The sequence below is a fragment of the Azospirillum sp. NS33 genome (assembly GCF_059703765.1).
On the sequence record NZ_BAAKJB010000022.1, the window covers coordinates 1 to 54,112 of the forward strand.

58 protein-coding genes and 3 tRNA genes (1 of these 61 cut by a window edge) are annotated in these 54,112 nt (G+C 71.9%); 33 read left to right on the forward strand and 28 right to left on the reverse strand.

Annotation, left to right across the window (positions count from 1 at the left end):
- Positions 1-1,037 (forward strand): divergent polysaccharide deacetylase family protein (locus AC6H2I_RS18970; protein WP_497502254.1); only part of this gene is annotated, 1,037 nt, incomplete at its 5' end.
- 45 nt (positions 1,038-1,082) lie between these two features.
- Positions 1,083-1,286 (forward strand): heavy-metal-associated domain-containing protein, encoded by a 204-nt coding sequence (locus AC6H2I_RS18975; protein WP_497502255.1) that lies wholly within the window; start codon positions 1,083-1,085, stop codon positions 1,284-1,286.
- A gap of 142 nt (positions 1,287-1,428) precedes the next feature.
- On the opposite strand, the gene AC6H2I_RS18980 is transcribed toward AC6H2I_RS18975, so the two are convergent.
- A complete protein-coding gene (locus tag AC6H2I_RS18980; protein ID WP_497502256.1) occupies positions 1,429-1,599 on the reverse strand; it encodes a hypothetical protein in 171 nt (56 codons plus the stop codon).
- 104 nt (positions 1,600-1,703) lie between these two features.
- The gene (locus tag AC6H2I_RS18985; RefSeq protein WP_497502257.1) at positions 1,704-2,177 is read right to left on the reverse strand and encodes a hypothetical protein; all 474 of its coding nucleotides are present in this window, start codon (positions 2,175-2,177) and stop codon (positions 1,704-1,706) included.
- 259 nt (positions 2,178-2,436) lie between these two features.
- Between AC6H2I_RS18985 and AC6H2I_RS18990 the strand changes: the two genes are divergently transcribed.
- Positions 2,437-2,643 carry a hypothetical protein gene (locus tag AC6H2I_RS18990; protein ID WP_497502258.1) on the forward strand — a complete coding sequence of 69 codons (207 nt, stop codon included), beginning with the start codon at positions 2,437-2,439 and terminating at the stop codon, positions 2,641-2,643.
- Positions 2,640-2,933: a hypothetical protein gene (locus AC6H2I_RS18995; protein ID WP_497502259.1), complete on the forward strand. Its 294-nt coding sequence runs from the start codon at positions 2,640-2,642 to the stop codon at positions 2,931-2,933. Before AC6H2I_RS18990 ends, AC6H2I_RS18995 begins: the two co-directional genes overlap by 4 nt.
- Here the strand turns inward: AC6H2I_RS18995 and folK are convergent.
- A complete protein-coding gene (folK, locus tag AC6H2I_RS19000; protein WP_497502260.1) occupies positions 2,927-3,424 on the reverse strand; it encodes a 2-amino-4-hydroxy-6-hydroxymethyldihydropteridine diphosphokinase in 498 nt (165 codons plus the stop codon). The genes AC6H2I_RS18995 and folK overlap by 7 nt on opposite strands.
- 165 nt (positions 3,425-3,589) lie before the next feature.
- Between folK and AC6H2I_RS19005 the strand changes: the two genes are divergently transcribed.
- Positions 3,590-4,561 carry a chorismate mutase gene (locus AC6H2I_RS19005; protein ID WP_497502261.1) on the forward strand — a complete coding sequence of 324 codons (972 nt, stop codon included), beginning with the start codon at positions 3,590-3,592 and terminating at the stop codon, positions 4,559-4,561.
- A 29-nt stretch (positions 4,562-4,590) separates the two neighbouring features.
- Positions 4,591-5,043 carry a hypothetical protein gene (locus AC6H2I_RS19010; protein WP_497502262.1) on the forward strand — a complete coding sequence of 151 codons (453 nt, stop codon included), beginning with the start codon at positions 4,591-4,593 and terminating at the stop codon, positions 5,041-5,043.
- A 5-nt stretch (positions 5,044-5,048) separates the two neighbouring features.
- Here the strand turns inward: AC6H2I_RS19010 and AC6H2I_RS19015 are convergent, their stop codons facing one another.
- Positions 5,049-5,447 carry a PilZ domain-containing protein gene (locus AC6H2I_RS19015; RefSeq protein WP_497502263.1) on the reverse strand — a complete coding sequence of 133 codons (399 nt, stop codon included), beginning with the start codon at positions 5,445-5,447 and terminating at the stop codon, positions 5,049-5,051.
- Positions 5,444-7,924 (reverse strand): ammonium transporter, encoded by a 2,481-nt coding sequence (gene amt, locus AC6H2I_RS19020; protein WP_497502264.1) that lies wholly within the window; start codon positions 7,922-7,924, stop codon positions 5,444-5,446. Before amt ends, AC6H2I_RS19015 begins: the two co-directional genes overlap by 4 nt.
- Positions 7,925-8,558: 634 nt before the next feature.
- Between amt and AC6H2I_RS19025 the strand changes: the two genes are divergently transcribed.
- Positions 8,559-9,197: an SRPBCC family protein gene (locus AC6H2I_RS19025; protein ID WP_497502265.1), complete on the forward strand. Its 639-nt coding sequence runs from the start codon at positions 8,559-8,561 to the stop codon at positions 9,195-9,197.
- A gap of 178 nt (positions 9,198-9,375) precedes the next feature.
- Complete coding sequence (locus AC6H2I_RS19030) at positions 9,376-9,783, forward strand: c-type cytochrome (RefSeq protein ID WP_497502266.1); 408 nt, start codon at positions 9,376-9,378, stop codon at positions 9,781-9,783.
- An 88-nt stretch (positions 9,784-9,871) separates the two neighbouring features.
- On the opposite strand, the gene pepN is transcribed toward AC6H2I_RS19030, so the two are convergent.
- Both pepN and AC6H2I_RS19040 read right to left on the reverse strand, forming a co-directional pair.
- Complete coding sequence (gene pepN / locus AC6H2I_RS19035; RefSeq protein ID WP_497502267.1) at positions 9,872-12,544, reverse strand: aminopeptidase N; 2,673 nt, start codon at positions 12,542-12,544, stop codon at positions 9,872-9,874.
- A 131-nt stretch (positions 12,545-12,675) separates the two neighbouring features.
- Positions 12,676-12,996 carry a hypothetical protein gene (locus AC6H2I_RS19040; protein ID WP_497502269.1) on the reverse strand — a complete coding sequence of 107 codons (321 nt, stop codon included), beginning with the start codon at positions 12,994-12,996 and terminating at the stop codon, positions 12,676-12,678.
- A 194-nt stretch (positions 12,997-13,190) separates the two neighbouring features.
- Here AC6H2I_RS19040 and AC6H2I_RS19045 point away from each other — a divergent pair, with 194 nt between their 5' ends.
- Positions 13,191-13,817 (forward strand): MarC family protein, encoded by a 627-nt coding sequence (locus tag AC6H2I_RS19045; protein WP_497502270.1) that lies wholly within the window; start codon positions 13,191-13,193, stop codon positions 13,815-13,817.
- Between the two features lie 110 nt (positions 13,818-13,927).
- A complete protein-coding gene (locus AC6H2I_RS19050; RefSeq protein WP_497502271.1) occupies positions 13,928-15,139 on the forward strand; it encodes a GGDEF domain-containing protein in 1,212 nt (403 codons plus the stop codon).
- Between the two features lie 15 nt (positions 15,140-15,154).
- On the opposite strand, the gene AC6H2I_RS19055 is transcribed toward AC6H2I_RS19050, so the two are convergent.
- The 11 genes from AC6H2I_RS19055 to AC6H2I_RS19105 all read right to left on the reverse strand — a co-directional run bounded on the left by AC6H2I_RS19055 (position 15,155) and on the right by AC6H2I_RS19105 (position 24,364).
- Positions 15,155-15,493: a HesB/IscA family protein gene (locus AC6H2I_RS19055; protein WP_497502272.1), complete on the reverse strand. Its 339-nt coding sequence runs from the start codon at positions 15,491-15,493 to the stop codon at positions 15,155-15,157.
- Positions 15,494-15,505: 12 nt separating this feature from the next.
- Positions 15,506-15,916: an SUF system Fe-S cluster assembly protein gene (locus AC6H2I_RS19060; RefSeq protein WP_497502273.1), complete on the reverse strand. Its 411-nt coding sequence runs from the start codon at positions 15,914-15,916 to the stop codon at positions 15,506-15,508.
- Positions 15,913-16,383 carry a Fe-S cluster assembly sulfur transfer protein SufU gene (sufU, locus tag AC6H2I_RS19065; protein WP_497502274.1) on the reverse strand — a complete coding sequence of 157 codons (471 nt, stop codon included), beginning with the start codon at positions 16,381-16,383 and terminating at the stop codon, positions 15,913-15,915. Before sufU ends, AC6H2I_RS19060 begins: the two co-directional genes overlap by 4 nt.
- Positions 16,380-17,654: a cysteine desulfurase gene (locus AC6H2I_RS19070; RefSeq protein WP_497502275.1), complete on the reverse strand. Its 1,275-nt coding sequence runs from the start codon at positions 17,652-17,654 to the stop codon at positions 16,380-16,382. The genes sufU and AC6H2I_RS19070 overlap by 4 nt, the downstream gene beginning before the upstream one ends.
- Entirely contained in the window at positions 17,651-19,012 is a 1,362-nt protein-coding gene (sufD, locus tag AC6H2I_RS19075) for a Fe-S cluster assembly protein SufD (protein ID WP_497502276.1), read from the reverse strand. Before sufD ends, AC6H2I_RS19070 begins: the two co-directional genes overlap by 4 nt.
- A 3-nt stretch (positions 19,013-19,015) precedes the next feature.
- Complete coding sequence (gene sufC / locus AC6H2I_RS19080) at positions 19,016-19,768, reverse strand: Fe-S cluster assembly ATPase SufC (protein ID WP_497502277.1); 753 nt, start codon at positions 19,766-19,768, stop codon at positions 19,016-19,018.
- A gap of 70 nt (positions 19,769-19,838) precedes the next feature.
- Positions 19,839-21,323, reverse strand: a complete 1,485-nt coding sequence (gene sufB, locus AC6H2I_RS19085; protein WP_497502278.1) for a Fe-S cluster assembly protein SufB — start codon at positions 21,321-21,323, stop codon at positions 19,839-19,841.
- Between the two features lie 99 nt (positions 21,324-21,422).
- On the reverse strand, positions 21,423-21,893 hold the full coding sequence (locus AC6H2I_RS19090; RefSeq protein WP_497502279.1) for an SUF system Fe-S cluster assembly regulator: 471 nt from the start codon (positions 21,891-21,893) through the stop codon (positions 21,423-21,425).
- A gap of 279 nt (positions 21,894-22,172) precedes the next feature.
- The gene (locus AC6H2I_RS19095) at positions 22,173-23,018 is read right to left on the reverse strand and encodes a hypothetical protein (RefSeq protein ID WP_497502280.1); all 846 of its coding nucleotides are present in this window, start codon (positions 23,016-23,018) and stop codon (positions 22,173-22,175) included.
- A 210-nt stretch (positions 23,019-23,228) separates the two neighbouring features.
- A complete protein-coding gene (locus tag AC6H2I_RS19100; RefSeq protein ID WP_497502281.1) occupies positions 23,229-23,654 on the reverse strand; it encodes a phage holin family protein in 426 nt (141 codons plus the stop codon).
- A complete protein-coding gene (locus AC6H2I_RS19105) occupies positions 23,651-24,364 on the reverse strand; it encodes a hypothetical protein (protein WP_497502282.1) in 714 nt (237 codons plus the stop codon). The genes AC6H2I_RS19100 and AC6H2I_RS19105 overlap by 4 nt, the downstream gene beginning before the upstream one ends.
- Before the next feature lie 971 nt (positions 24,365-25,335).
- On the opposite strand from AC6H2I_RS19105, the gene AC6H2I_RS19110 reads away from it, so the two are divergent.
- The 7 genes from AC6H2I_RS19110 to pgmG all read left to right on the forward strand — a co-directional run bounded on the left by AC6H2I_RS19110 (position 25,336) and on the right by pgmG (position 32,361).
- On the forward strand, positions 25,336-25,920 hold the full coding sequence (locus tag AC6H2I_RS19110) for a hypothetical protein (protein WP_497502283.1): 585 nt from the start codon (positions 25,336-25,338) through the stop codon (positions 25,918-25,920).
- Complete coding sequence (locus AC6H2I_RS19115; protein WP_497502284.1) at positions 25,898-26,743, forward strand: response regulator transcription factor; 846 nt, start codon at positions 25,898-25,900, stop codon at positions 26,741-26,743. Before AC6H2I_RS19110 ends, AC6H2I_RS19115 begins: the two co-directional genes overlap by 23 nt.
- Positions 26,703-28,259, forward strand: a complete 1,557-nt coding sequence (locus tag AC6H2I_RS19120) for a sensor histidine kinase (RefSeq protein ID WP_497502285.1) — start codon at positions 26,703-26,705, stop codon at positions 28,257-28,259. Before AC6H2I_RS19115 ends, AC6H2I_RS19120 begins: the two co-directional genes overlap by 41 nt.
- A gap of 82 nt (positions 28,260-28,341) precedes the next feature.
- Positions 28,342-29,067, forward strand: coding sequence for a VWA domain-containing protein (locus AC6H2I_RS19125; RefSeq protein ID WP_497502286.1), 726 nt, complete (start codon positions 28,342-28,344; stop codon positions 29,065-29,067).
- Between the two features lie 13 nt (positions 29,068-29,080).
- Positions 29,081-29,860 (forward strand): DnaJ domain-containing protein, encoded by a 780-nt coding sequence (locus AC6H2I_RS19130; protein WP_497502287.1) that lies wholly within the window; start codon positions 29,081-29,083, stop codon positions 29,858-29,860.
- Between the two features lie 126 nt (positions 29,861-29,986).
- Positions 29,987-30,856, forward strand: a complete 870-nt coding sequence (galU, locus tag AC6H2I_RS19135) for a UTP--glucose-1-phosphate uridylyltransferase GalU (RefSeq protein ID WP_497502288.1) — start codon at positions 29,987-29,989, stop codon at positions 30,854-30,856.
- Between the two features lie 110 nt (positions 30,857-30,966).
- A complete protein-coding gene (pgmG, locus tag AC6H2I_RS19140; protein ID WP_497502289.1) occupies positions 30,967-32,361 on the forward strand; it encodes a phosphoglucomutase/phosphomannomutase PgmG in 1,395 nt (464 codons plus the stop codon).
- Positions 32,362-32,441: 80 nt separating this feature from the next.
- Here the strand turns inward: pgmG and AC6H2I_RS19145 are convergent, their stop codons facing one another.
- Positions 32,442-33,851, reverse strand: a complete 1,410-nt coding sequence (locus AC6H2I_RS19145; RefSeq protein WP_497502290.1) for a putative bifunctional diguanylate cyclase/phosphodiesterase — start codon at positions 33,849-33,851, stop codon at positions 32,442-32,444.
- A 329-nt stretch (positions 33,852-34,180) separates the two neighbouring features.
- Positions 34,181-34,360 (reverse strand): hypothetical protein, encoded by a 180-nt coding sequence (locus tag AC6H2I_RS19150; RefSeq protein ID WP_497502291.1) that lies wholly within the window; start codon positions 34,358-34,360, stop codon positions 34,181-34,183.
- 190 nt (positions 34,361-34,550) lie between these two features.
- Between AC6H2I_RS19150 and AC6H2I_RS19155 the strand changes: the two genes are divergently transcribed.
- From AC6H2I_RS19155 to AC6H2I_RS19165, 3 genes are all read left to right on the forward strand, one after another.
- Complete coding sequence (locus tag AC6H2I_RS19155; RefSeq protein WP_497502292.1) at positions 34,551-34,721, forward strand: hypothetical protein; 171 nt, start codon at positions 34,551-34,553, stop codon at positions 34,719-34,721.
- Positions 34,722-34,830: 109 nt separating this feature from the next.
- Entirely contained in the window at positions 34,831-35,841 is a 1,011-nt protein-coding gene (gene hemH, locus AC6H2I_RS19160; RefSeq protein ID WP_497502293.1) for a ferrochelatase, read from the forward strand.
- A gap of 89 nt (positions 35,842-35,930) precedes the next feature.
- A complete protein-coding gene (locus tag AC6H2I_RS19165; RefSeq protein WP_497502294.1) occupies positions 35,931-36,680 on the forward strand; it encodes an SDR family oxidoreductase in 750 nt (249 codons plus the stop codon).
- A 22-nt stretch (positions 36,681-36,702) separates the two neighbouring features.
- Here the strand turns inward: AC6H2I_RS19165 and AC6H2I_RS19170 are convergent, their stop codons facing one another.
- Positions 36,703-38,163 carry a catalase gene (locus tag AC6H2I_RS19170; RefSeq protein WP_497502370.1) on the reverse strand — a complete coding sequence of 487 codons (1,461 nt, stop codon included), beginning with the start codon at positions 38,161-38,163 and terminating at the stop codon, positions 36,703-36,705.
- Between the two features lie 134 nt (positions 38,164-38,297).
- On the opposite strand from AC6H2I_RS19170, the gene AC6H2I_RS19175 reads away from it, so the two are divergent.
- Complete coding sequence (locus tag AC6H2I_RS19175; RefSeq protein ID WP_497502295.1) at positions 38,298-39,179, forward strand: LysR substrate-binding domain-containing protein; 882 nt, start codon at positions 38,298-38,300, stop codon at positions 39,177-39,179.
- Between the two features lie 55 nt (positions 39,180-39,234).
- Here AC6H2I_RS19175 and AC6H2I_RS19180 read toward each other — a convergent pair whose 3' ends face one another.
- Positions 39,235-40,365: an SDR family oxidoreductase gene (locus AC6H2I_RS19180; protein WP_497502296.1), complete on the reverse strand. Its 1,131-nt coding sequence runs from the start codon at positions 40,363-40,365 to the stop codon at positions 39,235-39,237.
- A gap of 398 nt (positions 40,366-40,763) precedes the next feature.
- Between AC6H2I_RS19180 and AC6H2I_RS19185 the strand changes: the two genes are divergently transcribed.
- The 3 genes from AC6H2I_RS19185 (at position 40,764) to AC6H2I_RS19195 (ending at position 41,059) form a co-directional block, all read left to right on the forward strand.
- Positions 40,764-40,850, forward strand: a tRNA-Leu gene (locus tag AC6H2I_RS19185).
- A gap of 3 nt (positions 40,851-40,853) precedes the next feature.
- Positions 40,854-40,928 (forward strand) — tRNA-Gly (locus tag AC6H2I_RS19190).
- Positions 40,929-40,982: 54 nt separating this feature from the next.
- A tRNA-Arg gene (locus AC6H2I_RS19195) sits at positions 40,983-41,059 on the forward strand.
- Positions 41,060-41,155: 96 nt separating this feature from the next.
- Here AC6H2I_RS19195 and AC6H2I_RS19200 read toward each other — a convergent pair.
- The gene (locus tag AC6H2I_RS19200; protein WP_497502297.1) at positions 41,156-42,049 is read right to left on the reverse strand and encodes a LysR family transcriptional regulator; all 894 of its coding nucleotides are present in this window, start codon (positions 42,047-42,049) and stop codon (positions 41,156-41,158) included.
- 102 nt (positions 42,050-42,151) lie between these two features.
- Between AC6H2I_RS19200 and AC6H2I_RS19205 the strand changes: the two genes are divergently transcribed.
- The gene (locus AC6H2I_RS19205) at positions 42,152-42,967 is read left to right on the forward strand and encodes an SDR family NAD(P)-dependent oxidoreductase (protein WP_497502298.1); all 816 of its coding nucleotides are present in this window, start codon (positions 42,152-42,154) and stop codon (positions 42,965-42,967) included.
- A 66-nt stretch (positions 42,968-43,033) separates the two neighbouring features.
- Here the strand turns inward: AC6H2I_RS19205 and AC6H2I_RS19210 are convergent, their stop codons facing one another.
- A complete protein-coding gene (locus AC6H2I_RS19210) occupies positions 43,034-43,714 on the reverse strand; it encodes a GntR family transcriptional regulator (RefSeq protein WP_497502299.1) in 681 nt (226 codons plus the stop codon).
- 138 nt (positions 43,715-43,852) lie between these two features.
- Between AC6H2I_RS19210 and AC6H2I_RS19215 the strand changes: the two genes are divergently transcribed.
- A complete protein-coding gene (locus AC6H2I_RS19215) occupies positions 43,853-45,007 on the forward strand; it encodes a benzoate/H(+) symporter BenE family transporter (RefSeq protein ID WP_497502300.1) in 1,155 nt (384 codons plus the stop codon).
- 73 nt (positions 45,008-45,080) lie between these two features.
- On the opposite strand, the gene AC6H2I_RS19220 is transcribed toward AC6H2I_RS19215, so the two are convergent.
- From AC6H2I_RS19220 to AC6H2I_RS19230, 3 genes are all read right to left on the reverse strand, one after another.
- Positions 45,081-46,121 carry a TRAP transporter substrate-binding protein gene (locus AC6H2I_RS19220; protein WP_497502301.1) on the reverse strand — a complete coding sequence of 347 codons (1,041 nt, stop codon included), beginning with the start codon at positions 46,119-46,121 and terminating at the stop codon, positions 45,081-45,083.
- A gap of 99 nt (positions 46,122-46,220) precedes the next feature.
- Entirely contained in the window at positions 46,221-47,543 is a 1,323-nt protein-coding gene (locus AC6H2I_RS19225; RefSeq protein ID WP_497502302.1) for a TRAP transporter large permease, read from the reverse strand.
- Positions 47,540-48,046 carry a TRAP transporter small permease subunit gene (locus AC6H2I_RS19230; RefSeq protein WP_497502303.1) on the reverse strand — a complete coding sequence of 169 codons (507 nt, stop codon included), beginning with the start codon at positions 48,044-48,046 and terminating at the stop codon, positions 47,540-47,542. Before AC6H2I_RS19230 ends, AC6H2I_RS19225 begins: the two co-directional genes overlap by 4 nt.
- A 421-nt stretch (positions 48,047-48,467) precedes the next feature.
- Here AC6H2I_RS19230 and AC6H2I_RS19235 point away from each other — a divergent pair, with 421 nt between their 5' ends.
- The 7 genes from AC6H2I_RS19235 to AC6H2I_RS19265 all read left to right on the forward strand — a co-directional run bounded on the left by AC6H2I_RS19235 (position 48,468) and on the right by AC6H2I_RS19265 (position 54,026).
- Positions 48,468-49,841 (forward strand): NAD(P)/FAD-dependent oxidoreductase, encoded by a 1,374-nt coding sequence (locus tag AC6H2I_RS19235; protein ID WP_497502304.1) that lies wholly within the window; start codon positions 48,468-48,470, stop codon positions 49,839-49,841.
- Positions 49,842-49,852: 11 nt separating this feature from the next.
- Positions 49,853-50,206: a DUF5368 domain-containing protein gene (locus AC6H2I_RS19240; protein WP_497502305.1), complete on the forward strand. Its 354-nt coding sequence runs from the start codon at positions 49,853-49,855 to the stop codon at positions 50,204-50,206.
- Between the two features lie 94 nt (positions 50,207-50,300).
- The gene (locus AC6H2I_RS19245; protein ID WP_497502306.1) at positions 50,301-50,741 is read left to right on the forward strand and encodes a DUF305 domain-containing protein; all 441 of its coding nucleotides are present in this window, start codon (positions 50,301-50,303) and stop codon (positions 50,739-50,741) included.
- A 4-nt stretch (positions 50,742-50,745) separates the two neighbouring features.
- On the forward strand, positions 50,746-52,221 hold the full coding sequence (locus tag AC6H2I_RS19250; protein ID WP_497502307.1) for a YncE family protein: 1,476 nt from the start codon (positions 50,746-50,748) through the stop codon (positions 52,219-52,221).
- A gap of 40 nt (positions 52,222-52,261) precedes the next feature.
- Positions 52,262-52,792, forward strand: a complete 531-nt coding sequence (locus tag AC6H2I_RS19255) for a sigma-70 family RNA polymerase sigma factor (protein ID WP_497502308.1) — start codon at positions 52,262-52,264, stop codon at positions 52,790-52,792.
- Complete coding sequence (locus AC6H2I_RS19260; RefSeq protein WP_497502309.1) at positions 52,789-53,553, forward strand: anti-sigma factor family protein; 765 nt, start codon at positions 52,789-52,791, stop codon at positions 53,551-53,553. Before AC6H2I_RS19255 ends, AC6H2I_RS19260 begins: the two co-directional genes overlap by 4 nt.
- Before the next feature lie 89 nt (positions 53,554-53,642).
- Positions 53,643-54,026 carry a COG4315 family predicted lipoprotein gene (locus AC6H2I_RS19265; RefSeq protein WP_497502310.1) on the forward strand — a complete coding sequence of 128 codons (384 nt, stop codon included), beginning with the start codon at positions 53,643-53,645 and terminating at the stop codon, positions 54,024-54,026.
- Positions 54,027-54,041: 15 nt separating this feature from the next.
- On the opposite strand, the gene AC6H2I_RS19270 is transcribed toward AC6H2I_RS19265, so the two are convergent.
- A protein-coding gene (locus AC6H2I_RS19270; protein ID WP_497502311.1) for an SRPBCC family protein crosses the window boundary here: on the reverse strand, positions 54,042-54,112 show its end. Its footprint extends 538 nt past the window's final position; the window shows 71 of its 609 coding nt (coding positions 539-609); its start codon lies beyond the right edge, outside the window; the stop codon is at positions 54,042-54,044.

Sequence of the window (54,112 nt, forward strand, 5' to 3'; positions counted from 1 at the left end):
CCGCCGTCGCCGGCGTCTTCGCCTGCGCGGCGGTGCTGTCGGTCCTGCTGGACGACGCCCCGGCCCGGGCGCCGGCGTCGACCGTGGTCGCGGCGCCGGTGAGCGCCCCGCCGCCGCCCGCCAGCCCGCGAGCCGTGGCGGTGCCCGCCGCCGCCGCGCCGGCCCTTCCGCCGGCCGAGACGGCGGCCGAGACGGTGGCCCTTCCACCGGACCACCCGCCGCCCCGCCCGCCGGCCGAGACGGCCGCGGCCGGGATGGCGGCCCTTCCCGTGCCGCCGCCGCCGCCGGCCGCGCCACCGGCTCCCCCGGACGGCGCGGCCGCGTGGCGGCGCCACGCCGTGCCGGTGCCGGATGCCCAGGGCCGCCCGGCCATCGCCATCGTCATCGACGACCTCGGCGTGGACCGCAGGCGGTCGGCCCGGACGGCGGCGCTGCCCGGGCCGCTGACCCTGGCCTGGCTGCCCTACGCCCAGGACCTGCCGCGGCAGACCGCGGCGGCGCGCGCGGCCGGCCACGAGCTGATGGTGCACCTGCCGATGGAGCCCAGCGTCAAGGCCGATCCCGGCCCCGGGGCGCTGCTGGTCGGCCTGCGGGGCGAGGAGCGCGCGCGGCGGCTGGACGAGGCGCTTGCCGCCTTCGAGGGGTATGTCGGCGTCAACAACCACATGGGCAGCCGCTTCACCGCCGACCGCGAGGCCATGGCGCCGGTGCTGACCGAACTGCACCGCCGCGGCCTGCTCTGGCTGGACAGCCGCACCACGCCCGACACCGCGGGGCCGTCCCTCGCCCGGTCCCTGGATCTGCCCTTCGCCGAGCGCGACGTCTTCCTCGACAACACGCAGACGGTGGCGGCGGTGCAGGCCCAGCTCGCCCGCGCGGAGGCGGTGGCCCGCGCCCACGGCTACGCCATCGCCATCGGCCACCCCCATGACGCGACGCTGGCGGCGCTGGCCGCCTGGCTGCCGGAGCTGCGACGGCGCGGCTTCGTGCTGGTGCCCGTCAGCGCCGTGGTCCGCGCCCGCTGCTCGTGCGGCTGACCCCCCACGCGTTCCCCCGACCCATCCCCGGACCAGGAGAGTTCCATGTCTGAAAAGTACAAGGTGGACGGCATGACCTGCGGCGGCTGCGCCCGCTCCGTCAGCAACGCCATCGTCAAGCTGGTGCCCGCCGCACGGGTGGAGGTCGACCTCCCCTCCGGCACCATCGCCGTGCAGGGGGCTTCCGAGGCGGAGGTGCGCAAGGCGGTGGAAAGTGCCGGTTTCGATTTCCACGGCACGGCGGGCTGATTCCGCACGCCGGTGCGACTCACAACGAAGGCGTTCGATGGGGGACCATCGAACGCCTGTTCGCGGTGCGCCGCGTCACACGGGTGTCCGTGTCACCGGGTGAGACATCCGGGCGGCTGCGGCGGCCGTCCGCCCCCCGGCATCAGGCGGCGATCGGCTCGCGCTGGGTGCGGAGATTGCGACGAACCTGCTCCATCAGCTGCTGCACATGCTCCCGGCTGATGCCGTCCCGGCGCATCAGAGCGACGACGATCGGGTCGTCCAGCATTTCGGACAGACTGGGGGCCGTTCCGGGGCCCATCGGATGGTCCATGCCTTTCCTCCCTCGGCTGGGCGTCGCCTCGGACCGGGCCCTTGCTGAGCCTCTCGCGCCGCGCGACGGTGTTCCGTGACACTAATACAACTCCCGGCACGCTGTCAGTAACGCTTTGGGTGATCGTCGTCCGCCCGCAGCGGACGGTCCTGGTCGAAAGGCATAGCCTCTTCGTCACGGCGCCCGCCGGGGGCCCGCAGCCGGGTCGCCTGTGCCCGGCCGGCGCCGGCACCGGTTCCGGCGACGGTGGCCGCCACCGTCGCCGCTTCCACCGCCGGCCAGGCGAGGCAGAGGGCGGCGGCCCGATCCGCCAGCGCCGCGGCGCCGGCCACCGCCTCGCCCGCGCACAGGGCGCGGAGATCGAGAACGATGTCCTCGTAGGAGGTCACCGCGGCGATGTCGTCGGGAAAGCCGGGGCCGGGGTGGGCGACGGTGAGCCGCACGTCGATCTCCACCGGCCGCCGCTCGCCGGCGTGCCCGGCCAGAGCGACGGACGCGGCGAAGCCGCGCACGAAGATCGTGTAGGTGGCGCCGTCCTCGACGTGGCTGGCGCGCTCGGGGGCGGCTGGCTCGACCAAGTCTGGGTCTCCGGGCAAGGGGGGCAGAGGGGCAGAGGGGCAGGGGGGCAGGGGGGCGAGGGGGGGCGGGGTGGCCGGCAGTATACGCCGGGGCTTCCCGAATGCCAGCCGCCACCATGGTGCGGAAGAGCACTTGAACGGGGCATTCGGGATCTGGTATACCAAAAAAACGAATGGAAATGTCCGGAACGGAGGCCGGACCTTTCCGTTAATGACCGCGCCGGACGGAGGTCCGCGAACCCTGGATGAGGAGGCCGTTGTGCAGATCGCACGCCACCGCTGGTACTCTCCCCGCAACAATTTCGCCGAGGGCGCGGTGCGCGTTTCCGAGGCCTCCGCCGGGCACGTCGTCTTCGTCGACGGGGAAGGGGTGCGGCGGTGCCAGCGTGCCGCCGCGTTCCGCGAACGCTACCGCCTCGCCAGCGGCGCCGAGATCGACGCCACCCTGGCGCGGTGGTGCGAATGACCGCCCCGGTTCTCGGCATGTCCGGCACCCCCGGCCCTGCCGGCCCCGCCGCCGAGGATGGCGACGCCCGGCTCATCGCCGAGGCGGTGCGCGAGCGCCAGGCCCGCCAGCTCGTCAAGAACATCCGCACGGTCGCGTGGTCGGTGCCGGTGACGGCGCTGGTCATGGCGCTGGCGGCCGGCTCCGGCTACGACATCTTCGGTGCCCTGCTGTTCGCCACGGCGCTCGCCGCCTACTCCCGCCTGCTGCGGCGGCACCGCGCCCTGACCGGACGCTGGCGCTTCTACTGAGCGGCGGCGAACGGCACCACGGTGTCGGCCCCGGGGGCCTGCGCCAGCAGGTCGGCGATGGTGCGGTCCAGCACCGGGTGGCGCACGGTGGCGGCGATGTCGGCCAGGGGCCGCAGCACGAAGGCCCGCTCGGCCATGCGGGGGTGCGGCACCACCAGGTCGGCGCTGTCGACCACCCGGTCGCCGCACAGCAGCAGGTCGACGTCGACCTCCCGCGGCCCGAAGCGAGGCCCGCCGCCGCGCCGGCCGAGCGCCGCCTCGATGCGTTTGGCCAGGGCCAGCAGGGCGTGCGGCGCGAGCGCCGTCTCGCCGGTCAGCGCCATGTTGAGGAAGGCCGGCTGGTCGGTGACGTACATCGGCGCGGTCTCGTAGACGGGCGAGCGGGCGGTGACCCGCAGGCCGCCCTCCTCCAGGCGTGTGATGGCCGCCTGGAGGTGGCCGAGTCGGTCGCCCAGATTGCTCCCCAGGGCGAGGTGCACGGTGGCGGTCATGAGAATCTCTCCGGGCGTGGGCAAGAGCGTCGCGGCGGCGCTCGTCCCCACCCCTACGGCGGCGGAGCGTCCCCGTCAACCCGGGCCGGCGGCGAAACGGGCTGCCCCGGTGCGCCGGCGGTGGTATGGTGGGCCGACCGCCACCGCCATGCCCCGCGGGGTGCCATGACGTTCCCGTTCCGCCTGATCGCCGCGACGGCCGCCGCCCTGACGCTGGCGGCGCCGGTGCCGGCCGCCCCGGCGCGGGCGGCGGACGCGCGGTCGCTGTCGGAGATCCGCAAGGACATCGACGCCATCGACCGTGAGCTGCTGGCGCTGTTGAACCGGCGCGCCGGCATCAGCCTGGAGGTCGCGGCGGCCAAGCGGGGCGGGCAGGGGCCGGTGTTCCGGCCCGGGCGCCAGGCCGCGCTGATGCGCCGGCTCGGCGCCGCCGCCGACGGGCCGCTGCCGGCCGTCGCGGCGTGGCGCGTCTGGCAGGAGATCATCGCCGCCTCGGTGGCCCTGCAGGCGCCGTTCACCGTCGCCCACACCGGGGGCGACGGCTACGCTCTCGCCACCGGCTATTTCGGCACCGGCACCGCCCTGGCCGCGCAGGACTCGGCCCGTGCCCTCAGCGACGCGGTGGCGCAGGGAACGGCCGCGGTCGGCGTGCTGCCCCTCGACGCGACCTCCCGATCCGGGGCGTCCGGCGGCGGCGCGCCCGAGGCGTGGTGGCGTTCCCTTCCCGACGGGCCGTTGCGGGTGGTCGCTCGGCTCCCCTTCGTGCCGCCGGCGCCGGGCCATGCCACGGTCGCCGGCTTCGTCCTCGCGCCCTTCGACGCCGATCCCTCGGGCGACGACCGCACGCTGCTGGTGGTCGAGGCGGACGGGGCGGCGGCGGCGGTGCTGGCGGCGCTGTCGGAGCGGGGCTGGCGCGCCCCCGCCGTCCTCGCCCGGACCGGTGGCACCGGCGGGCCGGCCGCGTTCCTGGTGGAGGCGTCCGCCACGCCGCCATCCGCCACCCCGCCACCCGCCACCCCGCCTCCCGCCCCGCCGTCCGCGCGTGTGGCGGGGAGCGCGCTGCGCGCGGTGTCGGTGGTCGGCACCTACGCCGCGCCGCTCGGCGGAACCGGCGCGGTCGCGCCGGGTTTCCCATGAACCGGTTGTCCTGCTCGGGAGGTCAGTCCATGAACATGGTGACGCGTGGGGCGGCGCTGCTCGCCGCCCTGTCGGCGCTGGCCGGCTGCGCCACGGGCGCCGACGAGGCCGCCCTGGTGCAGCGCGCGCAGACGACGATGGTCGGCATGCCGAAGGCGCAGCTGCTCTCGTGCGCCGGCGTGCCGGAACGCCAGGCGGCGGCGGCGGGGCGCGAGTTCTACACCTACGTGGCGCGCAGCGGCTACGCCCAGGGCGGGCCCTCCACCAGCGTCGGCGTGGCCGGCGGCAGCGGCGGCGTGGGGCTGGGCATCGGCTTCGGCTTCCCGCTGTTCGGCGGCGGCACCAGCACGGTCACCTCCAGCGCCTGCGAGGCGACCGTCGTGCTGGACGGCGACGTGGTGCAGCGGGTGACGTTCCCCGCCGGCGGGCGTCTCGCCGACTGCGCCCCGATCGTGCGCAACTGCGTGCCGGCGGCGCCCTGAGGATCTCAGCGGGGGCGGGGGCGGGGGGCGCGGCCGTCGATGACGTAGTGCAGCGCCCGCATCAGCCGGTGGTCGAGCCCGACGTAGCGCAGGGCGAAGCCGTCGGAGGACACCCGCAGCACCTCGCCGTGCCCGTGCACCGTCAGGCTGTGCATGGTCATCGGCAGGTCGAGGGCGAAGGCGATGCGCTCTCCCGGATGGACCAGCGCGGCGGGCGCGTGCCGCACCCGCAGGCCGCCCAGGGACAGGTCGACCAGTGGCAGGCGGTGCCCGCGGTAGACCAGCCAGGCGCCGGCCCCATCGACCCGGCGGTCGTGCCGGCGCTCGCGCCGACGGTCGAGCAGCCGGCGCAGCAGCGACGGGGCGGGGGCCGTGTCGGGCGGGCCGTCGAGGCCGACGGTCATTGGGCGGCCAGCGACAGGGTGCGCGGCGGCGGCGGATCGTCGGCGGCGATGGCGCCGACCAGGCCGCGCAGGCGTTGCGCGATCTCGCCGATGGTCGCCGCGGTGGCGGCGAGCTGCCCGGCGCGGGTGTCGGTGGCCTCCGCGGCGCTGCGCATGGTGACGGTTTCCCTGGCGACCTGACGGCTCTCCTGCACCGCCGTGTCGATGGCGTCGCGGGCGTCGCGGGCCGCCGTCGCGACGTCGCCGATGGAGCCGGCCACATCGGCCGCCTCGCCGTTGGCGTGGCCCATGCTCGCGGCGATCTTCTGCGCCGCGTCGGCCTGCTCGCCGACGGCGGCGGAGACCGCGTGGACCGAGCCGTTGAGCGTCTCGACCACCCCGGTGATGGCGCGGATCACCGCCACGGCGTCGTCGGCCCCGGACTGGATGGCGGAGATCTTGCGCTCGATGTCCGCCACGGCGCTGCCGGTCTGGCCGGCCAGCGTCTTCACCTGCGAGGCGACGACGGCGAAACCCTTGCCGGCCTCGCCGGCCCGCGCCGCCTCGATGGTCGCGTTGAGCGCCAGGAGATTGGTCTGCTCGGCGATCTCGCGGATCAGCGACAGCACGTCGCCGATCGCCCCGGCGGCCCGGCCGAGGTCGTCCACCGTGGCGCTGGCCCTGCCGGCATGGGTCATGGCGCTCTCCACCACCCGGCGGGCGGCGGCCATGCTCTCCTCGATGGCGGCGATCCGGGCGGTGACCCGCCCGGCGTCGGCGGTCGCCTGGCCGATGTGGTCGGCCATGCTGGCGGCGGCCCGGTCGATGGCGGCGGCGTGGTCGTCGACGGAGCGGACCACCCCGGCCATGCGGTCGATGCCGTCGCGCACGGTGCCGGACTTGGTGGCCACCATGGCCGCCTTGGCGGTGGTGTCGCGGGCCTGCACCGCCAGCTCCGACGACAGGGCCGACAGGGCGCCGGCGGCGACCGAGAGGTCGCGGGCGCTGTCGGCGACCCCGCCGACGACCTGCTCGATGTTGTCGATCAGGCGGTTGTAGGCGAAGGCCAGCTCCGACGCCTCGTCGCCGGACCCCTCGTCCAGGCGGACCTTGAGGTCGGCGCCACCGCGCGACAGGGCCAGCAGATTCGCCAGCAGGCCCCCGGTGCCCAGGGTGGCGCCGTGCTCCGCCTCGTTGAGGCCGAGCAGTTCATGCTCCCGGGACACCCGCATGCCGCCGTTCAGACCGGTGTCGAGCAGCTTGAAGAACGCCAGGGAGATCCCGAACGCCCAGACGAAGGCCGTCGCCACGCCCTGCGCCTGGACCAGGAACTGGTCCAGCACGCCACCCGCCGGGAGCTTGTCCGGCGTGGCGAAGAAGGCGACCAGCAACGTGCCCCAGGCGCCGCACACGCCGTGCACCGCCACCGCGCCCACCGCATCGTCGAGCTTGAAGGCCCGTTCCAGCACCTCACCGGCGACCAGCACGACGATGCCCGCCGAGGCGCCGATGAACAGCGCCCCCACCGTGCTCACCGCGTCGCAGCCGGCGGTGATGGCGACCAGCCCGCCGAGCACGCCGTTGATCACCCGGTCGACCCGCCACAGCCGGTCGAGCACGCGGCCGAGAATCATGCTGAAGAGGCCGCCGACCGCGCCGGCGACGATGGTGTTGAAGACGATGTGGGCGAACTGGGGCGTGCCGGCCAGGGTCGAGCCGCCGTTGAAGCCGATCCAGCCGACCCACAGGATAAGCGCGCCCGAGGTGGCCAGGACCGGGCTGTGGCCCTGGATCGGCGTGGGGCGGCCGTCGGCGTCGAACCGGCCGATCCGCGGTCCCAGCACGATCACCGCGGCCAGCGCGACCCAGCCGCCGACCGAGTGCACGACGGTCGAGCCGGCGAAGTCGACGAAGCCCTGGCCGCTCAGCCAGGTGGTGTTGCCCGTGTCGAGCAGGTTGCCCCACGCCCAGTGCCCGAACACCGGGTAGACCACCCCGGACACGAACATGGTGGCGAAGAGATAGCTGTTGAACCGCATGCGCTCCGCCACCGCGCCGGAGACGATGGTCGCCGCCGTGCCGCAGAACACGAGCTGGAAGACGAAGAAGGCGTAGTCCCAGTCGTTGGCGTGGTTGAAGGCCAGCATGTCGGTGTTCCAGCCGATCCAGCCGCCCCAGGACGTGCCGAACATCACGGCGAAACCGATCGCCCCGAAGATCGACACGGCCAGGACGAAGTCGACGAGGTTCTTCTGGGCCACGTTGATGGAGTTCTTGGAGCGGACCAGCCCGGCTTCCAGCAGCAGGAAGCCCACCTGCATGAACATGACCAGCGCCGCCGCCGCCATCACCCAGACGAAGTTGAGGTTGGCCTGGATCTTCTCGACGGCCTCCAGACGCGCCAGAACCTCGGCGGTCTGCGCCGCCGCCGGCCCGGTCGCCATCATCACAGCCACCATCACGCCCGCCGCCAGCCCGGCCGTCCCTCGGGCGACCACGAGCGTCTCCGGCGCAGCGGCGACCCGCCGCGCCACGGAAAGGCTGTCATTGGCCCGACCCATGGTCCTGCCAGTGCGCCACCACGGCGACAAGCCGTCGTTCATCGTCACTGCCCCGCCTCTTCGTGTTGCAGATCGTGCGAAACAAATGCAAAGAAAGATTATTTTCATTGGCCTGTAACATATGCAATGAGAGGTGGTCAACGCAATCCCTGTGCGTTCCGCTGGGGCATTCGCGGCGTGAGTATTGGTGACGTGTTGTGCGTTTGCATAGATTATCAGCTCTTCAGCGCCCGCGAGGCGGGCGCGCCAGGCCGCATCGCCGCGAGTCCGGCGTGCCCACGGGAGGGGCGGCCTCGCCGGCCGCTCGGCCATCTGCCTAAAAAACGGGCGGAGCGGGGCGGCGGTCAGGCCGGTGAGCCCGTCCTCCGGGCCCGGCCGGACGCGCGCCGTCCCGCGGTCGCCGGTGCGTCGGCCGCGACTCCGGCGCCCGGCCCGGGGGGCGCCCGGCCCGGGGCGGCCGGGGGACGGCGGTTGGCGGGCCGGTCGTTCGTTCTATTTCCCCGGTGCCGCCGGCGCGCTACGGTCGCGCTCGCGCCCGCGCAACGAGAACCGCAAAGGGAGGAATGGGTCGATGGAGATGTCCGGCCGCTACCGCATCGAAGCACCGCGCCTTCGGGTGTGGGAGGCGCTGAACGACCCGGAGGTGCTGCGCCAGTGCATCCCGGGCTGCGAGGAGGTGCAGAAGACCTCGGACACCGAGTTCGCCGCACGGGTGCAGGCCAAGGTGGGACCGGTCAGCGCCCGCTTCGCCGGCAAGGTGACGCTGGGCGACCTCGCCCCCCCGCAGGGCTGCACGATCACCGGCGAGGGGTCCGGCGGCGCCGCCGGCTTCGCCAAGGGCAGCGCCGCCGTGCGGCTGGAGGAGGAGGACGGGGGCACGATCCTGACCTACACGGCCGACGCCAAGGTGGGCGGCAAATTGGCGCAGGTCGGCTCCCGCCTCATCCAGGGGACGGCCCGCAAACTGGCCGATGACTTCTTCGCGCGCTTCGCCGAGGTGGTCGGGGGCGGCACGCCGGCGGCGGCTCCGGCGGCGCCCCCGGACAATTCGCCGCAGCCCGCGCCAGGCTTGGCTTCCGGCGCCGTCGCCCCGCCGCCCGAACTGCCCGTGCCGGTGCCCGCCGGGCGGGGGGCGGGGGGCTTCTACCTGCCCTGGGCCGCCGTGGCGACGGCGGCCGCGCTGTTGCTGTTCCTGTGGAGTTTCGCCTGATGCGGAGCCACCGGGCGCCCCTCGCCGGGGTTGGCCTTTAGACCAATATGTGTATCCTGCCGGCGCACCCGTTGGCGGCCGGCCGGGGCGTGACGCCGTCGGCCGGGACCTCCATCTGGCCACCGCCATACCACCGTGCCGGCCCCAACCGGCGCCACCAGCAAGGGGAAACCGACCCATGAACAAGAAGCTGCTCCTCGCCGCAACCGTCGCTCTCGGCCTGGCGTCGACCGGCGCCCTGGCCGCCGGCGACGCCGCCAAGGGCAAGGACGTCTTCAAGGACTGCATGGCCTGCCACACCGTCGAGGCGGGAAAGAACAAGGTCGGGCCGAGCCTCCACGGCGTCGTCGGCCGTGCGGCCGGGGCCATCGACGGCTTCCGCTATTCCAAGCCGATGAAGGAGAAGGCCGAGGCCGGCTACACCTGGACGCCGGAGAACCTGACGGCCTACCTGAAGGCGCCCAAGCAGATCGTTCCCGGCGGCACCATGGCCTACGCCGGCCTGGAGAAGTCGCCGAAGTGGAAGGGCGACCCGGACGCCGCGGCCGCCGATCTGATCGCCTACCTGGAAGAGCAGAGCAAGTGAGCGCTGCGGCCTTTCGCCGCAGCGCCATGGCGGCCGGCCGGAGGGGCGACCCTCCGGCCGGTTGCGTTCTCACCCCCCGGCCGGGGGCTCAGGCCGCCGACGTGCCCAGGCTCTTGCTGGCCACCTCGTAGACGTCGGGCGACAGCCCGGGCTGCGCGACGATCCGCCGCAGTTCGCTCAGCATCAGCTCCTGGCGGGCAGCGTCGAAGCGCCGCAGGCGCGAGAACGGCCCCATCAGGCGCGCCGCGACCTGCGGGTTGAGGGCGTCGAGGCGCAGCACCTGGTCGGCCAGAAACGCGTAGCCGGCACCCGACGCGTCGTGGAAGCGAACGGGATTGCCGCCGGCGAAGGCGCCGATCAGGGCGTAGGCCTTGTTGGGGTTGCGGATCTCGAACGCGGGGTGGGACAGCAGCCGGGTCACGTCGGCCAGCGCCTCGGGACGCTTCGAGGTGGCCTGCACCATGAACCACTTGTCGACCACCAGCGGCTCGCCCTTCCAGCGCTCGTAGAACCCGGACACCGCCTCGTCGCGCTCGGCGGCGGTGGTGTCGGCCAGGCACTGCAGGGCGGCGATCACGTCGGTCATCGCGTGGCCGCCATGGAACTGGCCGAGGCACAGGCCCAGCGCCTCGTCGTCCGGCTCGGCCATCAGATAGGCCAGACCGAGGTTCTTGAGGGCGCGCCGGCCGATCGCCGCGGCATCCACGGAGAAGGGGTGGTTGCCCCCGTTGCCGCGGTGGACCGCGAGCCAGCGCGGCCGCAGCGCCCGGGCGAGGGTGCGCCGCGCCGCCTCCCGGACCTCATGGATCGCCACGGGGTCCACCACCTCCATTTGGGTGGCGAGGTAGGCTTCCCCGGGCAGCACCAGCGCCTGGGCGGCAAAGGCCGGGTCGGCCGCGGCGGTGTCCAGCAGGGCGGTGAAGGCGGCGAGATAGGCGTCGGGAAGCGCGGCCGGGCGGCCGGCGGCGCGCTCGGCGACCAGGGCGAGAAGGACGCGCGTGCCCAGCGTCTGGCCGGCTTCCCATCGGTTGAAGGCGTCGCTGTCGTTGGCCATGAGGAAGGCGAGGTCGGCGTCGGAGACGTCGCTGCGCAGGCGCACCGGCGCCGAGAAGCCGCGCAGCAGCGAGGGCACCGGGCGGGCCGGGACGTCCTGGAACTCGAACACCTCCTCGGCCCGCGTCAGCTCGAGAACCCGCGACGTCCCGGCGGGGCGGTCCTCGCCGGCCAGGCGCAGCGGCAGGTCGCGGCCGTCCGGTCCCAGCAGGCCCATGGCCAGCGGGATGTGCATCGGCCGCTTGTCCGGCTGCCCGGGGGTGGGCGGCACGGCCTGGCGCACGGTCAGGCGGTAGGTGCGCGCCGCCGCGTCGTGGTGGCCGAGGACGGTGAGTTCCGGCGTGCCGGCCTGGCGGTACCAGAGCTTGAAGTGGTCGAGATCGACCCCGCTGGCGTCGGCCATGGCGGCGGCGAAATCGTCGCAGGTCACCGCCTGTCCGTCATGGCGCTGGAAATAGAGGTCCATGCCCTTGCGGAATCCCTCCCCGCCCAGGAGGGTGTGCATCATGCGGATGACCTCGGCCCCCTTGTCGTACACGGTGGGGGTGTAGAAGTTGTTGATCTCCACGTAGGAGTCGGGCCGCACCGGGTGGGCCATGGCGCTGGCGTCCTCCGGGAACTGGACGGTGCGCAGGCGCTGCACCTCGGCGATGCGCTTGACCGGGCGGGAGTTCATGTCGGCGCTGAACTCCTGGTCCCGGAACACCGTCAGCCCTTCCTTCAGCGACAGCTGGAACCAGTCGCGGCAGGTGACCCGGTTTCCCGTCCAGTTGTGGAAATACTCGTGCGCCACCACCGCCTCGATGTTGAGGAAATCCTGGTCGGTGGCGGTTTCCGGCTTCGCCAGAACGAATTTCGTGTTGAAGACGTTCAGCGATTTGTTTTCCATCGCCCCCATGTTGAAGTCGCCGACGGCGACGATGTTGAAGACGTCCAGGTCGTACTCGAGCCCGAACACCTCCTCGTCCCACGCCATGGACTTCTTCAGCGAGGCCATGGCGTGGCCCACCTTGTCCTCGTTGCCGGGCTCGACGTGGATGCGCAGGGCGACCTCGCGGCCCGACGCGGTGCGGAAGCGGTCCTCCACCGTGCGCAGGTCGCCGGCCACCAGGGCGAACAGATAGCAGGGCTTGGGGAACGGGTCCTCCCAGCGGGTCCAATGCCGCCCGCCGGGGGCGTCGCCGGATTCGACGAGGTTGCCGTTCGACAGCAGCACCGGATGGCGCGCCTTGTCCGCCTCGATGCGGGTGGTGTAGCGCGCCATCACGTCGGGACGATCGGGGAAATAGGTGATCTTGCGGAACCCCTCGGCCTCGCACTGGGTGCAGAAATTGCCCGACGAGGTGTAGAGCCCCTCCAACGCGGTGTTCTCGTGGGGCTTGATGCGGACCACCGTCTCCAGCCTGAAGGCGGCGGGCACCCGCGGCACCGTCAGCCGCTCGGCGTCGACGCTGTAGCAGTCCGCGGTCAGCGGCGTGCCGTTGAGCGCCACGGACACCAGTTCCAGGCGCTGCCCGTCGAGGACCAGCGGCGGGTGGACCGTCGCGTCCTCGGCCTCCGCGGCGGCCGGGTTGCGCCGCACCGTCATCACCGCGTGGACGGTGGTGACCGTCTCGCGCAGGTCGAAGTGCAGGTCGACGGTGTCGACGAGGTGGGCGGGCGGCCGATAGTCCTGAAGGAGGATGGCCTTGGGCGTGCCTTTGTCCATGGGCGGCGTCTCTGGGTGGGGTCACAGGGTGTTCTGGATAGGTGTGTCCCTGCCGTCGCCGTTCAACCCGCCGTCTGCCCCGATCCGCCGCCCGTTCTGCCCGCCCGTTCCCCCCGCCACCCGGACTGGCGTCACGCCATCAACGTCAGCACGCCCAGGCTGACGGTGGACACCGCCAGCGCGCCGACCGAGCGGCGGGCGACGCGCACCGCGTCCTCCTCCTTGCCCTCCTCGACCAGGCGCAGGGCCATGATGTTGGCGAAGATCGCGGCGAACAGGGTGAGGACATGGACCAGCGTCAGGGCGCCATAGGCCGGCATGCCCATGAGCATGCCGATGATGGCCAGGACGCCCGCCTGCAACGCCGCGGACCGCGCGATGGGGTCCCAATGCTCGCGGGCGACCACGGCTTCGAGGGGGCTGGTCTGGGGGCGCTCGATGTCCAAGCTCATGGCTGGATCCTCCCTTGCAATCTCCGGGGCGTCCCCGCCCGCTCCGGGTGCGGGGGCGCCCGTATCCCCGTCACGTCAGGTGGGGCCACCGCGCGGGCTGGCAAGGGCCGGCAGCGGGGTGCTCCGTTTTCGCATTGACCGCGGCCGCGGCCGGGGCTCACCTGCGCTGAACACGTCGGCAGGGGGGTGGTTCCGTGGATACGCTGTTCGGAGCGCTGGTGGTGTTCTTCGTGGTCATCGACCCGGTCGGGCTGGTGCCGATCTTCCTTGGCCTGACCCAGGGATTCGACGCCCGGCGCAAGCGCACGATCGCCCTGCGGGGGACGGCCATCAGCCTGGCCATCGTGGTCTTCTTCGCCTATCTCGGGCGCTCCGTCCTGGACACGCTGGGCATCGATATGGCGGCCTTCCGCATCGCCGGCGGCGCGCTGCTGTTCTGGATCGCCTTCGAGATGCTGTTCGAGCGGCGCACCGACCGCAAGGAGCGGGCGGCGGGCGAGGCCCGCACCGACGAGGAGGCCCACGACCTCGCGGTGTTCCCCCTGGCCATCCCGTTGATCGCCGGCCCGGGGGCGATCACCTCCATCATGCTCCTGATGGACCGCTACGGCGCCGACGCCGGGGGGCAGGCGATGGTGCTGGGGGCCGCCGCCCTGGTCATCGCCGCGGTGGCGGCGGTGCTCAGCGTGGCCGACACGGTGGGCCGCCTGCTCGGCCGCACCGTGATCCACACCGTGAGTCGCATCCTCGGCATCGTCCTGGCGGCGCTGGCCACCCAGACCGTCCTGTCCGGCATCACCACGATCTATCCTCCGGGGTGACGCTCGGTGGCGGCGCTTTGCAGCGCTCGATTGCTGTCCTAGGGTGGGTCGACTGGTTTTGTCTCGAACGGTTTCCATGGCGATGGCCGCGACCCACCGATGATCGACGGATGACCGAGAGCACGGCATCGCTGTTCGCCCTGTCGATCGATCCGCGTGCCCTGTGCGTGGTGATCGCGGTCAACCTGCTGGCCATCGCGGTCGCGGTGCTGTTCTCCGCGCGCACCTATCCGGCGCCGACGTCGCGGTCGATGCTGGCGTTCGGCGTCGGCAAGCTTCTCTCCGCCGCCGGCTTCGCGCTGATCGCCTTGCGGTCCGACCTGCACCTTGGCCTGTCGGCGGTGCTCGGGAACGCGCTCACCATCGCCGGGTTCGCCATGAACCTCTCCGCCGTGCGCATCCTGCAAGGGCGCTCGCCGGGCTTCGGCGTCGTGGTCGCCCTGGCGGCGGCGATGGCGGCGGGGTCCGCCCTGTTCACCATCGCGGTGCCGAACCTGCAGGCGTTGCGGGTCACCACGGGGGCGCTGGGACTCGCCGTCTGCGGGCCGCTCGCGTACGAGTTGCTGGTGCGCTACCACGGCCCGGGGCGGTCCCACCGGCTGGCCGGGGGCATCCTTCTGGCGATGATGGCGATCATCGCCGTGCGCATCGCCGACGCCCTGTTCGTCGCCGGTCCGCACCCGCTGGTGATCGATCCCGGGCCGGTGGAGGCGCTGTTCTTCCTGGGGATCTATTTCGGGACCACGGTGGCGACGCTGAACTTCATCTTGATGTACAACGACGCGTTCAACGACGAGCTGCGGCGGCTGACCCTCGTCGACCCCCTCACCGGCGTGGCCAACCGCCGCCACCTGTTCGCACGGGCGGAGGAGGAGGTGGGCCGCTCCCGCCGCTCCGCCCGGCCGCTGTCCGTGCTCGTGGTCGACGTCGACCACTTCAAGCGGGTCAACGACGGCTGGGGCCATGCGGTGGGCGACCTGGCGCTGGAGGCGGTGGCGGACACCATCCGGACCGAGCTGCGCGCCATCGACCTGCTGGCGCGTCTGGGCGGCGAGGAGTTCGTGGTGCTGTTGCCGCGCGCCGGGGCCGACGAGGCGGCGGCGGTCGCCGAGCGGCTGCGCGCGGCGATCGCCGCCCTGGAGGTGGAGGTGAGCCCGCCGCTGCGCCTGACGGTCAGCGTCGGCGTTGCGGCCCTCGCCGGTGGCGACGCGGCGTTCGCGGCCGTCCTGCGGCGCGCCGACGAGGCGATGTACCGCGCCAAGGCGGCCGGCCGCGACCGCGTCCATCTGGCGCCGCCGCTGGCGGCGCGGGAGACGGTGTAGCCGGCGCGCCCGCGATCAGACGTGGAAGCTCTCGCCGCAGCCGCAGCGGCCCTTCTCGTTCGGATTGCGGAACCGGAAGCCCGTCTCGAACTTGTCGTCGACGAAGTCCATCTCGCTGCCGATCAGGAACATCACCGCGTCGGGGGCGATCAGGACGGTCGCGCCCTTGTCCTCGACGATCTCGTCGAACTTGAGCTTCTCCTTGGCGTACTGGATGTCGTAGCTGAGGCCGGAGCAGCCGCGCGCCTTCACGGCGATGCGCAGGCCGATCATGTCGTCGGGGGCCTTCGCCATGAGGTCCTTGACGCGCGCGGCGGCGGCGTCGGTCAGGGTGATCGCCTGGGGTGCAGCCATGGGTGTCCTCGTTCAGTACATGTCCAGCTGGACTTTGGCGACATCGGACATCATGTCCGGCTGCCAGGGCGGTTCCCACACCAGCTCCACCGTGCACTCCTCCACCCCGTCCACGCAGGCGATCGCCTGCCGGACCTGTTCGGGCAGCTCGCCGGCGACCGGGCACATCGGGCTGGTCAGGGTCATGTCGACGGCCACCTTGTGCGCGGCGTCCACGTCGATGCGGTAGATCAGGCCGAGCTCCCAGATGTCGACCGGGATTTCCGGGTCGTAGCAGGTCTTCACCGCGGCCACGACGGCGTCCATCAGCGGCTGGCGGGGATCGGCTTCGGCGGTGGCGGCCCCAGCGGCGGGGCCGGCGGCGTCCGCGGGCTGGTTCGCGATCGCGTCGTCGGGCATCGCGCTCTCCATGGGCTGGCTCATTCGCTGGACGCCTTCGCCTCGCCGGCGATGGCGGCGTTCATGGCGTGCCACGCAAGCGTGGCGCACTTGACCCGCACCGGGAACTGGCGGACGCCGGACAGCACCATCAGCTTTTCCATGGCGTCCTCGTCGACCGGGCCGTGGTCGTGGTGGTCCTCCTCCTCCTTGGTGCACAGGTCGTGGAAGGTCTCGAACAGGGTCCGGGCCTCGTGCTTGGTCTTGCCGCGCACCAGCTCGGTCATCATCGAGGCGCTGGCGGTCGAGATGGCGCAACCGCGCCCCTCGAACGCGCAGTCTTCCACCAGCCCGGCGTCGTTCACCTTGAGATAGATGGTGAACTTGTCGCCGCACATGGGATTCTCGCCCCGGGCCTCGCGGTTGGCGTCGGCGGGGTGGCGCAGGTTCCGCGGATTCTTCCCGTGGTCCAGGATGACCTCCTGGTAGAGTTCGCGCAGCTCGTCCATCATGCTCCGAAGAACTCCTTGGCCGCTTGCACCGCGTCGACCAGGGCGTCGACCTCGGCGCGGGTGTTGTAGAGGGCGAAGGACGCCCGGGCGGTGGCGCCGATGCCGAAGCGCTCCATCAGGGGCTCGGCGCAGTGCTGGCCGACCCGCACGGCGACGCCGTACTGGTCGACCACCGTGCCGAGGTCGTGCGGGTGCACGCCGTCGACCGTGAAGGAGACGATGGCCGCCTTGCCCGGGGCGGTGCCGACGATGCGCAGCCCCTCCACCGCGGACAGGCGCTGGGTCGCATAGACCAGCAGGTCGTGCTCGTGGGCGGCGATGGTCTCGCGGCCGATCGCCTCGACGTAGTCGATGGCCGCCCCCAGCCCGACCGCCTCGACGATCGGCGGGGTGCCCGCCTCGAAGCGCATCGGCGGCTCCTTGAAGGTGGTGCCGGCGAAGCTGACGGACTGGATCATATCGCCGCCGCCCCGGTAGGGCGGCATCTTGCGGAGCAGCTCGTGCTTGGCGTACAGCACGCCCAGCCCGGTCGGGCCGTAGAGCTTGTGGGCGGTGAAGACGTAGAAGTCGACGTCGAGATCGCTCACGTCGACCGGGCCGTGCACCGCCGCCTGGCTGCCGTCGAGCAGCACGGGCACGCCGCGGGCGTGGGCCAGCCGCACGATCTCCTTGGCCGGCGTCACCGTGCCCAGCACGTTGGAGCAGTGGGTGATCGCCACCAGCCGGGTGCGCGGCCCCAGCAGGGCCGCGTAGGCGTCCATGTCGAGCACGCCGTCGTCGTCGACCGGCACGACCTTGATCGCCACCCCCGTCTGCATCTGCAGGAGCTGCCACGGCACGATGTTGGCGTGGTGCTCCATGACCGAGAGGACGATCTCGTCGCCCTCCTGCAGGAAGGTCCGCCCGTAGCTGGCGGCCACCAGGTTGATGGCGTCCGTCGCGTTGGCGGTGAAGACGATGGTGTCGTCGGACGGCGCGCCGAGGAACCCCGCCACCTTGGCGCGAACCGCCTCGAAGGCGTCGGTGGCGCGCTGCGACAGCACGTGGACGCCGCGGTGGATGTTGGCGTAGTCCTCGAGCATGAAGCGGGTCATGGCGTCGATGACCGCGCGCGGCTTCTGGGCGCTGGCGCCGCTGTCCAGGTAGACCAGCGGTTTGCCGGGCCGGCCGGACCGGTCGTGCACCGTCTGCGCCAGCACGGGGAAATCGGCGCGCACGCGCGCGACGTCGAAGGGGGCGCCGGTGGCGGCGACGCGGGCGAGGTGGGTCATGGCGTGCCTCCGCGGCGCGTCGCCAGCCAGTGGTCCACCACGCCCTGGAAGGCCGCGCGCACGCCCTCCTCGGGAATCTCGTCGATCGCCTCGGCCAGGAACGAGCCGATCAGCAGGCCGCGCGCCTGGTTGATCGGGATGCCGCGGGAGCGCAGGTAGAACAGCGCCTCGTCGTCGAGCTCGCCGGCCGTCGCGCCGTGGCTGCACTTCACGTCGTCGGCGTAGATCTCCAGCTCCGGCTTGGCGTCGATCTCCGCGGTGTCGGAGAGCAGGAGCGCCCGGTTGAGCTGGTGCCCGTCGGTCTTCTGGGCGTCGGGGCGGACGATGATCTTGCCCTGGAACACGCCGCGCGCCCGGTCGTCGATGGCGCCCTTGTAGACCTCACGGCTGGTGCAGTGGGGCTGGGCGTGGTCGATGAGGGTGGTGGTGTCGCAATGCTGCTCCCCCGCCACCAGATAGGCGCCGCTGACGTGGCAGGTGCCGCCGGTGCCGTCCAGCACCGTGCGCACCTCGTTGCGGGCGAGGCGGGCGCCGGCGCTGAGGATGAAGTTGTCGTAGCAGGCGCTGCGGCACACCCGGGCGGCGGTGTGCGCGGTGTGGAAGGCGTTGTCCTGCTCGCGCTGGACCTTGTAGTGGTGCAGGGTGGCGCCGTCGCCCACCTCGATCTCCGCCACATGGTTGGCGAAGGTGGGGGCGCCGCCCAGGCCGATGTGGTGTTCGACCACCGTCGCCCGGCTGTTCGCCTCGGCGACGATCAGGGTGCGGGGGTGGAACGCCGTGGCGCGCCCGTCGCCGCCCAGCGACACGAAGACGATCTCCACCGGCTCGTCCACCGTCACGCCGCGGGCGATCCGCAGCACCGGGCCGTCGGCGAGGAAGGCGGTGTTGAGTGCCACCAGCGGGTGCTCGTCGGTCACCGCCAGGCGGCCCAGACGGTCGCCCACGAACTCGGGATGGGAGGCCATGGCGTCGGCGAGGCCCAGCAGCTCCACCCCCTCCGGCAGCCCGGCGGTGGAGGACAGGTCCGCGCGCAGCCGGCCATCGACGAACACCAGCCGCGGCCCGGGCGCGCCGTCGGTGCGCACCGTCGGCAGCACGTCGAAATGGGCGCCGGTGGCGGCCGCGGTGGCCGGCTCGAAGGCCACCTTCTCCAGCGGCCGCAGGGACGTGTACTTCCAGGCTTCCTGGCGCACCGTGGGCAGGCCGAGCGCGGCGAAGCGGTCGCGTCCCTGTTCGCGCAGGTCGCGCACCCAAGACAGGGCGGCCCCGGGCAGCGAGCCCTGCAGCCGCTCGAACGGCTCCAGGAACGGCCGGGCGGCGTCGGTGTCGCCGATGCGGATCGATCGGGTCGTGGTCATGGGTCAGGCCGCCTCGTCCGCGCCGAAGTCCTTGTAGCCCGTCTGCTCCAGCTCCATGGCCAGCTCCTTGCCGCCGGAGCGCTGGATGCGGCCCTGGGCCAGCACGTGCACGCAGTCCGGCACGATGTAGTTCAGCAGGCGCTGGTAGTGGGTGATCACCAGCATCGACCGCTCGGGCCCGCGCAGCGCGTTGACGCCGTCGGCGACGATCTTCAGGGCGTCGATGTCGAGGCCGCTGTCGGTCTCGTCGAGGATGGCGAACCGCGGCTCGAGCACCGCCATCTGGAGCGTCTCGTTGCGCTTCTTCTCGCCGCCGGAGAAGCCGACGTTGACCGCCCGCTTCAGCATCTCCTCGGTCATGCTGAGTTCCTTGGTCTTGGTCCGGACCAGCTTGAGGAACTGCATGGCGTCGAGCTCGCCTTCGCCGCGGTGCTTGCGCATGGCGTTGAGCGCCGACTTCAGGAAGGTCATGTTGGCGACGCCGGGGATCTCCACCGGGTACTGGAAGGCCAGGAACAGGCCGGCGGCGGCACGCTCCTCGGGCTCCAGCTCCAGCAGGTCCTGGCCGTAGAAGCTCACCGAGCCGTCGGTGACCTCGTAGCCGTCGCGCCCGGCCAGCACGTAGGAGAGCGTGCTCTTGCCCGAGCCGTTGGGCCCCATGATGGCGTGCACCTCGCCCGGCCGGATCGTCAGGTCGATGCCCTTGAGGATTTCCTTGCCGTCGACGGTGGCGTGCAGGTTCTTGATTTCGATCATCTGTGGTCTTCCTTGGGTGCGCCTGCTCGGCTGACTGCCAGGACGTGGGGGATGGCGAGGGGGAGGGAGGTCAGCCGACGCTGCCCTCCAGGCTGATGCCGACCAGCTTCTGGGCTTCCACGGCGAACTCCATGGGCAGCTCCTTCAGGACCTCCTTGCAGAAGCCGTTGACGATCAGCGACACCGCGTCCTCCTCGGACAGCCCGCGCTGGCGGCAGTAGAAGAGCTGGTCGTCGCTGATCTTCGCCGTGGTCGCCTCGTGCTCCACCCGGGCCGTGCGGTTGCGGCTCTCGATGTAGGGCACGGTGTGGGCGCCGCACTTGTCGCCGATCAGCAGGCTGTCGCACTGGGTGTGGTTGCGCGCGCCCTCGGCCTTGGGCAGGATCTTCACCAGCCCGCGATAGGTCTGCTGCGCCTTGCCGGCGGAAATGCCCTTGGACACGATGGTCGAGCGGGTGTTCCGGCCGATGTGGATCATCTTCGTGCCGGTGTCGGCCTGCTGGCGGTTGTTGGTGATCGCCACCGAATAGAACTCGCCCACCGAGTTGTCGCCCTGCAGGATGCAGCTCGGGTACTTCCAGGTGATCGCCGAGCCGGTCTCCACCTGGGTCCAGGAGATCTTCGAGTTCACGCCGCGGCAGGCGCCGCGCTTGGTGACGAAGTTGTAGATGCCACCCTTGCCGTTCTCGTCGCCGGGATACCAGTTCTGCACCGTGGAGTACTTGATGGTGGCGTTGTCGAGCGCCACCAGTTCGACCACCGCGGCGTGCAGCTGGTTCTCGTCGCGCTGCGGGGCGGTGCAGCCCTCCAGGTAGGAGACGGTGCTGCCCTCGTCGGCGATGATCAGGGTGCGCTCGAACTGGCCGGTGTTCTTCTGATTGATGCGGAAGTAGGTGGACAGCTCCATCGGGCAGCGCACCCCCTTGGGGATGTAGACGAAGGAGCCGTCGGTGAACACCGCCGAGTTCAAGGTGGCGAAGAAGTTGTCCGTGTAGGGGACCACCGAGCCGAGATACTTCTGCACCAGGTCCGGGCACTTGTGCACGGCCTCGGAGATGGCGCAGAAGATGATGCCGATCTCCTCCAGCTTGGCCTTGTAGGTGGTGGCCACGGAGACGCTGTCGAACACCGCGTCGACCGCCACCGCCGGGGTCTGGTCCTCGGTGCCTTCGACCCCCGCGAGGATGGCCTGCTCCCTCAGCGGGATGCCCAGCTTCTCGTAGGTGCGCAGCAGTTCGGGGTCGACCTCGTCCAGCGACTTCGGCTTGTTCTGCAGCTTGGGCGCCGCGTAGTAGTAGGCGTCCTGATAGTCGATCGGCCCGTACTCAAGCGCCGGCCAGTGCGGCTCCTTCATGGATTTCCACGCCTCGAACGCGCGCAGGCGCCAGCTCAGCAGCCACTCCGGCTCCTCCTTCTTGGCGGAGATGAAACGGATGATGTCCTCGTCCAGGCCCTTGGGGGCCATGTCCGCGTCGATGTCCGTCGTGAAGCCGTACTTGTACTTCTGCTCGGCGAGGGCGCGGACCTGTTCGGTGGTGTCCATCGTGCCAGCCATGGTGGGTCGTGCTCCTGATACTGCCGTGTCGGCGTAAGGTCCTCGAGTGGTCGGCCGCGGCCCCGGCGGTGCCGGCGGCGCGCCCGCGGCTGCGGCGCGCTAGTTCGCCGCCGCCGCCGCCGCTCGCCGTCGCGGTGGCGGCGCGTCGCCGGGCGGCGGTGTCCACACCGGCGTCATCATGTCGGCCAACGTCACCTGCTCCAGCGCGGCGCGCACCGCCGCATTGATCTTTTCCCAGTTGCCGCGCATGGGGCACAGGTTTTCCACCCCGCACTGGTCGTCGGCGCCATCCACGCAGGCGGTCAGCGCGATCGGGCCGTCGAGCGCGGTGACGATGTCGGCGATGGTGATGGCGCCGGCGGGCCGCGCCAGGGCGTAGCCGCCGGTGGCCCCGCGGTGCGAGGTCATCAGGCCGGCCGGGGCCAGCGTCTTCATCAGCTTGGCGACCGTCGGCGCGGGCACGCCCGTGCGCTCCGCCATGTGGGCGACGGTGTGAACCGCGCCCCGCTGGCGGGCCATCTCGCTCATCACGACGATGGCGTAGTCGGTCAGCTTGCTGATTCGGATCATGGTCGCTCCCACCCGCGGGCGGCCGCAACCGGCGCCGCCGCATCAATCCGGACTGTTCTGGTCCAGATTAGGTGGTCGACCTCGGCCGAAAGTCAAGCGGCAGCGTCGGATACCGGCCGGCCGGGGCGCCATGCTAGACCACGGCGGGGGGATGTGCCAGCGCCCTCCACTCAACACCGCTGGGCCCCGCCGTCCGCGTGCCGCCGTCCGTGCGCGGCCCGCAAACACAGACGGCCCCGCCACGGGGGCGGGGCCGTCTGACCGACATCCGGGGAGGCGTCAGGAGGGCTTCTTGGCCTCCTCCTTGGCGGCGCGCTTGCCGTCCTCGGCCATGTCCTTGGCCGTGCCCTTCGCGTGCGCCATCGCGTCCTTCGCCGCACCCTTGGCGTCGGCCATCGCCTCCGTGGCGTCCTCGCGGACCGAGTCGGCGGCGGCCCGCGCTGCCCGGCTGCCGCGGTCCATCATGTCCTCGGCGTAATGGCGCGCGCGGTCGTAGGCGTCGTCGGCATAGTCGCCGACCCAGCGGTCCTCGTACCGGGTCGACGGGATGCTGGCACCCAGCGCCGCCCCCATCGCCACGCCCAGGACGCCGGCCACCAGGGGGTGGTCGTCGACCATGTCCCAGAACCCGCTGGCGGCACCGCGGGCGCGCAACGACGCCGCGCGGCGGTAGCGGCCGGCCTCGCTGCGGAAACGCTCGGCCCGCTGGCCGTACCCCTCGGCCTGCTGGCCGAGCTCCTCGGCGCGGGCGCCGGCCGTGTCGCGGGCCCGGCCCAGCGCCGCGCCGGCCCGGTCGCCGGCCGACCGCAGGGACTCGCCGGCCCGTTCGTAGGCCTGCTCGGTGGCGTCGTAGACCCGCTCACCGGCCCGGGACGCCCGTTCACCGACGTAGCGGGCGGCGGCGGTCGCGCGGTCCCGGGCGTCCCGCACCGTGCGGCTGTTGGCGACGCGGCGGTCGTAGCCGCTTCCCGACAGCAGCAGCCAGCCGACGCCGAGACCGATCATCGCCAGGGGAATCGGGTTGGAGCGAACGGTGTCGCTCCAGGACCCGCCGCCCGAAGCCTCGTGCATCTCCTCGACGTCGTAGGAGCCGGGGTAGTGGGTCGTCTGGTTCGTGCGAGTCATGGTTCTCTCCATCCTGATCGGTTCCGGCGCCGGACGCCGCCCGCCGCCACCGGTGGCGACGGTCGGTCGGGCGTCCGGTCCTTCGGGGCGGGCCTCAACGGCCCGGGTCCCGCGGGGTGGGCCTCAACGGCCCGGGTCCCGCGGGGTGGGCCTCATCGGCCCAGGTCCTTCGGGGTGGGCCTCATCGGCCCAGGTCCTTCGGGGTGGGCCTCATCGGCCCAATTGCGACTGCGCCCAGCGCTTGTCCTGGCGCAACGTCTCGATGGTCCGGTCCGGCTGCAGATTGGCCGGCCGCAGGCGGCTCCGGCCCACCATCAGGACGATCAGCCCCACCACCAGCACCGCGCCACCGACGATCAGCGCCGCCAGCCAAGGCTCCACCACCGTGGCCAGGCCGAGCGTCGCCGCGGCCAGCAGGCACAGCAGTCCGGCGAAGCCGATCAGGCCGCCCGCGGCGACCAGCGCCGCGCCGCCGGCGGCGGCACCGACCTTCTCCGACACCTCGGTCCTGGCCAGCGCCATCTCCGCCCGAACGAGATTGGCCATGTCGCGGGCGAGGTCGGCGAACAGGCCGGTCACCGAGCGGTCGGCGCGCGGTGGCCGATCGTGGTGGGTGCGGTCTTCGGCGACGCTCACGGCTTGAACTCCTGCGGCTTCACGCCGAGCGGCGCGGCGCCCTCGGCCGGCGTCGGGCCGGGCGACGGCGGGGTGTCGGGCAGGGCCGACGGCCCGGGCGCGCGGGCGACGCCCGAGGAGGCGGAGTCCGTCACGGCGGCCCCCGCCGGTGCGCTCACCGGCGCCGCCGGCACGGGCAGGTCGGCCGGCGGCATGCCGGGCGGGGCGTAGCGCCCCTGGGCCGCCGCGTAGGGCGACGCCGGGTGCGGGGCCGGCACGTCCGGGCGGCGTTCGCCGGAGCTCTTCACGAAGCGGGAGACCAGGAAGCCGACGGCGAAGGCGGCGCCGACGAAGATCTCCGGCCGGCGTCGGGCGTAGCCCTCCACGATGCCGACGAGATCGTCGATGGTGGAGTCGCGCAGGGTGTCGGCGACCTGTCCGACGCGATCCGCCGCGCTGTCGACGTAGTGGGCCGCCGGCCCCTGGTTCTCCTGATCGAGCTGCTGCGCCGCCTGGTGCAAGGCGTGGGCGACGCCGCCGAGCTGGTCGGCGGCGCGGTGCGATTGCTGCTCGAACAGGGAGCGGATGCGGTCGCGCGCCGTTCCCACCAGGTGATGGCCCTGGTCCACGGCCTGGTCGCGCATCGCGCCCGCCTCATGCCCCGCCCGGTCCATGGCGTCGCGGGCTTTTCGTTCCGCCCAGTGGCCGTCGGACGTGTCGCGCCTTGCCATGCTGATCCTCCTCACGGGCTTCGTTGCGATCCGGCGGGCACGCTGTGCGCGATCCCGCCGTGCCGATTCTCGACCGGATAACACTTCCCGGGGGTCGCGGTTCCGGGCGCCTCCTGCCGGGGCCGCGCCGGTGGTCCGGCGGCGGCCCCCGCCGCGCGGGGGGCGTTGCCGGCGGAGAACCGGCGGTGGCGTGATAAACCCTGGCGCGCGGCGCTCGCGGCGGGGGAACCCGCGGCGACCCCGCCCCGACTCGGGACAGAGGCTTGACGCGGGGCGGGGGAAGGGCGCACCCTAGGTGCCGTGACGATGATGCGACAGGCAGCATCGGACGCACGGAGCCGACCGGCGCACGCGCCGGCCGGATGAACGGTCGGATTGCCAGAGGCAACCGTTCGGCCGTCGCACGGCTCCGGGTGCCGCCCCGGCCGGGAGCGGGACCCGAAAGCGGACGGCCTTCCACGGCACGTTGCCCATCCGACTGAACGGCGGCGGAACCATACCCGGGTGGTTCCGCCGCCGAAGTTTTTTCCAGACCCCATCCTCAGGCAACGCGCCCCACCTCGCGCCGCCCGCCGCCCGCCGCCCGCCGCGTCCCATCGGTTGCGCCGCCGCGCACGCCGCGCGCCGGCGGCCCCGGGCCCCGGCCTCCCGCCCCTGCGACCCAGGGATACGCAGGCACCCCCGACTTCGCATTTCGCGCGCGGCCTGCCGGCGCGCCGGCCGGGAGGGTTGACCAATCGCCAGGGTGTCCAATTAGATATCGACGGTTTTTTCGACGAAGTCCCTCGTTCGTCGCGGTTCTGGCAGAAAAATGTCTCCAAAAGCCTGCAAAAAGGTGGTACCGACCCTTCATTTAACCGCCCATTAACCAGGATCGACAGACATTCGGGTCACCGGACGCGGGGCGCAGAGCAGGGTTCGCGAGCGACCGCCGAAACAAGCAACAGTAATTCTTTGAAAGGCCCGGGTCCATGACCGCTTCCATGACCATGACGGGTTGCCCGCGCCCCGGCGGAACCGCCGGCACCACGGCATGGCGGCGCGGGCCGGGACTGCTTGTGGCGGTGTTGCTCCTGACCGGCTGCCCCGGCGCGACGATGCACCCCGACGGGGCGTCGCTCGGCACGGGGGCGCCGCCCAGGGCGGTCCACGCCCCGCGGCCGGCCACCAAGCCGGCGGTCAAGCCACCCGTCCAGACCGGGCAGCTGGTGGCCGCGGTGCCCGACGCGCCGCCCCCCGCCGCCGTCAGCCCCGTGGATGCGCTGGCGTCCGCCGGGATCATCGAACCCGACACGCTCGTCGGTCTGGACCAGGGCCAGACCCGGCGGCTTCTGGGAAGTCCCGCTGCCACTGAAGAGGAAGCGCCCGCCCAGGTGTGGCGCTATGCCGACGGCACCTGCACGCTCAAGGTGTTCTTCTTCATGGACATGACGTCGCAGGACTTCCGTGCCCTCTCCTACGACATGAAGAGCACTGACAATGTCCGTGATGCCGACGACCGATGCTTCGCCCGTCTCCTCGCCCAAGCCTGGAATGACCCCCGTGACGCACACTGATCCCGCAGCCACCAACGCCCTCCCGCCGGTCCGCGTCGCGCTGGTCGACGACGACGATCTGTTCCGGGAGTCGCTGGGCCTCAACCTGGCGGACGAAGGCTTCGACGTGGTGTCCTTCGACCGCGGCGAGCCGGCGCTCTCCTTCTTCGCCGAGGGCGGCAACGCCGACATCGTGCTGCTGGACTGGCGGATGCCGAAGATGGACGGCATCGAGGTTCTGCGCCAGATGCGCGCCCGCGGCATCGACCTGCCGGTGATCTTCCTCACCGTTCTGTCCGACCAGATCTACGAGGAGGCGGCGCTGGCCGGCGGCGCCATGGACTTCGTCGAGAAGTCGCGCAGCCTGCCGATCCTGCTCAAGCGCATGCACCTCATCCTCGGTGGCACCAAGGGCGCCGCCGACGAGGCCGAGACGCCGGCGGCGCCGGAGGCGGCGGCGCCGGTCTACCGCCTGGGCCGGCTGGAACTGCGCCTGGAGAACAGCCGCGCCCTGTGGGCCGGCACCCGGGTCGACCTCACGCTGACCGAGTTCAACATCGTCCGCCTGATGGCCACCCGGCCCGAGGAGGACGTGTCCTACCGCGACATCTACGACCTGGTGCACGGCAAGGGCTTCATGGCCGGCTACGGGCCGTCCGGCTACCGCGCCAACGTCCGCGCCTTCATCAAGCGCATCCGCCAGAAGTTCCGCTCCATCGACGAGGCGTTCGACTGCATCGAGAACTATCCGGGCTTCGGCTACCGCTGGGGCAACGGTGCGGCCGGACGGGGAGGGGAGCTGAATGGCGGCCTGGTCGATGGCGCTGCCGCGGCGGCGGAATGAGCGCAAAGGGCGATGGCTGTGGCGCTCGCTGGCCAGCCGGCTGGTGCTGCTCACCATCGTCTTCCTGGCGGTTCCCGCGCTGATCTACGACCAGCTGCAACGCGCCGACGACGCCAACCGTGCCCTGCTGCTGCAGAACGCGCAGCAGCGGGGCACGCTGATCGCCCGCGCGCTGGAACCGCAGCTGTCCAGCGCCGACCGGGCCGCCCTGCCGCAGGTCGGCGACCTGCTCGCCCGGTTCGCCGGCGACGGTCTGCGGCTGAGGCTCCTGCTCCGTCCCGCCGACATCAGCGGCGAGGACGGGTTCTTCTACGTCGGCGCCGCGCCCGGCGTGTCCACCGCCTATCTCGACGCCGAGCGCCGCCAGCTCCAGGAGCAGGGGGCGCTGGACCAGCTGTCCCAGACCTGCGCCGGCGGCTTCCCGATGGCCACCCGCATCCCGCGCTCGTCGGGGGTGCCGGAGGTGGTGACGTCGGTCATCCCCCTGCACACCCGGATCGGCTGCTGGGCCCTGGTGACCAGCCACAACACCGAGGCCTATCTCGGCAGCTCGCTGGGGCAGCCGTACTGGCGCACCGCGTCGGTGCAGGCGGCGGCCCTGATCTACGTGGCGATGGCGGTGCTGGTGCTGGCGGTGTTCGTCGACGTCTGGCGCAACCTGCGTCGGTTCCGGGCGCTGGCGCGCGGCATCGGCGGCGGCGAGGCCCCGGAGGAATCCTTCGCCGAGCGCAACACCGTGCCCGAGCTGGCCGGGGTCGCCGAGGACTTCGACCGGCTGGTCGAGACGCTGCGCCAGTCGGCGGAGTCGCTGCGCCGCGCCGCCGAGGACAACGCCCATGCCTTCAAGACCCCGATCGCCGTGATCCGGCAGTCGGTGGAACCCCTGCGCCGGACGCTGCCGGGCGAGGACGCGCGCTGCCAGCGGGCGCTGACGATGATCGAGAAATCGGTCGACAAGCTCGACGGGCTCGTCTCCTTCGCCCGCCGCATGGACGAGGCGACGGCCGATCTGCTGGCCCCGCCGCGCCGTCGCGTCGACCTGTCGGGTCTGGCCGACCGCATGGCCACCGGCTATGCCGGCGTGCTGGCCGAGCGCAACCTGCGCCTGCGCGCCGAGGTGGCCGGCCGGCTGGCGGTGCGGGCCAGCGAGGACATCCTGGAGACGGTGGTCGAGAACCTGGTGGAGAACGCCGTCAGCTTCTCGCCGCCCGGCGGCACCGTGCATCTCCGCCTGGTCCGCCGCGAGGGCCATGCCGTGCTCAGCGTGGAGGACGACGGGCCCGGCGTCGACCCGGCGAGCCTGCCGCGCATCTTCGAGCGCTACTTCTCGCAGCGCGAGCCCGGCCGCGGCATGCCCGACGCCGACCCCCAGGGGCAGACCGCCGAGGGCACCCATTTCGGCATCGGGCTGTGGATCGTGCGCCGCAACGTCGAGGCGCTGGGCGGCAGCATCGACGCGGAGAACCGGGAGGAGCGGGGCTTCCGGGTCTGGGTGGCCCTGCCCCTGGCGCAGTGAGCGCCGGGGCGGCCGCCGCACTGGTCCATCGCGGTCTGCGGTCCTATCTCCAACGGAACGGGACGTTTCTTGGAGGTTCGCGATGGCGGACGAGGATCATCTGCCGACCCACCGCGCGACCCGGTCGGCGGTCGACGCCTTCCTGCGCCAGGTCGCGGCGGTGCCGGCGCCGCGGCGCGAGCCGGGACGGCGCGGCCGGCTGATGTTCGCCATGGATGCGACGGCGAGCCGCGAACCCACCTGGGACCGGGCCTGCCAGCTCCAGGGCGAGATGTTCGAGGTGACCGCGGACCTCGGCGGACTCGACGTCCAGCTCGTCTTCTACCGCGGCTTCCGGGAGTGCAAGGCGAGCCCCTGGGTCGGCGACGCCCACGAGCTGCTGCGGCGGATGACCGCGGTGCGCTGCCTCGCCGGCCAGACCCAGATCGGTCGCGTCCTCGGCCACGCGCTGAAGGAGGCGCGGTCCGGCAAGGTCAACGCCCTGGTCTTTGTCGGCGACTGCATGGAGGAGGACATCGACCACCTCGCCCAGCTCGCCGGCGAACTCGGGCTGCTGGGCACCCCGGCCTTCCTCTTCCACGAGGGCGGCGACCCCGCGGCGCGGCGCGCCTTCCAGGCGATCGCACGGCTGACCGGCGGCGCCTACTGCCCGTTCGACCGTGGATCGGCGCGGCAGCTGCGCGACCTGCTGAGCGCGGTGGCGGTGTTCGCCGCGGGCGGTCGTGCCGCGCTGGAGGACTACGGCCGCCGCGGCGGCGGGTCCGTGCGGCTGTTGACCGACCAGCTCGGCCGGCCCGCCGGCGGGTGAGGAGCGCGGCCCCATGGTGCCCCTGATTCTCCTCGGCTTCGGCCTGATGGTCGGCGTGGCGCTGGCGGTGCGCGGCTTCCTGTCCGCCGACCCGCGCACCCTTGCCCAGACCGTGCGCTACGGCGCCATCGCCCTGGCCGGCGTCGCGCTGGTGGCGCTCACCGTGGCCGGGCGCCTCGGCACGGCGATGGCGGCCGCCGCCTTCCTGCTGCCCCTCGTCCAGGTCTGGCGCGCCCGCAGGCGCCAGGCCAAGGCGGCCCGCGGCCCGAGCGGCGGACGCACCTCCCAGGTCGAGACGGTCTATCTGCGCATGACCCTCGACCACGACAGCGGCGCCATGGCCGGCGAGGTGCTGCATGGGCCGCTGAAAGGCCGGCCACTCGACGGGGTGTCGGACGGCGAGGCGATGGACCTGCTGGACGTCTGCCGGCGGCAGGACGCGCCGTCCGCGGCGGTGCTGGAGGCGTGGCTCGACCGCGAGCGGCCGGGGTGGCGCGAGCACCCGGGGGCGGGCGGCGCGGGGGGCGGCGCGGGGGGCGGCGACGGGGCCGGGCCCGCCGGGGCCGGCCGTGACGGGGCCGGCGGAGGGGCGGGGTCCGGGCCGCCGGCGGGCGATGGCGCCATGACGGCGGAGGAGGCCCGCGCGATCCTCGGCGTCGCGCCCGACGCCTCACCCGCCCAGGTCAAGGAGGCCCACCGACGGCTGATGATGAAAGTCCATCCCGACCACGGCGGTTCGACCTATCTGGCGGCCAAGATCAACCAGGCGAAAGACCTGCTGTTACGACTCTGACCTTCCGGTGACGCCGGAAGGCCGTGTTGCGCGCGCCCGGCGCGCTGTGGCAGAAACCGGGAGCGGTCGCGCCGCTTCGGTGGCCGGCCCGGTGTTTGTGTCCAACGAAAACGAAAAGAGAGCACAATGCGGAAACCCGTGCGCAAGGTGGTGTTCCCCGTTGCCGGTCTGGGCACCCGCTTCCTTCCGGCCACCAAGGCGATCCCCAAGGAGATGCTGCCGCTGGTGGACCGGCCCCTGCTTCAGCACGCGGTTGAGGAGGCCCGGGCCGCCGGCATCGAGGAGTTCGTTTTCGTCACGGGCCGCAGCAAGCGCGCCATCGAGGACCATTTCGACACCGACCCCGAGCTCAACCACACCCTGCAGGAGCGCGGCAAGCTCGACGCGCTCGAGGAGGTCCGCCACTGCGAGCTGTCGCCGGGCCGCTTCTTCTACACCCGCCAGCAGCAGCCGCTCGGCCTCGGCCACGCGGTGTGGTGCGCCCGCTCGGTGATCGGCGACGAGCCGTTCGCGGTGATCCTGCCCGACGACTACGTGCTGGCCGACACGCCCTGCCTGAAGCAGATGGTGGAGGCCTACGAGGAGGTCGGCGGCAACATCGTCGCGGTGGTCGACGTGCCGCGCGAGCACACGCGACGCTACGGCATCCTCGACGTGGTGAAGGACGACGGCCGGCTGGCCACCGCCGCCGGGCTGGTCGAGAAGCCGAAGCCCGAAGAGGCGCCCTCGACCCTGTCGATCATCGGCCGCTACATCCTGCAGCCCGAGGTGTTCGACCACCTGGAGCGGGGCGTGCAGGGCGCCGGCGGCGAGATCCAGCTGACCGACGCCATGGCCACGCTGATCGGGCGCCAGCCGTTCCACGGCCTGCGCTTCGAGGGCACCCGTTTCGACTGCGGCGACAAGGTCGGCTTCATCGAGGCCACGGTGGCCCACGCCCTGACCCGGCCGGACATGGCCGACACCCTGCGCGAGGCGCTGAAGAAGCACCTCTGACCGGCGGGTCTCCGCCCCCACCGCCCTGCGGCGCGCCGACGCCCGCCGTCCCCTTGCCAGGGGGCGGCGGGCGTGGCATGTCGGAGCGCCCCACCGGAGGAACCAGCAGGATGACCCAGGCCCACACCTTCCACCCCACGGTGCTGCGCGAATACGACATCCGCGGCATCGTCGGCCGAACCCTGACCGCGGACGACGCCCGCGCCGTCGGCCGCGCCTTCGGCACCGTGGTGGTGCGCGGCGGCGGCACCACCGTCTGCGTCGGGTACGATGGCCGGCACAGCTCGCCGACGCTGGAGGAGGCGATGGTGGAGGGGCTGGCCGCCACCGGGCTGCGCGTGCTCCGCATCGGCCTGGGGCCGACCCCGATGCTGTACTTCGCCACCCGCGACCTCGCGGCGTCGGCCGGGGTCATGATCACCGGCTCCCACAACCCGCCGGAATACAACGGCATCAAGATGATGCTCGGCAAGGGGCCGGTCTATGGCGCGGCGATCCAGGAGATCGGCCGGATCGCCGCGGCCGGCGATTTCGCCGGCGGGACCGGCGGTCACGAGACGGTGGACGTGCGCGGCGCCTATGTGGACCGCCTGCTGAAGGATTACGACGGCGACCGGCCGCTGGCGGTGGCCTGGGACGCCGGCAACGGCGCCACGGGCGAGATCCTGCGGCGCCTGACCGAGCGCCTGCCGGGCCGCCACGTCCGCCTGTTCGACGAGATCGATGGGAGCTTCCCCAACCATCATCCCGACCCCACGGTCGAGGCCAACCTCGCCGACCTCAAGCGGACCGTCGCGGACGAGGGGTGCGACCTCGGCATCGGCTTTGACGGCGACGGCGACCGCATCGGCGCCATCGACCACCGTGGCCGGGTGGTGTGGGGCGACCAGCTCGTCGCCATCTACGCCGCCGAGGTGCTGCGCCACCACCCCGGGGCCACGGTGATCGCCGACGTCAAGGCCAGCCAGGGCCTGTTCGACGAGATCGCCCGCCACGGCGGCACGCCGCTGATGTGGAAGACCGGCCACTCCCTGCTCAAGGCGAAGATGGCGGAGGTCGGGGCGCCGCTGGCCGGCGAGATGTCGGGGCACATCTTCTTCGCCGACCGGTGGTACGGCTTCGACGACGCGCTCTACTGCGCGATCCGCCTGATCGGGCTGGTGTCGCGGTCCGGCGGCACGCTGGCCGATCTGCGCGACGCCCTGCCGCAGCTCGTCAACACGCCGGAGACCCGCTTCCAGGTGGACGAGGCGCGCAAGTTCGCCGTGGTCGACGAGGTCAAGGCGCGGCTGGCCGCCGCCGGGGCCGAGGTCAACGACATCGACGGCGTCCGCGTCTCGACCCCTGACGGGTGGTGGCTGCTGCGCGCGTCCAACACCCAGGACGTGCTGGTCGCCCGCGCCGAAGCCCGCGACGCGGACGGGCTGGAGCGCCTCAAGACCATGGTGCTGGAGCAGCTGGATCGCTCCGGGGTGGCCGCGCCCTCGTTCGAGGGGGGGCATTGACCGAGGGGGGCATTGACCGCTGCCGCCGCACCGGGGACGCCGACCACCTCGCCGGTGCCGGCGGCCGCCGTGCCCGGGGGTCAGGCCGGGGTGGCGGAGGCGAGCCAGCGCTCGGCGAAGCGATCGGCGGGAAGGGCGGGGTCGAACAGGTAGCCCTGGCCGATGTCGCAGCCGAACCGGTCGAGATCCCGGCGCTGCTCCTCGGTCTCCACGCCTTCGGCCACCACCTCCTTGCCGAGATCGTGCGCCAGATTGACCACGGCGCGGACGATGCGGCGATGGGCGTCGCTGCAGCCCATCCGGGCGACGAAGGAGCGGTCGATCTTGATCTCGTCGATCGGGAACTGGTGGAGGTGGTTGAGCGACGAGTAGCCCGTGCCGAAATCGTCCAGGGAAAAGCGCATGCCGCGGGCGCGCAGCCGATCCATCAGGGCGCGGGTGTGGTCGGCGTTGTCGAGCAGCGCGGTTTCCGTCAGCTCCAGCTTGAGCAGCGCCGGGTCGATCCGGTGCTCCTCCAGCAACCCGGCGAGCAGGGGTTCCAAGCCGCAGCCGGCGAATTGCAGGGCGGAGAGGTTGACCCCCACCGGCACGGTTCCGGCCGTTCGCCCGGCCCATCCCGCGATCGCGGCCACCGTCGCGCGCAGCACCGTGTCCCCGAGCCGGCCGATCAGCCCGGTTTCCTCGGCCAGGGTGACGAACTGGTCGGGCGGCACCATGCCCAGGTCGGGGTGGGGCCAGCGCACCAGGGCCTCGGCGCCGCACAGTCGGCCGGTCGCCAGGCAGATCTGGGGTTGCAGGTGAATCGTGAGGGCGTCGCCGTCCAGGGCGTCGCGCAGACGGCCTTCCATCAGCAGCCGGTCGCGCGCCTCGGCCCGGCCGCCGTCGTGCGGCGCCTGGTGGCGGGTGCGCCGCGCCTTGGCCCGTGCCAGCGCCGCCCCGGCATGCTCCAGCAGGTGTGCGGCGGCGCAGCCGTCGGCGGGGAACCGGGCGGTCCCGGCGCTGGCCGACAGGCCGATTCGCCCGCCGAGGGCGGCGAAGGGCCGCTCCACGGCGGCCAGCAAGGACGCCGTGCGGTCGGCGATCTCCGCGTCCACCCCGGGCAGGAGGACCGCGAACTCGTCGCTGGCGATCCGCGCCAGCACGTCGTCCGGACCGAGGCACCCGGCCAGCCGCCGCGCCACCTCCTTGAGCACGGTGTCGCCGAACGGCTGGCCGAACGCCGCGTTGATCATGCGGAAGCCGTCGATGTCGACATCGACCACCGCGAGGGGGGTGCGGGCGACACGGCTCCGCCGCACCGCCTCGGCCAGCGCCTCGACGAACAGCGGCCGGCTGTACGCGCCGGTCACGGCGTCGAAATTCGCCATCTGGCGCTGCCGTTCGGCGGCGTCGGCCGGCCACCGTGCCGTCGCGACACGGGTCACCTCGCCCAGCCCGGCGGCGCCGGCCTCCGAAACACCGCGGTGCTGCGTCATGGCAACAACTTTCATGGGGGGTCCACTCGCACGCCCAGTGTCCCCGGCCACGGGTTAACGAGGTGTTGCCGTCGTCATCAAGACGCGGCAAAATTGATGTGCGTCAGGACCCGGTCCGGGGAGACAGAAAGCGTCTCCAGAACGTTCCGGAAATGTCAGTCATGAAGTAACGGACCGGTTCTCCTGCGGGCGCTTGGGGTTCAGGACCGCCAGGAACACGCCGTTGCGGCCGTCGGGGAGGGAGATGCGGCGAGCGCCTCTTGCCCATTTGCTTTGTAGGCGGAATGGTTTTCCCCCTACGGTGCAGACGACCGGATCGTGCGGGTCTGGCGTCCGCGCCGTGCTCAGCGCCGCGGGGAACGGTGCCGATCCGGGGCGGGAGAGAGGGCGGACGACGCCGACCGTGCCGCGGCGGCGCGCCAGGCAGCCTGCTGCTGGCGGGCGACGGCCATCGCCGTCTGCATCCAGATGAACGCGGCGCGGTTCGTCCAGGACAGCCAGAGACCGAGCGGGGTGGGTTTCACGGGGGTGGTTCCTTATGGTTGCGGCATTGCACAGACAGGTGGCGGCGGAATTGGTTCCCGGCGCCGGAATCGTAGTAACCCCGAACTGAATAGGGTCGATCTATGACCATCATCGGAACAATTGATGACTGGCAAAACCCGAGCGGTGCTATAAGTCTTTCCATGGCTGATCGACCGGACGGAGGACACCATGAGCAAGACCGTGCGCGCCTTGCTGACGGAGCTGGAACGGCATGGCGTGGAGGTGCTGACCGGCGGCCGCCTGCGCGTCACCGGCGAAACCCCGCCGCCGGCGCTGCTGATGCGCGCCCACAGCAACCGGCGTGCCCTGGAGGCGGCGGTCAAGACGCAGCACGCCTGAGCGCCACGCCGGCGGGAGGCGGACGATGACGGGGGCGATGCCGGCCGCACACATGGCCGCACACCCGGCCGCACACCCGGCCGCACACCCGAAGGTGGAGCCGCGGCGGGTGGGTGTTCTGCTGATGAACCTCGGCACCCCCGACGGCACCGACTACTGGTCGATGCGCCGCTACCTCAAGGAATTCCTGTCCGACCCCCGGGTCATCGAAGTGCCCAAGGCGGTGTGGTGGCCGATCCTCAACGGCATCATCCTGACGGTGCGGCCCTCGCGCAGCGGCCACGCCTACAAGAGCATCTGGAACGAGGACCGGGACGAGAGCCCGCTGGCGACGATGACCCGCGCCCAGGCGGCGGCGGTGACCGATTGCCTCGCGGCGCGTCACGGCGACCGGGTGGTCGTCGACTGGGCCATGCGCTATGGCCGGCCGCCGATCGGTCCCGCCATCGACGGGCTGAAGGCGCAGGGCTGCGACCGCATCCTGCTGTTCCCGCTCTACCCCCAATATTCCGCAACCACCACGGCCACGGCCAACGACCAGGCGTTCCGCCACCTCATGACCATGCGCTGGCAGCCGGCGGTGCGGACGGTGCCCGCCTACCACGACGAGCCCGGCTACATCGACGCGCTGGCCCGCTCCGTGACCCGGCATCTCGACGGCCTCGACTTCACGCCGGACGTCGTGCTCGCCAGTTTCCACGGCCTGCCCGAAGCCTATCTGAAGCGCGGCGACCCCTACCACTGCCACTGCGTCAAGACCGCACGGCTGCTGGCCGAGCGGCTCGACCTGGGCGAGGGGCGGGTGCGGCACAGCTTCCAGTCGCGGTTCGGCAAGGCGGAGTGGCTCAAGCCGTACACCGACCGCACGGTCGAGGACCTGGCGCGCCAGGGCCTGACCAAGATCGCGGTGATCGCGCCGGGCTTCTCCGCCGATTGCGTCGAGACGCTGGAGGAGGTCCAGTTCCAGGTGAAGGACGCGTTCATGGCGGCGGGGGGCGAGCGTTTCACCTACATCCCCTGCTTGAACGACCACCCCGACCACGTGGCCGTCCTGGTGTCCCTGATCGAACGCGAGCTGGGCGGCTGGGTGGCTCCCGTCCGGGAAGCGGCGCTGGCCTAGACACCCGCCCACGGCGGACGCGCAAGGACCGGGTGGCCGGCGGTGCCGCCACCCGATAGTCCGTGTGTCTCCCAACCGGAGACACACACATGCCATTGCTTCAGGACAAGGTTGCCATCGTCACCGGGGCGTCGGCGGGCATCGGCCGCGCCATCGCCGAGCTGTTTGCCGCGGAAGGGGCTGCCGTGGTGGTGAACGCGCGCACCGCCACCGCCCTGGACGCGCTGGTGGAGGCGATCACGGCCGCCGGCGGACGGGCCCGCGCGGTCGCCGGCGACGTGGCCGACGCGTCGACCCACGAGGCGCTGGTCGAGACGGCGCGAACGGCGTTCGGCGGGCTGGACGTCGCGGTGAACAACGCCGGGGCGGTTGGCCCCGGCCGCCCCTTGGCCGAGGTCACCCCGGCCGAGTGGGACCGCACCCTGGCGGTCAACCTGACCGCCTCCTTTCTGGGTGCGCGCCACCAGGTCCCGGCCATGCTGGCGCGGGGCGGCGGCGCGATCGTCTTCACGTCCAGCTTCGTCGGGACCAGCGTCGGCCTGCCCGGCATGGCCGCCTATGGCGCCGCCAAGGCCGGGTTGATGGGCCTGGTCAAGGGCCTCACCGCCGACTACGCGGCCCGGGGGGTGCGGGCGAACGCGCTGCTGCCGGGCGGGGTGGACACCGTCATGGCCGGGGACGTGGCCCAGAAGGAGTGGGCGGCCGGGCTGCACGCCGTGAAGCGCATCGCCCAGCCGCTGGAGATCGCCCGGGCCGCCCTGTTCCTGGCCAGCCCGATGGCCAGCTTCGTCGCCGGGTCCGCCCTGTTCGCCGATGGCGGGAACGCCGCCGTCAAATAGGGGGCGGCGTCCCCGCCGCCGGTCACTCCGCCGGGACGGGGTGTGCCGGGGCGAGGGCGGCGAGGGCGGCGCGCACGCCCGCGCCGTAGTCGGGGTGGACGCGCTCGAACAGCGCGATCTGGCGGGCGACGATGCGGGCGGGCACCCCCTGCATGGCCCCGGCGATGGCGGCGAACAGCCGCTGCCGCTGGCCCGCGTCGAACAGATGGAACAGGGCGCGGGGCTGGCTGAAGTCGTCGTTGCCATCCCGGTGGTCGTAGCGGTCGGCGGCGCCGCCGATGCGCAGCGGCGGCTCGGCCACCGCGGGGTCCTGGGCCGGCCCGCCGACGCTGTTGGGCTCGTAATAGGCGTCGGGGTTGCCGGTGTCGTTGCGGAAGAACCGCATGGCGCCGTCCTTGTGGTGGTGGTGCACCGGGCAGCGCGGCGCGTTCACCGGCAGCGCCTCGTAATGGGTGCCGAGGCGGTAACGGTGGGCGTCGGCGTAGGAGAACAGCCGGGCCTGGAGCATCCTGTCCGGGCTGAAGCCGATGCCCGGCACGGCGTTGGACGGGCTGAACGCGGCCTGCTCGACCTCGGCGAAGTAGTTGTCGGGGTTGCGGTTCAGCTCCACCACGCCGACCTCGATCAGGGGATAGTCGGCGTGCGGCCACACCTTCGTCAGGTCGAAGGGGTTGTAGGGCGTGGTGGCGGCCTCCGCCTCGGGCATGACCTGGACGAACACGGTCCAACAGGGGTGATCGCCGCGTTCGATGGCGCCGAACAGGTCCTCCTGGAAGGATTCCCGGCTGGCGCCGATCACCGCCGCGGATTCCGCGTCGGTCATGGTGCGGATGCCCTGGCGGGTCTTGAAGTGGAACTTCACCCAGAACCGCTCGCCGGCGTCGTTCCAGAAACTGTAGGTGTGGCTGCCGTAGCCGTTCATGAAGCGCGGGCTGAGCGGGATTCCGCGGTCGCTGAACAGGGTGGTGATCTGGTGCAGGCTTTCCGGCGACAGGCTCCAGAAATCCCACATCGCGGTCGGCGAGCGCAGGTTGGTGCGCGGGTGGCGCTTCTGGGTGTGGATGAAATCGGGGAACTTCAGCGGGTCGCGGATGAAGAACACCGGGGTGTTGTTGCCCACCAGGTCCCAGTTCCCCTCTTCGGTGTAGAACTTGACCGCGAAGCCGCGCACGTCGCGCTCGGCGTCGGCCGCGCCCAGCTCGCCGGCCACGGTGGAGAACCGGATGAGCAGGTCGGTCGACTTGCCGACCCGCTCGAACAGTCTGGCCCGGGTGTAGCGGGTGATGTCGTGGGTCACCGTCAGCGTGCCGAAGGCGCCCCAGCCCTTGGCGTGGACCACGCGTTCGGGGATACGCTCGCGGTTCTGGTGCGCCAGCTTCTCGATCAGCTGCCAGTCCTGCAGCAGGACCGGCCCGCGGGGCCCGGCGGTCAGGGTGTTCTGGTTGTCGGCGATGGGGGCGCCGGCGGTGGTCGTCATGCGCATGGTCACGGTCGCTTTCCGGTGGTGGGTGCTGCAGCGCAGGCTAGGCCGCGCACGCCCATCCGCGAAATCGATTGTCCTTATTTAGGCGATTGGTTTAGCCTATTCATGCACGCCGCCCGTCCCCCGAGGCCCCCATGAACCTGCGCGACCTCCGCTACCTCCTGGCCATCGCCGAGCACCGCCATTTCGGTCGGGCGGCGGAGGCCTGCCACGTCAGCCAGCCGACCCTGTCGGGGCAGGTGAAGAAGCTGGAGGACTGGCTGGGCGTCACCCTGTTCGAACGCACCAACAAATGGGTGGTGCCGACGGACGTGGGCGAGCGTGTGCTGGATCACGCGCGCCACGCCGTGGCCGCCGCCGATGCGGTGGAGGCCGAGGCGCGGGCGGCGCGGGACCCGCTGGTGGGGCCCCTGAAGCTGGGGGTGATCCCGACCCTGGGGCCCTACCTGATGCCGATGGTCTTCGCCCCTCTGCGCCGCGCCTGCCCGGGGTTGGCCCTCGAGCTGTGGGAGGACGTCACGGACGCGCTGCTCGACCGGCTGCATGGCCGCAAGCTGGACGCCGCGCTGGTGGCGACCGCACCGTCCGACCCCGAGCTCACCGACATCGCCCTGTTCACCGAACCGTTCCTGGCGGCCCTGCCGCAGGGCCATCCGCTGGCCGGGCGGGAGAGCGTGGGCGAAGCCGATCTGGCCGCGGACCTGCTGGTCCTGGCGGATGGCCATTGCCTGCGCGATCAGGCCCTTGCCGCCTGCCACAGCACCCACGGCGACAGCGCCGCCCTGCGCGCCGCCAGCCTGGAGACGCTGGTCAACATGGTGGCGGCGGGCTACGGCACCACGCTGGTCCCGGGCCTCGCCGCCGCGTCCATGGCCGGACGGGGGGTGGTGCTGCGGCCGCTGACCGGGACCGCGGCGCGCACGGTGCGGCTGGTGAGCCGCCGGACCTTCCCCCGCGCCGCGGCGCTGGAGGCGGTGGCCGCCTCCATCCGCACGGAGGTCGCCCCCTACGCCTGAGCGCCCGCGCCCGCGCGAGCGCCGCGGCGCGTCCCCCGGAGGTCGGCCCGAGCGCTCAGCGCACGAAGGTGACGGTGCCCTCCTGGGCCGCCTGCGACGCCGGCTTGGCGTGGTGGCCGAAGCCCTCGACGGCGGTCACCCGGCGGTGGCGCGGCCGCGCCGGGCCGGCGCCGCGCGACGGCCAGCGCCTCGGGGCGGCATAGGCGGCGGCGGCGAGCGCACCGACGCCGGCCCACAGGGCGAGGGTCGCCCAGGGGTGCATCTGCGCCTGCAGGAACAGGCTGGTGCGGCGCACGTGGGCGTGCCGGCCGGCCCGTTCCCGGCCGTCGCCCGACGGCCCCCACAGGCTGTCGGCATGGCGGTGGTAGGGGCCGCCGGAGCGCTGGTAGCGGGTCAGGTAGCGGGCCATCAGGTGGTCGGTGAGCGCCGGGGCCACGGTCTCGGCCAGTTGGAACAGCTTGCCGGCGCCGCCGACGACGAGATCGCGCACCGGCACGCTCGCGGCGTGCAGGATCGCCTCGGCCACCAGCTCCGGGGCGTAGACCGGCGGCGGGTTGAGGGGCTGCGTCGCGAAGTGGTTGCGTCCGTGCTCCTCGTACAGTGTGTCGATGGCCGCCGGCTTGATCAGGGTGACGCTGACGCCGGCCCGGTCGGCCTCCAGCTCCATGCGCAGGGAGTCGGTGAAGCCCTTCACGGCGTGCTTGGCGGCGCTGTAGTGGCCCTGCAGCGGGATGGCCCGCACCGACAGCGCGCTGCCGACGTTGATCAGCGCACCGCCGCGCAGCCTGAGATGGGGCAGGGCCGCCAGGCTGCCGTGCACGACGCCCCAGTAGTCGGTTTCGAACAGGCGCCGTGCCTCGGCGACCGGCACCTCCTCGATGGTGCCGTAGATCGAGACGCCGGCGTTGTTGACCCAGGTGTCGATGCGCCCGAAGGCGGCCAGGGCCGCCTCGGCCACGCCGCGCACCGCGCGCTCGTCGCCGACATCGGCGGCGTGGACGGCGACCACCCCGCCGGCGGCCTGGATGCCGTCGGCGACGGCGGTCAGGGCCTCGCGATCGCGGGCGGTCAGCATGACCCGCGCGCCGCGCGCGGCGGCCATGCGCGCGGTGGTGAGGCCGATGCCGCTGGTGGCGCCGGTGATGACGATGACCTGGTCCGCGGTCGGCTTCAACTGGACGCTCATGGGAGACCTCGCGAGGGTTGCCGGGAATGATCGCTGGGCGTTCCGTGCCGGTCGCCCGCCGTTCCGCTCAAACAGGGGCGGTGTCGGCCCGTTCCCGACGGACCACCACTTGGCCCGGTGCGAGCGGACCCTTGAACCCGCGCTCCAGCGGCCCACATTGTTATCCTGGTACCCGAGGAAACCGGCGCCCTCCATCGCCGGCAACTTCCGGGAGTTCAAACAGCCGCATCGGTGCGCCGGCCGCACCTGTGCGGCTGTTTGTTTTTCGTGGTGGCCGTGGCGACGCCGGCATCGCCGATGTCCGGAGAAAAGCCGCTTGACGGCCCGGTTCGGAACAGGCATATCAGCGGCCTCCCGCCGATCGGCGGGGGCGGTTCTTGTAGAGTTTAAGTGTTCGTGCGCTTGTGGCGGAATTGGTAGACGCGCTAGGTTCAGGTCCTAGTGGCTGAAAGGCCGTGGGGGTTCGAGTCCCTCCAAGCGCACCAAGTGCGGACGTAGCTCAGGGGTAGAGCACAACCTTGCCAAGGTTGGGGTCGAGGGTTCGAATCCCTTCGTCCGCTCCATTTTTTCGGCCGCCGGTCTTGGCGGCCCCGTGCCGAACCCGGCATCGTCATTGCGCGCCCGTAGCTCAGCTGGATAGAGCACCAGACTACGAATCTGGGGGTCAGGAGTTCGAATCTCTTCGGGCGCGCCACATCCCAATGTCCCTTCGCCGCATGCCATAGCCGCCGAACCCTCGCCCGCGCGAGGAGCGGGGCACCCCTTGTGACGCCGGCGCGCGGCACCGTCGTCACGCGGACGTGCTCGCCCGAAGCGCCTCCTTGAACAGGTCGAAGGCCGTCGTCCCCTTGCGATCGGGGTGGTAGAGGTGGTAGCCGGGGAACGGCGCGCACCACGGCTCCAGCACGCGGACAAGACGGCCATCGGCGATCGGCGCCTCCACCAGATCCTCCAGGATGTAGAGGATGCCGAAGCCCTCGACCGCGGCGGCCACCAGCAGGTCGGCGTCATTGAACACCGGCCCACGGCCTGGCGTGACCGTCACGGCACGGCCGTTGCGTTCAAACGACCAGGGAGACAGCTGCCCTTGCGCGTCGCGGAAGGCGATGCAGCGATGCGTTGGGAGGTCGGCGGGCTCCATCGGTGACGGATGGCCGCTCAGATACCCGGGTGCCGCCACCACCGCCACGCGGAGCGGCGGACCGACCGCCAGCGCGATCATGTCCTTCTCCAAGCGCTCTCCCAGCCGGATGCCCGCATCGTAGCGGCCCGCCACGACGTCGGTCATCCCGTCGTCCACGCAGACCTCGACCTCGATGCCGGGGTGGCGGCGCATGAAGATGGGAAGCATCGGCCACAGCACGGTGTCCGCAGCGTGTTTGCCCGTCGTGATCCGGACGGTGCCGATCGCTGCCCCACGCGCCTGGGACAGCGCCTCGATCGCGTCGGTCAACCCGGCCAGTGCGGGCGACAGGGTGGCGAGCAGGCGCTCGCCGGCAGCGGTCGGGGCGACGCTGCGCGTCGTGCGGGTGAGCAGACGGAAACCAAGCTGACCCTCCAGCCGCTTCATGGTCTGGCTCAACGCCGACTGCGTGACGCCGAGCCGCCTCGCGGCACGCGTGAAGCTTTGATCGGAGGCGATCGCAGCGAAAACGGCGAGGTCGCCGAACTGATCCGGACGCATTGATGATCCCTGCTGCTGGGGCCCATTACCAATTAGGCGATTGTCCTGGGTCATTAACAATACTAACTAGTCGAGGACAGTAAAAGAAGCGGGGAACGGGTGATGGGCAAGGTTTGGCTGGTGACGGGCGCAAGCCGCGGACTTGGGCGCGAGATCGCGCGCGCGGCGCTCGACGCTGGCGAGACGGTGGTGGCAACGGCGCGGTCCGCCGGTGCGGTGCGCGATGCCTTGGCGCCCGGGCACGGCCGCCTGCACGCGCTCGCGCTCGACATCACCGACGCGGAAGCCGCAACCTCGGTCGCCGGAGAGGCCATCGAGCGGTTCGGTACGATCGACGTCCTGGTCAACAACGCGGGCTACGCCGAGCTGGGCTTCTTCGAGACCTTTACCGATGCCGCGGTGCGGCGCCAGTTCGAGGTAAACCTGTTCGGCACGATGAACGTCGCGCGCGCCGTCGTCCCCCACATGCGCCAGCGTCGCTCGGGCCTCATCGTCACCATCTCGTCGGTCAGCGGGCTGGTCTCCGACGGCGGAGGGGCGGTCTACGCGGCGTCGAAGTTCGCGGTCGAGGGATGGATGGAGGGCTTTGCGCAGGAGCTGGCACCGATGGGCGTCCGCTCGCTCCTGGTCGAGCCGGGGATGTTGCGCACCGACTTCATGGACGGGAGGTCGGCCCGCTTCGGCACCATCGACATTCCGGATTATGCCGAGGCGATCGCACGGTATCGCGCGTTCGTGGCGGCGGCCAACGGCAACCAGCCGGGCGATCCGAAGCGGCTCGCCACGCGGATCGTCGCACTCGCTTCGCAGGACGAGGTGCCATCCCGGCTCGTGTTCGGCGATGACGCCCGGCAATGGGCCGGAGGGAAGATCGACCAGTTGCGGCAGGAGATCGCCCGGTCCACCGACCGCGACTGACACACGGCCGCGGCACCGGGCCCCGCACGAAGCCCGACCCAAGGGACGCGTGTCGCCCGGCGGATGTCACTCCTGCCCGGCGAAGAACGCGGCGATGCTGTCCGCGGCTGCGCCGATGTGACGGCGCAAGATCCCGATCGACCGTGGTGCATCGCCGTCTTTCGCTGCGGCGAGCATGGCCCGGTGCTCGTCCTGGGAGAGCTGCGCGCGCCCCTTGGCGGACAGCTGGAAGCGCAGATAGCGGTCGAACGAGGCCAGATGGCTTTCCGTCAGGGCGATCAGCTTGGGCCGGCCCGCGGCGCCGTAGAGCGTCATGTGGAAGCGACGGTTCAGGTCGCCCATGCGGCCGGGGTCCGGTTCCGCATCCATCTCGGCGATGAGGTCTTCGGCGCGCTCGACATCGGCCGCGGTGAGGTGCGGGATCGACTGCTCCAGCACAGCCGGCTCCAGCGCCAGGCGGATCGCATAGATGTCGGCCGCGTCGGCGGCGGAGATGTCCGTCACCACCGCGCCCTTGTGGGGAACGAAGTCCAGCAACGCCTGCGCCTCCAGTTGCCGGAGCGCCTCCCGGACCGGCATCCGGCTCACCCCGAAGGACGCGGCGAGATCTTCCTGGCGCAGCGGCGTGCCGCCGGGAATCCGGCCCGTGAGGATGGCGTTGCGCAAGGTGGCTTCCACGAACTCGGTGGCGGTGCGGTGCCGGCCACCCGCTTCCGCGATCAGCGCCGACAGGTCGAGCTTGGGCATGATAAAATATCCAATGGCGAATTGGATCCAATTATGGCACGGTTGGCTGGTTGTTGTCACCCAGCACAAAGCCTGGCCCCGATGAGTCGATCGTCCTCCCCACACCCCCAGTCAGCCGCGTCATCCGCGATCCAGCCGGTGGCCTCCGGGCTTCTGGCCGCGGTTGTCGGCTTCGCCAGCGCCTTCGCCATCGTGCTTCAGGGGCTGGGCGGCGTCGGCGCGACACCGGCCGAAGCGGCGTCCGGGCTCATGGTCCTGTGCCTCGGGCAGGGCGCTCTTGCCATCGTCCTTGGCCTGCGCCACCGCCAGCCCCTGAGCATTGCCTGGTCGACGCCCGGTGCCGCGTTGTTGATGGGAACGGGTGTGCCCGATGGCGGCTTCGGTGTCGCGGTGTCGGCCTTTGTGATCACCGGATTTCTCATCGTCGTCGCCGGGCTGTGGCGCCCTCTCGCCCGGGCCGTCGCGGCCATCCCGCTGCCGCTGGCAAGCGCGATGCTCGCCGGCATCCTGATGGAGCTGTGCCTCGCGCCGGTCCGTGCCGTGGCCCAGCTGCCGGCCCTGGCGCTTCCCATCGTGCTCGCATGGCTGCTGGCCTGGTGCGTGGCCCGCCGCTACGCGGTGGTCGTCGCGGTTCTCGTGGCGAGTGTGACCGTGGTGGCGGCGACGGACATCCCGGGGGATGCCTTGGACCTCCTGGGTCCGCAGCTGATCTTCATCCAGCCGGTGTTCGATCTCCTGCCGGCGCTCGGCATCGCCATTCCCCTGTTCATCGTCACGATGGCGTCGCAGAACGTGCCCGGTGTCGCCGTGCTGAGGACAAGCGGGTACCAGGCGCCGGTCGGCGAGGTGTTCGTGACGACGGGGCTCGGCAGCATCGCCACGGCGGTGTTCGGCGGCCATGGCCTCAACCTGTCCGCCATCACCGCGGCCCTCTGCGCCGGGCCTGAGGCAGGGCCCGATCCGCAGCGCCGCTATCTGGCCAGCGTGGCGGCGGGCGCCGCCTATCTCGTGCTGGGAGCCCTGGCCGGCTTCGCGGCGGCGTTCATCGCCGCGTCGCCCCCCTTGCTGATCCAGGCCGTTGCCGGACTGGCCCTGCTGACCAGCCTGGCGGCCTCGCTGACAGCGGCCCTCGAAAAGGAGAGCCACCGGCTGGCGGCGCTGATCACCTTCATCACCGCGGCGTCCGGCATCTCCGTTCTGGGCGTCGGCGCGGCGTTCTGGGCGCTGCTCGCCGGCGCGCTTCCGCTGGCCCTGGAGAAAGGCGTCGGATCCATCAAACCAAGGGTGCCATAGGCCGCCCTGGTCGTCGGTCCGGCCGCCCCGCCCTGGCCGTCATGGCCCGGGGCGGGGCGACGCCGTCCGCGGCTTACGAGAAGCGGTACGGCGGGCCGGCCTTCTTCATGTCGGCGGCGTACTGCTTGAGGATGTCGATCACCCGCTTGCTGCGCGGGCTCTGCTCGGCGATCTCGTCCCAGAACTTGTAGGCCTCGTCCTCCACCGTCTTCCACTCGGCGTCGGGGATGGTGGTCAGCTTCATCTTCGTGCCGTTGACCCGCAGCCGCGCCTCGCCCCCCCAGTACCAGTGCAGGCGGTAGTAGTGGGAGCTGTCGATGCACAGCATGAACAGGGTCTTCAGGTGCTCCGGCAGGGCGGTCCACTTCTCGGTGTTGGCGAAGTAGGAGCCGCTCCAGGCGCCCGAGATGTTGTTGGTCAGGAAGTACTGGCAGACGTCGGCCCAGCCGACGGTGTAGTCCTCGGTGATGCCGGACCAGGCGATGCCGTCGAGCTCGCCGGTCTGCACCGCCACCTGGACGTCCTCCCACGGCAGGGTCACCGGCACCACGCCGAAGCGCGAGAGGAAACGGCCGGCGGTGGGGAAGGTGAAGACCCGCTTGCCCTTGAGGTCGTCGAGGCTGTTGATGGGGTCCTTGGTGGCGAAGTTGCAGGGATCCCAGGCCCCGGCCGACAGCCAGGTCACGCCGTCGACCTCGCCGTAGGCCTCCTGCCAGATCTCCTTCAGGCCGTAGGTGTGGAACAGGGTCGGCACGTCCAGGCTGTAGCGGGTGGCGAACGGGAAGTAGCCGCCGAACACCGCGACGTCCACCGGGGCGGCGATGGAGTCGTCGTCGCTCTGCACGGCGTCGATCACCCCCTGCTGCATCGCCCGGAACAGCTCCCCGGTGGGGACGAGCTGGTCGGCGTAGTAGAGCTCGATCACCATCTCGCCGTTGGCGACCTTGTTGAAGGCGTCGATGGACGGCTTGATCACGTGCTCGCCCAGCGCCGGCCCGGCGTAGGTCTGCAGGCGCCACTTGATGGGCCCGGACTGGGCGTGCACGGCGGGCGCGGCGAGGGCGGTGGCGCCGGCGGCGGCGGCCCCCTTCAGCAGATCGCGACGGTTGGTCATGCTCTCGTGCCTCCTTGAGGATGGTCTGCGCGTTGGACGGAAACGGAGCGCCGCCGCCGCCCCGGCCCCGGCGCGGCGGGTGGGCGGCGGGTGGGCGGCCTAGCGGCCGTAGACCTGGGCGGGAAGCCACAGGGCCAGTTGCGGGAAGGCGGTGACCAGGCCCAGCGCCAGCACCATGACCAGCGCGAAGGGCACGATGGACTTGTAGATGTCCATCAAGGTGATCTCCGGCGGGGCCATGGCCCGCATCAGGAACAGGTTGTAGCCGAAGGGCGGCGTAATGTAGGCGATCTGGCAGGTGATGGTGTAGAGCACGCCGTACCACACGAGGTCGAAGCCCAGCGCCCCCACCAGCGGCACGAACAGCGGCGCCACGATCACCAGCATCGCCGTGTCGTCGAGGAAGGTGCCCATCACCAGGTAGGTGAGCTGCATCAGGATCAGGATCTCCCACGGCCCCAGGCCGAGCTCGCCGATGAACAGCCCCTCGATCGCCTTGACCGCGCCCAGCCCGTCGAAGACGGCGCCGAAGCACAGGGCGGCCAGGATGATCCACATGAACATGCAGGTGACGATCAGCGTCTTGCTGACGGTGTCGTGGACCACCCGGGCCGTCAGCCGCCCCTTGACCAGCGCCGCCAGCGTCGCCGCCAGGGCGCCCACGGCGGAACTCTCCACCAGGCTGGTGAAGCCCATCAGGAACAGCCCGGTCATCACCAGGAAGATCGCCAGCGGCAGGATGCCGGCGTGCAGCAGGCGCAGCCGGTCGGCCAGCGGCATGCGGCGTTCCTCCGGCGGCAGCGGCGGCCCCAGCTCCGGCTGCAGCTTGCAGCGCACCACCACGTAGAGGATGAACAGGGCGGCCATCAGCAGCCCCGGCACCACCCCGGCCAGCCACAGCGCGCCGACGGGCTGGCGGGCGATCATGCCGTACAGCACCAGCACCACGCTGGGCGGCACCAGGATGCCCAGCGAACTGCCGGCCTGGACCACGCCGGTGATCATCAGCTTGTCGTAGCCGCGGCGCAGCAGCTCGGGCAGGGCGATGGTGGCGCCGATGGCCATGCCGGCGACGCTCAGCCCGTTGATGGCGGAGATCACCACCATCAAGAGGATGGTGCCGATGGCGAGCCCGCCGCCCAGCGGCCCCATCCACACGTGGAACATGCGGTAGAGGTCCTCGGCGATGCCCGATTCCGACAGCATGTAGCCCATGTAGACGAACAGCGGCAGGGTCAGCAGCGGGTACCACTTCATCAGCTTCATGGCGGCGCTGAAGGGGAGCTGCGAGCCGCCGTCGCCCCACAGCAGCAAGGCCGCGGCCGCGCCGACGAAGCCGATCACCGCGAACACCCGCTGCCCCGTGATCATCAGCGCCATCATCGACGCGAACATCAGGAGCCCGATCATCTCGTAGCTCACGACGGCTCCTCCCCGGTCGCCGCGTCACCCTCCAGGGGCACGCCGCGCAGCCGTGCCACGTCGGCGATCAGGATGGCGACCGCCTGCAGCAGGGTCAGCAGGATGCCGACGCACATGACGATCTTGATGGGCGCCATGTAGGGTCGCCACGCCGAGTAGCTGCGCTCGCCGTACTGCAGCGCGTACGCGGTGCTCGACACGCCGCCGTACAGCAGGAGCACCAGGAAGGCGATCATGAAGCCGATGGTCGCGGTGTCGACGGCGATCCGCGTGCGCGGCCGCCAGGTCCCGTACAGCAGGTCCATGCGCACATGCGCGTTGGCCTGCAGCGCATAGGCGCCGCCCAGCAGGAAGTACGCAACCATCATGAACTGCGAGACTTCCAGCGACCACAGCGGCGGGATGAAGAAGGCTTTGGTGAACGATGAATACAAAAGAACGCCGGCCATCGCGAACACGGAATACATCACGACGTAGCCAACCCATCGGCTGGTCTTGTTCACGGCGTTGACATAAGCGACCAGGAATCTTGGCATAAGATCGATGCGCCCCCCGTTCAGACGGTGATGAATACCGACGCAATAGCGGAGGCCGGGATGGGCCGCCGCCAGAGTATCGCTGAACTGCACACGACCGCGTCCGGCGGCGGCGGCGGGCCTTGACTGGCCGCCGATCCCTCCGTCCACAATCCTGCGGGGCACGAGTTTTATTGTTGCTCTGCAACAAAGCATGCCTGGGAATTCAGGGGCGGTCAAGCCGGCGTTCCCGCGCCCTCCGGGCACGCCCGGCGCCGGCGATTGCGATGGGTCAACGCGAACATCACAAAACGGTAATATGGTAGGCGGAGCAAGGGTGACGACCGGCGGCGCGGGCGCGCCGGACAGGTCTGCGCCATGGCGTCGTCACGGCGGAGGAGGCCAGCCCATGAGATCCCGTCACCCGGACGATGCGGCCGCGCCGATGGACCGGCGCACCCTGCTCGCCCTTTCCGCCGCCGCCGCCGCGGGCCTCGCCGCGGGTGCCGCCGGTGCCACGCTGGCGGCACCGCCCGCCATGGCCGCGCCGGCGCCGCCCGGCGGACGGGTGCGGACCGCCGCGCGCATCGTCATCGCCGGTGCCGGGGCCGCCGGGCTGGCCACCGCGGCACGGCTGGCCGCCCGGCTCGACGGCGCCACGATCATCCTGGTCGACGACCGCCGGGAGCATTTCTACCAGCCCGGCTTCACCCTGGTCGGCGCCGGCCTGAAGCCCCGGGGCTACGTGGTGTCGGCCACCGCCGACCATGTGGCGCCCGGGGTCGACCGGGTGGAGGAGCGGGTCGCCGAGTTCGACCCCGAGGGCAAGGCCGTGGTCACCGACCGCGGCCGCCGCATCGCCTACGACGCCCTGGTCGTGGCCACCGGCCTGCAGCTCGACTACACGGCGATCGAGGGCATGGACACGGCGCTCATCGGCAGGGACGGGCTGGGCAGCGTCTATGGCGGGCCGGACGCCGCGGCCGCGACATGGGGCGCGATGGCCCGCTTCGTGGAGCGCGGCGGGGTCGGCCTGTTCGGCCGGCCGGCCACCGAGATGAAGTGCGCCGGCGCCCCGCTGAAATACGCCTTCATCACCGACGACCGGCTGCGCCGCCACGGCACCCGCGGCCGCGCCCGGCTGGTCTACGCCGCCCACACCGCGTCCCTGTTCAGCGTTCCCATCGTCGCCGAGAAGGTCCGGATGCTGTTCCGCGACCGCGGCGTCGAGGTGGTCCACGACCACGTGATGACCGCCATCGACCCCGGCCGCAGGGTCGCCACCTTCGCCACCCCGTCGGGTCCGGCAGAGATCGGCTACGACTTCGTCAACGTGATCCCGCCCATGCGCGCCCCGGCGGCGGTGCGCGACAGCGCCCTGCGCTGGCAGAGCGGTCCCTGGGCCGGCGACGGCTGGATCGAGGTGGACAAGGCCACCCTGCGCCACGCCCGCTACCCCAACGTCTTCGCGGTGGGCGACGTCGCCGGCGTGCCCAAGGGCAAGACCGCGGCCAGCGTCAAGTGGCAGGTGCCGGTGGCGGTCGACCACCTCGTCGCCGACCTCGCCGGAGGAACCTCGGACCTCGTCTACACCGGCTACACCTCGTGCCCGCTGATAACCCGGCTGGGCCGGGCCATGCTGGTGGAGTTCGACTACGACAACAACCTCACGCCCTCCTTCCCCGGGGTGATCGCCCCGCTGGAGGAGCTGTGGGTCACCTGGGTGATGAAGACCATCGCGCTCAAGCCGACCTACATGGCGATGCTGCGCGGCCAAGCCTGAGGGAGACGACCATGCAGGACCTCGAACCCCTGGTGATCCTGGCGGTGCTGCAGGAGATGATGGGGCCGCTGCTGTGGCTGGTCGCCGGCGCGGCGGCGACCGGCTTGGCCGGTCTGGCCGCGGTGCTCCTGCACGAGCGCCAGCTCGCCAGCCGGCGGCTGGTGCGTTCGGAGGCGGTGGGCGTGCTGGGCGGCTTCGCCGCGCTGTGGCTAATGGCGACGGTGACCCACTCCGGCTTCACCGACGCCGGCGGCCCCGTCGACTGGCTGCTGATCGGTGTCATCTGGGGGGCGGGGCTGGTCGGCGGCACCGTGCTCGCCTACGCCGTGCAGGGGCTGGCGGCATGGCGGTCCTCCCACCGCTGACGCGCCCGCACGGGAAAACGCCGACCGCTCGGGAATAATCGGGCGGGAACGGGGTCCACACCGGGGACAGGACACCACCCCCGGAGCAGTCCCCATGGTTCTTCCCCACCGGTCGACCCTTCGCGCGGCCGGCTGTGCCGCCGTGATCGCCGTCGGCGCCACGGCGGCGCTGCCGCTGGCCGCCCACGACGCCGCGGACCATCCGCCGTCCCATGGCGCGGAGCCGGCGCGCGGCGGTCCGGACGCCGCCTTTCTCACCGCCAACGACGGGGCCATGGCGGCGATGATGGAGGCCATGGCGGTGGCCCCCACGGGCGACGTCGACCGCGACTTCGTCGCGATGATGGTGCCCCACCACCAGGGTGCCGTCGACATGGCACTGATCTTTCTCCGCTTCGGGCAGGACGAGCGGTTGAAGCGGCTGGCCCAGGAGATCATCGTCACCCAGCGCCAGGAAATCGCCGCCATGCGGCTCGCCGTTGCCGAAAGCCCGGTCGGCGCGTCCGGCGGCCGGCTCCATCCGGACGGGGAGTAGGACGATGACTCGGAATCTGCGCTCCCTGCCGCTGCTGGCCGCAGCACTTCTGTCCTCGTCGGTCGCCCTGGCCGGCCAGGTTCCCGGCGCCGCCGCCGCACCCGATGTCCCGGTGAGCCACCGCGACCGCGTCTACGCCGCCGAACAGTTCTCGAACACGGTCTCGGTCACCGACCCCGCCGACAACCGGCTGCTCGGCCTCATCCGCCTGGGCGAACCGCAGCCGCGCAACCTGAGCCCGCTCTACCGCGGGCAGGTGCTGGTGCACGGCATGGGCTTCTCGCCCGACCACCGGACGCTCGCCGTCGTCTCCGTCGGCAGCAACGCGGTGAGCTTCATCGACACCGCCACCAACACGGTCAAGCACACGACCTATGTCGGCCGGTCGCCCCACGAGGCCTTCTTCACGCCCGACGGGCGCGAGGTCTGGGTGACCGTCCGCGGCGAGGACTACGTCGCCGTCCTCGACGGCACCACCTACCGCGAGACGGCGCGCATCCCGGTTCCTCCCGGACCGGGCATGCAGATCTTCTCGCCGGACGGCCGCTACGGCTACGTGTGCTCGTCCTTCACGCCGGAGACGGTGGTGATCGCGACGGCCGACCATTCCATCATCGGCCGGGTGAAGCAGGAGAGCCCGTTCTGCCCCGACATCGCGGCGACGCCCGACGGCGGCCAGGTGTGGCTGACCCTGAAGGACGTGGGCCGGACCATGGTGTTCGACGCCCGGCCGCCGTTCGGCGTGCTGCGCACGCTCGACACCGGGCCGATCACCAACCACGTCAACATCGCGCGCACACCGTCCGGCACCTTCGCCTACGTGACGGTGGGCGGGCTGAACCAGGTCAAGGTGTTCCGCACCGACGACTTCTCGCCGGTCGCGACCATTCCCGTCGGCCGGCTGCCGCACGGCCTGTGGCCGTCCGGCGACGGCAGCCGGATCTACGTCGGGTTGGAGAACGACGATGCCCTCGCCGTGATCGACACCGCCTCCAACAGCGTCGTCGCCACCGTTCCCATCGGCCAGGCGCCGCAGGCCCTCACCTATGTCCCGAACGCCGTGCCCGACGGCGACGGGCTGCAGAACCTGCAGCCACTCGGCACCGCCGGCGCGGCGGCGCGCTTCGAGCTGGCGGCCCCGGCCGGCCGGGAGGGGGCGGCGGCCACGCCGGCCACCAGCGTTGCCCTCTTCGACCAGGGCCTGTCGCAGGTGCTGCAGGCTTCGGTGAGCGGCCTGGAGCCGGCGAGGCCCTACGTGCTCGCGCTGGCGGCGCGCCCCGACGGCGGCGGTCCGCTGCAGCCGCTCTCCGATTTCATGACCAACCCGGCGGGGGCGGCCATCGTCAACGCCGTCGGGCCGATCCGCCAGATCGTGCAGGGCGACGCCCAGACGCCGAAGCGCTTCCTGGTCATCGCCGCGGGAACCGCCGATGAGCCGGGGGCGCCGGTCCAGGTCCAAGTCCAGGTCCAGGTCCGGTGACCGGTGGGGCCCCGCGCGCCGCGCCGCCGGACGGCCGGCCATGAGCGACATGATGCGGCTGATCGAGCCGGTGATCCCGGCGCTGCGGCGCTACGCGCGGTCCCTGACCCGGGACCGTGCGGCCGCCGACGACCTCGTCCAGGACTGCCTCGAGCGCGCCATCTCCCGTTGGCACCAGTGGCGCCGTGACGCCAGCGTCCGCACCTGGATGTTCGCGATCCTCCACAACCTCGCGGTCAACCGCCAGCGCGACATCCGGCGCCGCCGCGAGGAGGTGGCGGTCGACGACGCCGACGAGGCCCTGCTGGCGCGGCCGCCGACCCAGGAGGCGGCGCTGCGCTACCGCGATCTGGGCCGGGCGCTCGCCACCCTGTCGGCGGAGCAGCGCAGCGTCCTCCTGCTGGTGTCGGTGGAGGACCTGTCCTACGCCGAGGTGGCGGCGGTGCTGGGCATCCCCATCGGCACCGTCATGTCGCGCCTGGCCCGGGCGCGCGAGAAGCTGTTGCGGGCCGTCGAGGACGACGGCGAGACGCGCGTCCCCAAGGGCGTGCCTTTGCGGAGTGTCAAATGAGCGTGCCGCCGATCTCCGAGGACGATCTCCACGCCTACGTCGACGGGGCGCTCGACGCCCGGCGACAGGCCGACGTGGGGGCCTATCTCGATGCCCATCCCGAGGTGGCCCGGCGGGTGGCGCTCTACCGGGCGCAGCGCGACGACCTCAGGGCGATGCTCGCCCCCGTGGCCGAGGAGCCGGTCCCGCCGGAGCTCAACCTCGCCCGGCTGGTCGACGCGCGGCGGGTGCGTCTGGCGTGGTGGCGCCAGGCCGCCGCCGCGGTGCTTCTGCTGGTCGCCGGTGGCATCGGCGGCTGGTCGCTGAACACGGCGCTCGGCCCACCGCGGGAGGGCATCGCGGCGCTGGCCGCCGAGGCGGCGGACAGCTACCGCGTCTACGTGCCGGACCGCGCCCGGCCGGTCGAGCTGCGCGACGCCGAGCGGGCCGAACTGGTGGCCTGGGCGTCGCACCGTCTGCGGCGGCCGGTGAGCGTCCCCGACCTGTCGGCGGCGGGCTACCGCTTCATGGGTGGGCGCCTGGTGGCGACGCCGCATGGACCGGCCGTCCTTTTCATGTACGACGACGACCGTGGCACGCGCCTGGTGATGCTGGTGCGCCCCATGGCGAGCGACCGCGACACGCCGATGTCGCAGCACACGCGCGGAGCGCTGACCGGCTTCGCCTGGTCGGCGGACGGGATCGGCTACAGCCTCGTCGGCCCGCCCGCGGCGGCGGTGCTTCACCCGATCGCCGACACCGTGCGCCGGCAGATCGGATGAGCCGGAGCGGCGAAATTTTCCGGCGCCGGGAATATCCGGCGCCCGCCGGCGTCACTCCTTCGGCCGATGTCGGCCGAAGGAGAAGTACCATGCACGCCATTACCCATCCGTTGCTCGCCGCCGCCTTCCTCGTCGCCGCCACGGCGTTCGCCGCCGACGCCCCGACAAGGATCGGCGACACCGCCAAGGGCATGACGCTGGTCGACGCCAAGGGCATGACCCTCTACGTGTTCGACAAGGACACCGGCGGGCAGTCCGCCTGTTCCGGTCCCTGCGCGGTGAACTGGCCGCCCCTGCTCGCCGCACCCGGCGCGTCCGGCGGCGCCGACTACACCGTCGTCGCCCGCGGCGACGGCACGGCCCAGTGGGCCTACAAGGGCCGCCCGCTCTACACCTGGAAGAACGACAAGAAGCCCGGCGACATCACCGGCGACGGCTTCCTGAACAACACCTGGCACGTCGCCACGCCGTAACCCGGCATCCGCCGCCTACCGTGACAGGAGCAGGGCGGCGAGCAGCAGCAGCAGCACGCCGCCGGCGGAGACCGCCAGCACCCGCG

Coding starts and splice junctions, on each gene's coding strand:
- AC6H2I_RS18975 (WP_497502255.1), top strand. CDS start 1,083: ATGTCTGAAAAGTACAAGGTGGACGGCATGACCTGCGGCGGCTGCGCC.
- AC6H2I_RS18980 (WP_497502256.1), bottom strand. CDS start 1,599: ATGGACCATCCGATGGGCCCCGGAACGGCCCCCAGTCTGTCCGAAATG.
- AC6H2I_RS18995 (WP_497502259.1), top strand. CDS start 2,640: ATGACCGCCCCGGTTCTCGGCATGTCCGGCACCCCCGGCCCTGCCGGC.
- folK (WP_497502260.1), bottom strand. CDS start 3,424: ATGACCGCCACCGTGCACCTCGCCCTGGGGAGCAATCTGGGCGACCGA.
- AC6H2I_RS19005 (WP_497502261.1), top strand. CDS start 3,590: ATGACGTTCCCGTTCCGCCTGATCGCCGCGACGGCCGCCGCCCTGACG.
- AC6H2I_RS19010 (WP_497502262.1), top strand. CDS start 4,591: ATGAACATGGTGACGCGTGGGGCGGCGCTGCTCGCCGCCCTGTCGGCG.
- AC6H2I_RS19015 (WP_497502263.1), bottom strand. CDS start 5,447: ATGACCGTCGGCCTCGACGGCCCGCCCGACACGGCCCCCGCCCCGTCG.
- AC6H2I_RS19025 (WP_497502265.1), top strand. CDS start 8,559: ATGGAGATGTCCGGCCGCTACCGCATCGAAGCACCGCGCCTTCGGGTG.
- AC6H2I_RS19030 (WP_497502266.1), top strand. CDS start 9,376: ATGAACAAGAAGCTGCTCCTCGCCGCAACCGTCGCTCTCGGCCTGGCG.
- pepN (WP_497502267.1), bottom strand. CDS start 12,544: ATGGACAAAGGCACGCCCAAGGCCATCCTCCTTCAGGACTATCGGCCG.
- AC6H2I_RS19040 (WP_497502269.1), bottom strand. CDS start 12,996: ATGAGCTTGGACATCGAGCGCCCCCAGACCAGCCCCCTCGAAGCCGTG.
- AC6H2I_RS19050 (WP_497502271.1), top strand. CDS start 13,928: ATGACCGAGAGCACGGCATCGCTGTTCGCCCTGTCGATCGATCCGCGT.
- AC6H2I_RS19055 (WP_497502272.1), bottom strand. CDS start 15,493: ATGGCTGCACCCCAGGCGATCACCCTGACCGACGCCGCCGCCGCGCGC.
- AC6H2I_RS19060 (WP_497502273.1), bottom strand. CDS start 15,916: ATGAGCCAGCCCATGGAGAGCGCGATGCCCGACGACGCGATCGCGAAC.
- sufU (WP_497502274.1), bottom strand. CDS start 16,383: ATGATGGACGAGCTGCGCGAACTCTACCAGGAGGTCATCCTGGACCAC.
- AC6H2I_RS19070 (WP_497502275.1), bottom strand. CDS start 17,654: ATGACCCACCTCGCCCGCGTCGCCGCCACCGGCGCCCCCTTCGACGTC.
- sufD (WP_497502276.1), bottom strand. CDS start 19,012: ATGACCACGACCCGATCGATCCGCATCGGCGACACCGACGCCGCCCGG.
- sufC (WP_497502277.1), bottom strand. CDS start 19,768: ATGATCGAAATCAAGAACCTGCACGCCACCGTCGACGGCAAGGAAATC.
- sufB (WP_497502278.1), bottom strand. CDS start 21,323: ATGGCTGGCACGATGGACACCACCGAACAGGTCCGCGCCCTCGCCGAG.
- AC6H2I_RS19090 (WP_497502279.1), bottom strand. CDS start 21,893: ATGATCCGAATCAGCAAGCTGACCGACTACGCCATCGTCGTGATGAGC.
- AC6H2I_RS19095 (WP_497502280.1), bottom strand. CDS start 23,018: ATGACTCGCACGAACCAGACGACCCACTACCCCGGCTCCTACGACGTC.
- AC6H2I_RS19105 (WP_497502282.1), bottom strand. CDS start 24,364: ATGGCAAGGCGCGACACGTCCGACGGCCACTGGGCGGAACGAAAAGCC.
- AC6H2I_RS19110 (WP_497502283.1), top strand. CDS start 25,336: ATGACCGCTTCCATGACCATGACGGGTTGCCCGCGCCCCGGCGGAACC.
- AC6H2I_RS19115 (WP_497502284.1), top strand. CDS start 25,898: ATGACCCCCGTGACGCACACTGATCCCGCAGCCACCAACGCCCTCCCG.
- AC6H2I_RS19120 (WP_497502285.1), top strand. CDS start 26,703: ATGGCGGCCTGGTCGATGGCGCTGCCGCGGCGGCGGAATGAGCGCAAA.
- AC6H2I_RS19125 (WP_497502286.1), top strand. CDS start 28,342: ATGGCGGACGAGGATCATCTGCCGACCCACCGCGCGACCCGGTCGGCG.
- AC6H2I_RS19130 (WP_497502287.1), top strand. CDS start 29,081: ATGGTGCCCCTGATTCTCCTCGGCTTCGGCCTGATGGTCGGCGTGGCG.
- galU (WP_497502288.1), top strand. CDS start 29,987: ATGCGGAAACCCGTGCGCAAGGTGGTGTTCCCCGTTGCCGGTCTGGGC.
- pgmG (WP_497502289.1), top strand. CDS start 30,967: ATGACCCAGGCCCACACCTTCCACCCCACGGTGCTGCGCGAATACGAC.
- AC6H2I_RS19145 (WP_497502290.1), bottom strand. CDS start 33,851: ATGAAAGTTGTTGCCATGACGCAGCACCGCGGTGTTTCGGAGGCCGGC.
- AC6H2I_RS19155 (WP_497502292.1), top strand. CDS start 34,551: ATGAGCAAGACCGTGCGCGCCTTGCTGACGGAGCTGGAACGGCATGGC.
- AC6H2I_RS19165 (WP_497502294.1), top strand. CDS start 35,931: ATGCCATTGCTTCAGGACAAGGTTGCCATCGTCACCGGGGCGTCGGCG.
- AC6H2I_RS19170 (WP_497502370.1), bottom strand. CDS start 38,163: ATGCGCATGACGACCACCGCCGGCGCCCCCATCGCCGACAACCAGAAC.
- AC6H2I_RS19175 (WP_497502295.1), top strand. CDS start 38,298: ATGAACCTGCGCGACCTCCGCTACCTCCTGGCCATCGCCGAGCACCGC.
- AC6H2I_RS19180 (WP_497502296.1), bottom strand. CDS start 40,365: ATGAGCGTCCAGTTGAAGCCGACCGCGGACCAGGTCATCGTCATCACC.
- AC6H2I_RS19200 (WP_497502297.1), bottom strand. CDS start 42,049: ATGCGTCCGGATCAGTTCGGCGACCTCGCCGTTTTCGCTGCGATCGCC.
- AC6H2I_RS19205 (WP_497502298.1), top strand. CDS start 42,152: ATGGGCAAGGTTTGGCTGGTGACGGGCGCAAGCCGCGGACTTGGGCGC.
- AC6H2I_RS19210 (WP_497502299.1), bottom strand. CDS start 43,714: ATGCCCAAGCTCGACCTGTCGGCGCTGATCGCGGAAGCGGGTGGCCGG.
- AC6H2I_RS19220 (WP_497502301.1), bottom strand. CDS start 46,121: ATGACCAACCGTCGCGATCTGCTGAAGGGGGCCGCCGCCGCCGGCGCC.
- AC6H2I_RS19235 (WP_497502304.1), top strand. CDS start 48,468: ATGAGATCCCGTCACCCGGACGATGCGGCCGCGCCGATGGACCGGCGC.
- AC6H2I_RS19240 (WP_497502305.1), top strand. CDS start 49,853: ATGCAGGACCTCGAACCCCTGGTGATCCTGGCGGTGCTGCAGGAGATG.
- AC6H2I_RS19245 (WP_497502306.1), top strand. CDS start 50,301: ATGGTTCTTCCCCACCGGTCGACCCTTCGCGCGGCCGGCTGTGCCGCC.
- AC6H2I_RS19250 (WP_497502307.1), top strand. CDS start 50,746: ATGACTCGGAATCTGCGCTCCCTGCCGCTGCTGGCCGCAGCACTTCTG.
- AC6H2I_RS19255 (WP_497502308.1), top strand. CDS start 52,262: ATGAGCGACATGATGCGGCTGATCGAGCCGGTGATCCCGGCGCTGCGG.
- AC6H2I_RS19260 (WP_497502309.1), top strand. CDS start 52,789: ATGAGCGTGCCGCCGATCTCCGAGGACGATCTCCACGCCTACGTCGAC.
- AC6H2I_RS19265 (WP_497502310.1), top strand. CDS start 53,643: ATGCACGCCATTACCCATCCGTTGCTCGCCGCCGCCTTCCTCGTCGCC.